The 55,943-nt window shown below is 62.1% G+C and carries 55 protein-coding genes, 2 tRNA genes and 1 pseudogene (1 of these 58 running past the window's edge); 30 read left to right on the plus strand and 28 right to left on the minus strand.

Features of this window, described 5'->3' with window-relative positions:
- The 3 genes from M3484_RS18625 to M3484_RS18635 all read left to right on the plus strand — a co-directional run.
- A partial coding sequence (locus M3484_RS18625) for a hypothetical protein (RefSeq protein ID WP_249498708.1) occupies positions 1-175 on the plus strand: 175 nt, incomplete at its 5' end.
- On the plus strand, positions 172-843 hold the full coding sequence (locus tag M3484_RS18630; RefSeq protein ID WP_249498710.1) for an adenylate kinase: 672 nt from the start codon (positions 172-174) through the stop codon (positions 841-843). The genes M3484_RS18625 and M3484_RS18630, both read left to right, overlap by 4 nt.
- A 281-nt stretch (positions 844-1,124) precedes the next feature.
- Positions 1,125-2,909: an MFS transporter gene (locus tag M3484_RS18635; RefSeq protein WP_249498711.1), complete on the plus strand. Its 1,785-nt coding sequence runs from the start codon at positions 1,125-1,127 to the stop codon at positions 2,907-2,909.
- Positions 2,910-2,979: 70 nt separating this feature from the next.
- Here M3484_RS18635 and M3484_RS18640 read toward each other — a convergent pair whose 3' ends face one another.
- Together M3484_RS18640 and pth are read right to left on the minus strand one after the other, a co-directional pair.
- Positions 2,980-3,264, minus strand: a complete 285-nt coding sequence (locus M3484_RS18640) for a hypothetical protein (protein WP_092898711.1) — start codon at positions 3,262-3,264, stop codon at positions 2,980-2,982.
- Positions 3,265-3,333: 69 nt separating this feature from the next.
- Positions 3,334-4,050, minus strand: a complete 717-nt coding sequence (gene pth, locus M3484_RS18645; protein ID WP_249498712.1) for an aminoacyl-tRNA hydrolase — start codon at positions 4,048-4,050, stop codon at positions 3,334-3,336.
- A 113-nt stretch (positions 4,051-4,163) separates the two neighbouring features.
- On the opposite strand from pth, the gene M3484_RS18650 reads away from it, so the two are divergent.
- Together M3484_RS18650 and hmuQ are read left to right on the plus strand one after the other, a co-directional pair.
- The gene (locus M3484_RS18650; protein ID WP_249498713.1) at positions 4,164-4,874 is read left to right on the plus strand and encodes an FkbM family methyltransferase; all 711 of its coding nucleotides are present in this window, start codon (positions 4,164-4,166) and stop codon (positions 4,872-4,874) included.
- 36 nt (positions 4,875-4,910) lie between these two features.
- Positions 4,911-5,225: a heme-degrading protein HmuQ gene (gene hmuQ / locus M3484_RS18655; RefSeq protein ID WP_249498714.1), complete on the plus strand. Its 315-nt coding sequence runs from the start codon at positions 4,911-4,913 to the stop codon at positions 5,223-5,225.
- Between the two features lie 82 nt (positions 5,226-5,307).
- On the opposite strand, the gene M3484_RS18660 is transcribed toward hmuQ, so the two are convergent.
- Positions 5,308-5,907 carry a 50S ribosomal protein L25/general stress protein Ctc gene (locus M3484_RS18660; RefSeq protein WP_092898703.1) on the minus strand — a complete coding sequence of 200 codons (600 nt, stop codon included), beginning with the start codon at positions 5,905-5,907 and terminating at the stop codon, positions 5,308-5,310.
- Positions 5,908-6,145: 238 nt separating this feature from the next.
- On the opposite strand from M3484_RS18660, the gene M3484_RS18665 reads away from it, so the two are divergent.
- Positions 6,146-7,291 (plus strand): MFS transporter, encoded by a 1,146-nt coding sequence (locus M3484_RS18665; RefSeq protein WP_249498715.1) that lies wholly within the window; start codon positions 6,146-6,148, stop codon positions 7,289-7,291.
- 32 nt (positions 7,292-7,323) lie between these two features.
- Here the strand turns inward: M3484_RS18665 and M3484_RS18670 are convergent, their stop codons facing one another.
- The 4 genes from M3484_RS18670 to M3484_RS18685 form a co-directional block, all read right to left on the minus strand.
- Entirely contained in the window at positions 7,324-8,508 is a 1,185-nt protein-coding gene (locus M3484_RS18670) for a pyridoxal phosphate-dependent aminotransferase (RefSeq protein WP_249498716.1), read from the minus strand.
- Positions 8,486-9,226 (minus strand): TetR family transcriptional regulator C-terminal domain-containing protein, encoded by a 741-nt coding sequence (locus M3484_RS18675; RefSeq protein WP_249498717.1) that lies wholly within the window; start codon positions 9,224-9,226, stop codon positions 8,486-8,488. The genes M3484_RS18670 and M3484_RS18675 overlap by 23 nt, the downstream gene beginning before the upstream one ends.
- Before the next feature lie 175 nt (positions 9,227-9,401).
- On the minus strand, positions 9,402-10,304 hold the full coding sequence (locus tag M3484_RS18680; RefSeq protein ID WP_092898697.1) for a cation diffusion facilitator family transporter: 903 nt from the start codon (positions 10,302-10,304) through the stop codon (positions 9,402-9,404).
- 166 nt (positions 10,305-10,470) lie between these two features.
- Positions 10,471-11,160, minus strand: a complete 690-nt coding sequence (locus tag M3484_RS18685; protein ID WP_249498718.1) for an SH3 domain-containing protein — start codon at positions 11,158-11,160, stop codon at positions 10,471-10,473.
- A 130-nt stretch (positions 11,161-11,290) separates the two neighbouring features.
- On the opposite strand from M3484_RS18685, the gene M3484_RS18690 reads away from it, so the two are divergent.
- Together M3484_RS18690 and M3484_RS18695 are read left to right on the plus strand one after the other, a co-directional pair.
- Complete coding sequence (locus M3484_RS18690) at positions 11,291-12,277, plus strand: 2-hydroxyacid dehydrogenase (protein WP_092898695.1); 987 nt, start codon at positions 11,291-11,293, stop codon at positions 12,275-12,277.
- 148 nt (positions 12,278-12,425) lie between these two features.
- Complete coding sequence (locus M3484_RS18695) at positions 12,426-13,148, plus strand: sulfotransferase (protein ID WP_283258508.1); 723 nt, start codon at positions 12,426-12,428, stop codon at positions 13,146-13,148.
- On the opposite strand, the gene M3484_RS18700 is transcribed toward M3484_RS18695, so the two are convergent.
- The 9 genes from M3484_RS18700 to M3484_RS18740 form a co-directional block, all read right to left on the minus strand.
- Entirely contained in the window at positions 13,136-13,876 is a 741-nt protein-coding gene (locus M3484_RS18700) for an endonuclease/exonuclease/phosphatase family protein (RefSeq protein WP_249498719.1), read from the minus strand. The two genes, M3484_RS18695 and M3484_RS18700, sit on opposite strands and share 13 nt — an antisense overlap.
- The gene (locus M3484_RS18705) at positions 13,873-15,228 is read right to left on the minus strand and encodes a phospholipase D-like domain-containing protein (RefSeq protein WP_249498720.1); all 1,356 of its coding nucleotides are present in this window, start codon (positions 15,226-15,228) and stop codon (positions 13,873-13,875) included. The genes M3484_RS18700 and M3484_RS18705 overlap by 4 nt, the downstream gene beginning before the upstream one ends.
- Positions 15,229-15,306: 78 nt before the next feature.
- Positions 15,307-16,557, minus strand: a complete 1,251-nt coding sequence (locus tag M3484_RS18710) for an NAD(P)/FAD-dependent oxidoreductase (protein ID WP_249498721.1) — start codon at positions 16,555-16,557, stop codon at positions 15,307-15,309.
- A 69-nt stretch (positions 16,558-16,626) separates the two neighbouring features.
- Entirely contained in the window at positions 16,627-17,796 is a 1,170-nt protein-coding gene (locus M3484_RS18715; RefSeq protein WP_249498722.1) for an iron-containing alcohol dehydrogenase, read from the minus strand.
- Position 17,797: 1 nt separating this feature from the next.
- Positions 17,798-19,180, minus strand: coding sequence for an aldehyde dehydrogenase family protein (locus tag M3484_RS18720; RefSeq protein WP_249498723.1), 1,383 nt, complete (start codon positions 19,178-19,180; stop codon positions 17,798-17,800).
- Positions 19,181-19,250: 70 nt separating this feature from the next.
- Complete coding sequence (locus M3484_RS18725) at positions 19,251-20,618, minus strand: glutamine synthetase family protein (RefSeq protein WP_092901845.1); 1,368 nt, start codon at positions 20,616-20,618, stop codon at positions 19,251-19,253.
- A 201-nt stretch (positions 20,619-20,819) separates the two neighbouring features.
- Positions 20,820-21,863, minus strand: a complete 1,044-nt coding sequence (locus M3484_RS18730) for a TRAP transporter substrate-binding protein (protein ID WP_092898674.1) — start codon at positions 21,861-21,863, stop codon at positions 20,820-20,822.
- Between the two features lie 46 nt (positions 21,864-21,909).
- Positions 21,910-23,256, minus strand: coding sequence for a TRAP transporter large permease (locus M3484_RS18735; protein ID WP_249498724.1), 1,347 nt, complete (start codon positions 23,254-23,256; stop codon positions 21,910-21,912).
- Positions 23,256-23,762 carry a TRAP transporter small permease subunit gene (locus M3484_RS18740; protein WP_092901842.1) on the minus strand — a complete coding sequence of 169 codons (507 nt, stop codon included), beginning with the start codon at positions 23,760-23,762 and terminating at the stop codon, positions 23,256-23,258. The genes M3484_RS18735 and M3484_RS18740 overlap by 1 nt, the downstream gene beginning before the upstream one ends.
- Before the next feature lie 254 nt (positions 23,763-24,016).
- Between M3484_RS18740 and M3484_RS18745 the strand changes: the two genes are divergently transcribed.
- Together M3484_RS18745 and M3484_RS18750 are read left to right on the plus strand one after the other, a co-directional pair.
- Positions 24,017-24,895, plus strand: coding sequence for a MurR/RpiR family transcriptional regulator (locus tag M3484_RS18745; protein ID WP_092898670.1), 879 nt, complete (start codon positions 24,017-24,019; stop codon positions 24,893-24,895).
- 69 nt (positions 24,896-24,964) lie between these two features.
- Positions 24,965-26,623, plus strand: coding sequence for an alpha/beta hydrolase (locus tag M3484_RS18750; protein WP_249498725.1), 1,659 nt, complete (start codon positions 24,965-24,967; stop codon positions 26,621-26,623).
- 97 nt (positions 26,624-26,720) lie between these two features.
- On the opposite strand, the gene M3484_RS18755 is transcribed toward M3484_RS18750, so the two are convergent.
- Positions 26,721-28,148: a YncE family protein gene (locus tag M3484_RS18755; protein WP_249498726.1), complete on the minus strand. Its 1,428-nt coding sequence runs from the start codon at positions 28,146-28,148 to the stop codon at positions 26,721-26,723.
- Between the two features lie 457 nt (positions 28,149-28,605).
- Between M3484_RS18755 and M3484_RS18760 the strand changes: the two genes are divergently transcribed.
- The 7 genes from M3484_RS18760 to M3484_RS18790 all read left to right on the plus strand — a co-directional run bounded on the left by M3484_RS18760 (position 28,606) and on the right by M3484_RS18790 (position 35,710).
- A complete protein-coding gene (locus M3484_RS18760) occupies positions 28,606-30,609 on the plus strand; it encodes a TonB-dependent receptor plug domain-containing protein (RefSeq protein WP_249498727.1) in 2,004 nt (667 codons plus the stop codon).
- 91 nt (positions 30,610-30,700) lie between these two features.
- Entirely contained in the window at positions 30,701-31,315 is a 615-nt protein-coding gene (locus M3484_RS18765) for an EF-hand domain-containing protein (RefSeq protein ID WP_249498728.1), read from the plus strand.
- Positions 31,316-31,417: 102 nt separating this feature from the next.
- Positions 31,418-31,963, plus strand: a complete 546-nt coding sequence (locus M3484_RS18770; protein ID WP_249498729.1) for a DUF2271 domain-containing protein — start codon at positions 31,418-31,420, stop codon at positions 31,961-31,963.
- Between the two features lie 8 nt (positions 31,964-31,971).
- Positions 31,972-32,613, plus strand: a complete 642-nt coding sequence (locus M3484_RS18775) for a PepSY-associated TM helix domain-containing protein (protein ID WP_249498730.1) — start codon at positions 31,972-31,974, stop codon at positions 32,611-32,613.
- Between the two features lie 12 nt (positions 32,614-32,625).
- Complete coding sequence (locus tag M3484_RS18780; protein ID WP_249498731.1) at positions 32,626-33,663, plus strand: FAD:protein FMN transferase; 1,038 nt, start codon at positions 32,626-32,628, stop codon at positions 33,661-33,663.
- A complete protein-coding gene (locus M3484_RS18785) occupies positions 33,647-34,975 on the plus strand; it encodes a sulfite reductase subunit alpha (RefSeq protein WP_249498732.1) in 1,329 nt (442 codons plus the stop codon). The genes M3484_RS18780 and M3484_RS18785 overlap by 17 nt, the downstream gene beginning before the upstream one ends.
- 659 nt (positions 34,976-35,634) lie before the next feature.
- A tRNA-Lys gene (locus tag M3484_RS18790) sits at positions 35,635-35,710 on the plus strand.
- Positions 35,711-35,900: 190 nt separating this feature from the next.
- Here M3484_RS18790 and M3484_RS18795 read toward each other — a convergent pair.
- A pseudogene (locus M3484_RS18795) lies at positions 35,901-37,001 on the minus strand (DUF3164 family protein); the annotation flags it as partial.
- Between the two features lie 214 nt (positions 37,002-37,215).
- On the opposite strand from M3484_RS18795, the gene M3484_RS18800 reads away from it, so the two are divergent.
- Complete coding sequence (locus M3484_RS18800) at positions 37,216-37,677, plus strand: hypothetical protein (protein WP_249498734.1); 462 nt, start codon at positions 37,216-37,218, stop codon at positions 37,675-37,677.
- Between the two features lie 8 nt (positions 37,678-37,685).
- On the opposite strand, the gene M3484_RS18805 is transcribed toward M3484_RS18800, so the two are convergent.
- Positions 37,686-37,841, minus strand: coding sequence for a hypothetical protein (locus M3484_RS18805; RefSeq protein WP_249498735.1), 156 nt, complete (start codon positions 37,839-37,841; stop codon positions 37,686-37,688).
- A 58-nt stretch (positions 37,842-37,899) separates the two neighbouring features.
- Positions 37,900-38,376 (minus strand): hypothetical protein, encoded by a 477-nt coding sequence (locus M3484_RS18810; protein ID WP_249498736.1) that lies wholly within the window; start codon positions 38,374-38,376, stop codon positions 37,900-37,902.
- Here M3484_RS18810 and M3484_RS18815 point away from each other — a divergent pair.
- Positions 38,370-38,714, plus strand: a complete 345-nt coding sequence (locus tag M3484_RS18815; protein ID WP_249498737.1) for a hypothetical protein — start codon at positions 38,370-38,372, stop codon at positions 38,712-38,714. The genes M3484_RS18810 and M3484_RS18815 overlap by 7 nt on opposite strands.
- A gap of 538 nt (positions 38,715-39,252) precedes the next feature.
- Here M3484_RS18815 and M3484_RS18820 read toward each other — a convergent pair.
- Positions 39,253-39,507, minus strand: coding sequence for a DUF982 domain-containing protein (locus M3484_RS18820; protein WP_092901834.1), 255 nt, complete (start codon positions 39,505-39,507; stop codon positions 39,253-39,255).
- A 220-nt stretch (positions 39,508-39,727) separates the two neighbouring features.
- Between M3484_RS18820 and M3484_RS18825 the strand changes: the two genes are divergently transcribed.
- From M3484_RS18825 to M3484_RS18865, 10 genes are all read left to right on the plus strand, one after another.
- Positions 39,728-39,934, plus strand: coding sequence for a cold-shock protein (locus M3484_RS18825; RefSeq protein ID WP_092898656.1), 207 nt, complete (start codon positions 39,728-39,730; stop codon positions 39,932-39,934).
- 831 nt (positions 39,935-40,765) lie between these two features.
- On the plus strand, positions 40,766-41,458 hold the full coding sequence (locus M3484_RS18830; protein ID WP_249498738.1) for an MgtC/SapB family protein: 693 nt from the start codon (positions 40,766-40,768) through the stop codon (positions 41,456-41,458).
- A gap of 431 nt (positions 41,459-41,889) precedes the next feature.
- Positions 41,890-42,357, plus strand: a complete 468-nt coding sequence (locus tag M3484_RS18835; protein ID WP_249498739.1) for a hypothetical protein — start codon at positions 41,890-41,892, stop codon at positions 42,355-42,357.
- A gap of 523 nt (positions 42,358-42,880) precedes the next feature.
- On the plus strand, positions 42,881-43,822 hold the full coding sequence (locus M3484_RS18840; protein WP_249498793.1) for a bifunctional helix-turn-helix transcriptional regulator/GNAT family N-acetyltransferase: 942 nt from the start codon (positions 42,881-42,883) through the stop codon (positions 43,820-43,822).
- A gap of 1,098 nt (positions 43,823-44,920) precedes the next feature.
- Positions 44,921-45,220 carry a bifunctional DNA primase/polymerase gene (locus M3484_RS24050; protein ID WP_502942484.1) on the plus strand — a complete coding sequence of 100 codons (300 nt, stop codon included), beginning with the start codon at positions 44,921-44,923 and terminating at the stop codon, positions 45,218-45,220.
- 324 nt (positions 45,221-45,544) lie between these two features.
- Positions 45,545-46,618, plus strand: a complete 1,074-nt coding sequence (locus M3484_RS18850) for an AAA family ATPase (RefSeq protein WP_249498741.1) — start codon at positions 45,545-45,547, stop codon at positions 46,616-46,618.
- A gap of 455 nt (positions 46,619-47,073) precedes the next feature.
- Entirely contained in the window at positions 47,074-47,349 is a 276-nt protein-coding gene (locus tag M3484_RS18855; protein WP_249498742.1) for a hypothetical protein, read from the plus strand.
- A gap of 262 nt (positions 47,350-47,611) precedes the next feature.
- Positions 47,612-47,743, plus strand: a complete 132-nt coding sequence (locus M3484_RS23710; protein ID WP_283258505.1) for a hypothetical protein — start codon at positions 47,612-47,614, stop codon at positions 47,741-47,743.
- Between the two features lie 86 nt (positions 47,744-47,829).
- Positions 47,830-48,087, plus strand: coding sequence for a site-specific integrase (locus M3484_RS18860; RefSeq protein ID WP_249498743.1), 258 nt, complete (start codon positions 47,830-47,832; stop codon positions 48,085-48,087).
- Complete coding sequence (locus M3484_RS18865) at positions 48,088-48,474, plus strand: tyrosine-type recombinase/integrase (RefSeq protein WP_249498744.1); 387 nt, start codon at positions 48,088-48,090, stop codon at positions 48,472-48,474.
- An 89-nt stretch (positions 48,475-48,563) separates the two neighbouring features.
- Here M3484_RS18865 and M3484_RS18870 read toward each other — a convergent pair.
- Both M3484_RS18870 and recJ read right to left on the minus strand, forming a co-directional pair.
- Positions 48,564-48,638, minus strand: a tRNA-Glu gene (locus M3484_RS18870).
- Positions 48,639-48,738: 100 nt separating this feature from the next.
- A complete protein-coding gene (gene recJ, locus M3484_RS18875) occupies positions 48,739-50,487 on the minus strand; it encodes a single-stranded-DNA-specific exonuclease RecJ (RefSeq protein WP_249498745.1) in 1,749 nt (582 codons plus the stop codon).
- A gap of 721 nt (positions 50,488-51,208) precedes the next feature.
- On the opposite strand from recJ, the gene M3484_RS18880 reads away from it, so the two are divergent.
- On the plus strand, positions 51,209-51,586 hold the full coding sequence (locus M3484_RS18880) for a hypothetical protein (RefSeq protein ID WP_249498746.1): 378 nt from the start codon (positions 51,209-51,211) through the stop codon (positions 51,584-51,586).
- 222 nt (positions 51,587-51,808) lie between these two features.
- Here M3484_RS18880 and glpX read toward each other — a convergent pair whose 3' ends face one another.
- The 5 genes from glpX to M3484_RS18905 all read right to left on the minus strand — a co-directional run.
- Positions 51,809-52,774 carry a class II fructose-bisphosphatase gene (glpX, locus tag M3484_RS18885; protein WP_092898627.1) on the minus strand — a complete coding sequence of 322 codons (966 nt, stop codon included), beginning with the start codon at positions 52,772-52,774 and terminating at the stop codon, positions 51,809-51,811.
- 101 nt (positions 52,775-52,875) lie between these two features.
- Complete coding sequence (locus M3484_RS18890) at positions 52,876-54,189, minus strand: homoserine dehydrogenase (protein ID WP_249498747.1); 1,314 nt, start codon at positions 54,187-54,189, stop codon at positions 52,876-52,878.
- Positions 54,190-54,263: 74 nt separating this feature from the next.
- Positions 54,264-54,548, minus strand: a complete 285-nt coding sequence (locus tag M3484_RS18895) for a hypothetical protein (RefSeq protein WP_249498748.1) — start codon at positions 54,546-54,548, stop codon at positions 54,264-54,266.
- 216 nt (positions 54,549-54,764) lie between these two features.
- Positions 54,765-55,358: a TadE/TadG family type IV pilus assembly protein gene (locus M3484_RS18900; protein ID WP_249498749.1), complete on the minus strand. Its 594-nt coding sequence runs from the start codon at positions 55,356-55,358 to the stop codon at positions 54,765-54,767.
- A gap of 13 nt (positions 55,359-55,371) precedes the next feature.
- On the minus strand, positions 55,372-55,943 hold the 3' portion of the coding sequence (locus tag M3484_RS18905) for a TadE/TadG family type IV pilus assembly protein (protein ID WP_249498750.1). The gene runs 19 nt beyond the window's last position; 572 of the gene's 591 nt are visible here — the last part of the coding sequence; its start codon lies off the right edge, out of view; it ends in the stop codon at positions 55,372-55,374.

The following is a 55,943-nucleotide window of genomic DNA, read 5'->3' on the forward strand; positions in this document are numbered from 1 at the left end:
GCCCGACCTGATCCAGTTCGCCCCGGGCCTGCCGAAGACCCGTTCCGGCAAGATCATGCGCCGCATCCTGCGCAAAATCGCAGAAAACGACTTTGCCGCCCTCGGGGATACCTCAACCCTCGCAGACCCGACCGTCGTCGAGGACCTCATCGAGAACAGGATGAACAAGGGATGACCCGCGAGATCCCGGTTCTGATCCTTCTCGGCCCCCCCGGTGCAGGCAAAGGCACCCAGGCCAGGATGCTGGAAGAGGAGCATGGCCTCGTCCAGCTCTCGACCGGCGATATGCTGCGCGCCGCGGTGAGCGCCGGCACGCCCGCGGGCCTTGCCGCGAAAGCTGTGATGGAGGCCGGCGCGCTGGTCTCGGATGAGATCGTGCTGGCGATCCTGCAGGATCGTATGGCGCAGCCCGATTGCGGCAAGGGGATCATCCTGGACGGCTTTCCGCGGACCCAGGCCCAGGCGGCGGCGCTGGATCAGCTGCTCGCGGCGCAGGGGCGGCGGATCACGGCGGCGGTGAGCCTTGAGGTCGATGACGAGGCGATGGTGGAGAGGGTCTCGGGCCGCTACACCTGCGGATCCTGCGGCGAGGGATATCATGACAGGTTTCGCAAGCCCGCTCATGCCGGGAGCTGCGACAAATGCGGCGGCACAGAGATGAAACGCCGCACCGATGACAATGACATCACCGTGCGCGAAAGGCTGAAGGCCTATCACGCCCAGACCGCCCCGCTGATCGCCTTTTACGGGGCGAAGGGCGTGCTGGAAAAGATCGACGCGATGCAACCCATCGCCGAGGTGACCGCTTCTCTGGGCCGGATCACCGGCCAGGTTGCGGTCTGAACTACCGGTTTCCGGGCGGAGGAGGGCCCCCGGTGATCGGATAAGGGAGTGGCCGGCAGAGGATCAGGGCACGCAAGCCCGGCTGCCGCTCACCAGCAAAAACCGCCGGACCCGCCAGGGGCCGGCTGGCAGGGGCCCCGGGTAAGGGGGTGATCTGCCGGTGACCGCCCGGGCGCATGACGCTTTCGGGCGCCGGTCTGTCTTTGCGCCTTTTCTGGTGCGGGGGCGGGGGAAACAGGGAGAGGCCGACCCGAACGGGCGGCAGACATGGAGGAAGCCAGATGGCAGCATCAACACCGGACGTGCGCGACCGCTCACGCCCCATGACCCGGGAAGAGAAGAAGGTCATTCTCGCCTCTTCTGCGGGTACGATCTTTGAATGGTATGACTTCTACCTTTACGGCTCGCTGGCCGCGACAATTGGAGCACAGTTCTTCGCCCCATTCCCGGAAGCGACGCGCAACGTATTTGCGCTGCTGGCTTTTGCGGCGGGCTTTATCGTGCGCCCGTTCGGCGCGCTGGTGTTCGGGATGCTGGGCGACCTTGTTGGTCGTAAATACACCTTCCTGATGACCATTCTGATCATGGGCGTCTCGACCTTTATCGTCGGCATCCTGCCCAACTATTATGCCTGGGGTATGGCGGCACCGATTATCCTCGTTCTGTTGCGCATGTTGCAGGGCCTGGCGCTTGGCGGGGAGTATGGCGGTGCTGCAGTCTATGTGGCGGAACATGCTCCACAAAACCAGCGTGGTTATTTCACTGCTTTCATCCAGACCACGGCGACGCTGGGCCTATTGCTTTCGCTGATCGTCATTTTGATGGTGCAGGGCTATGTGAATGGCAACTGGGCTCCGTCGCCGGCCCCGAGCCTTGATGGCGTTCCGCGCCTCCTTGCAGACGGGACACCGGAAATGTGGACAGCCTTCCAGCATTGGGGCTGGCGGATCCCGTTCATCGGCTCGCTCGGCCTTCTGCTCGTGTCGCTCTATATCCGCGTGACGATGAATGAATCGCCTGCCTTCAAGAAGATGAAGGAAGAGGGTTCGGCCTCGAAAGCGCCGCTGCGCGAAGCCTTCGGCAATTGGAAAAACGGCAAGATCGCTCTGATCGCGCTGTTCGGTCTGACCGCTGGCCAGGCTGTGGTCTGGTATTCGGGCCAGTTCTACGCGCTGTTCTATGTGCAGAACGTCATCAAGGTCGACAGCTTCTCGGCCAACGTCTTTGTGGCCTGGTCGCTGATCCTCGGCACCTATGGCTTCATCTTCTTCGGGCGTCTCTCGGACCGTATCGGGCGTAAACCGATCATCCTCGGCGGCTGCCTGATCGCGGCGCTCACCTACTTCCCGGTCTTCGGCTTCCTGACCAAGACCGCCAACCCGATGCTCTACAATGCGCATCTGACCCAGATCACCGTGACCGCAGATCCGGCTGACTGCTCGTTCCAGTTCAACCCGGTCGGTACCGCGAAGTTCACCAACAGCTGTGACATCCTGAAAGCCGGTCTGACCGCGCGTTCGGCGAATTCGGAGACTGTTGATGCCCCCGCTGGCACCATCGCGTCGGTGAAAATCGGCGAGACCGAGATTCAGGGCTATTCCGGTTCTGCGGCTGACGCGGCCGAGCAGAAGGCACGTTTCGACAAAGAGCTGAACGACGCGATGAGCGCCGCCGGCTATCCGGTCGCGGGCCAGGTCAATGAGAGCGTCGCTGTGGCGAAGAACTTCTTCGACATCTTCTCGGCCCAGAAGCTGACCATCGTTCTGACCCTGACCTATCTGATCATTCTTGTGACGATGGTTTACGGCCCGATTGCTGCGATGCTGGTCGAGCTTTACCCGACGCGGATCCGCTATTCCGGTCTGTCGCTGCCCTATCATATCGGCAATGGCTGGTTCGGGGGCCTGCTGCCGGCGACCGCTTTCGCGATCTCGGCGCAGTCCGGCAACATCTATGCGGGTCTGTGGTATGCAATCGTCGTCGCACTGATGACGGTGGTGATCGGGGCGCTGTTTGTCCCGGGCGGCACGCATAAGAAAGACATCTTCGCGGATCAGAACCAGTAATCTGACGCAGGCGACAAAAGAAACGGGCCGGGGATTTCCCCGGCCCGTTTTCGTTTATCCGCCGTTTCGTTCAGCCTTTTCGCGCCCGGTTCACCGCTTCCCAGATCCCGAGGACGATGCCGGTGATCACCGTATTCGTCACAAGGCCCGCAAGGATCTGGTCTTTCACCGGGATCTCGCTGGCAGCGGTCAGGGTCATCGGGATCAGCACCGCGACAAAGACGATCCCGGCGGCAAGCGGGATCAGCGTGCCACTGGCCGCGCGGGTGCGCATCATGGTCCAGACGAGGCCGATCAGCAGAATGATGCGGAACGGATCCGCGAATTGCGAGACGATGATCTGGCTGAATGTCATGATATCTTTCCCTTTTCCCTTGTTCCGGGATAAGGCAAAGCAGGCCGTTGGTCTATGATTTCATAGGGTTCAGCGAAAGCGATCCATCAGCTTTTGCATGGCGCTGCGCGTATCTGGTTCCACTTCGGGATTTGGCGCAGGTTTTGGCTCGGGCGGCAGCTTGCGGCCCGGGGGGCCTGCCACCGGGCCGCCGAAAGACGCCCCGCCAGATGAGCGCGGCGGCGCGGTACGCAGGCTGACCGCATTCATGAACCGGGTGCTGTCGCCCTCGGCCAGGGCGGACGCACCGTCCGAGATCCCGCGCAGAAGATCATCAAGCCAGGCCTGGTCGGCCTTGCTGAAATCACTCAGCACATAATGCGCGACCGCATCCTTATGGCCGGGATGCCCGATCCCGAGCCGGACCCGGCCATAGGCCTCGCCCAGATGCGCATGGATCGACCTGAGCCCGTTATGCCCCGCATGGCCGCCGCCCTGTTTCACTCTCAGCTTGCCCGGCGCCAGATCCAGCTCGTCATGGAAAACCGTGATATCGGCGAGGTCGATCCTGTAGAAATCCACCGCCGCCCGCACCGACTGACCCGAGAGGTTCATAAAGGTCGCGGGTTTCAGCAAGATGACCTTCTCGCGCCCCAGCCGGCCCTCTGACACCTCGCCCTGAAACGCCTTGCGCCAGGGGGTAAAGCCGTGATCCGCAGCGATCCGTTCCAGCGCCATGAAGCCGATATTATGGCGGTTTCCCGAGTATTTCGCGCCCGGATTGCCAAGGCCTGCAAAGAGTTTCATAGTGTTTCCGATCATTCCGGGTGCGACCGCGCTGCTGGGCATGTCGGGCAGGGCCACGCCACTGGTCGACCTATAGCCGAACGGCCCTTTCCCCTCAACCAAGGGCTGGAGTCATGGACCAGATGCGGACCTTCACCCTGCGGGGCATGGAATTTTCGCTGCCCGAGACGGCGGTCAGAGGCGGGCTGGGCAAGGCGCTTGAAAGCGGGCGTTATGAACATACCGAAGCGGATGCGGTAGAGCGCCACCTTGTCGAAGGTGATCGTTTCGCCGATTTCGGGGCAGGGATGGGGTATCTCTGCGCATTGGCGGCACGTCGGATCGGCGCGGTTGCGGTAACAGGGGTCGAGGCCGGGCCGAAGACGATCCGGCTTGCCCGCAAAAACCTGCAGGAGAATGGCTTTGGCAAGGTGCGGCTTATCCATGGTGCGGTGACCGGCGAGGGGGAAACTGCGGCAGAGGTCGAATTCTGCCAGCGACAGGCGTTCTGGGCCTCGTCTCTCAGAAATCTGGCGCAGAGGGCAGGGCGTGACCTGCCGCAATTGGTGCCGGTCACGCAGGTTCCCGCGCTGCCTGCGGCACGCCTGCTTGATGAATTGCAGCCCACTGTCCTCAGCTGCGATATTGAAGGGGCAGAGCTTGAGGTCCTGCGCGCTGACATGCCTGCCGCGCTGCGGCTTATCATCTGCGAGATCCATCCGGCGCTTTACGGGCCAGAGGGCACAAGGCAGATCTTCGATGCGCTGGCGCGTCAGGGTTTCGCTTATGAGCCGGAAGGCTCGCGGGGCGCGACGGTGGTGTTTCGCCGAATTGGCAGCCCCTGAACCGGGCGCAAAAACAGAGCACAGAGGGAGCACTGAATGTATCTCACCATGAACCGTTTCAAAGTGAAGGCCGGCGAGGAGGCCACATTCGAGGCGATCTGGAAAAATCGCGAAAGCCAACTGCCACAGGTGCCGGGCTTTGTCAGTTTTCACCTGATGAAAGGGTCCGAGGCCGACGGTGTCCGCCTCTATGCCTCGCATACGATGTGGGAGAGCGAGGCGGCGTTTCGCGACTGGACGAAATCAGAGGCGTTTCGGGCCGCCCATGGCGGGGCCGGCGGGCATAAGGGGGTGATCCTGGAGCACCCGAAACTGGAAGTGTTCGAATCCGTTCAATTCATCGGCGCGTGAGCCGCTTAGCCGCGCCGCCGATGGCGTGAAATGAAAACGGGGGGCAAAAGCCCCCCGTTTCACATTCTGCGATCCGAAAGGATCACTCTTCTTCGTCAGCGGAAGCTGCGAGGCCGGACGGGGCCGCGATATTCGCGATCACGAAGTTGCGGCCGATGGTCGGCTTTACGCCTTTGGGCAGCGCGACATCTTCGATATGGATCACATCGCCGATTTGCTTGCCTTCCAGATCCACGGTGATCTGGGCGGGGATGTCGGATGCAACAACTTCCAGCTCAACCTCGGCGCGCACGACGGTCAGGGTGCCGCCACGCTTGATGCCAGGTGCTTTATCCGCATTGATGAAATCAACATGGATGAAGAGGTTGATGCGCGAATTGTCGTGGATGCGCATGAAGTCGACATGGGTCGGCAGGTCTTTGACCACATCACGCTGCACGCCGCGGCAGATCACGTGCTGATCAGCCTGGCCTTCAACTTTGAGGTTGAACAGCGTCTGCAGGAAGCGACCTTTTTTCAGGTTCTTCAGCAGGTAGTTGTACTTGACCGAAATCGGCGTCGGCTCTTTGCTGTCGCCGTAGATGATGCCGGGTACGTTGCCCTCACGACGGGCTTGACGGGCGGCCCCCTTGCCTGTCCCCGTCCGCACCACGGCCAGAAGATCAGGGATCTCGCGTGCCATTGGTATTCTCCATTTGATAAAACCGCCACCCTCCAAGGGTGCGTGGCGGATGGGGGCCTATAGCGGGGAATCGCAGGGAAGAAAAGGGAAAACCGGCGCGGGGACGGGGGCTGATTGCCTCCGGCGGGAGTATTTCAGTCAAGGGGAAAGGATGGGGAAATCCTGCGGCGGTCGTGTCGCTTACAGGATGGACGGGGGCGACAGCACCTGGCAGAAGGGCTGGGATCGGAGGCCCCCTATGTCTTTTCTGAAAACCGTAATCACCGCGCGGGCAGTGGTTTTTGCTTTTGCGGCGATGGGGATCCTTTGGGGGTCGTTTGCGGCGGTGATGCCGGATCTCAAGGCGCAGCTTGGCGTCGATGAGGCACGGCTGGGCGGGCTTTTGCTGTTCACGCCGCTGGCGGCGGTGACGGCGATGCTGCTCGCGCCGCTGATCGGCCACCGTCTTGGCAAAGTGGCGCTGCCGCTGTCAGCGGGGGCGATGGCACTGGCTTTCACATTGCCGGGGACGGTGGTTGTGCCCTGGATGTTCCCGCTTGCGATGATGGTTTGTGGCTTTGGCACCGGGCTGACCGATGTTCTGATGAATGCCCGCACGGCGGAGCTTGAGACCACGCGCAAGGTTCACCTGATGAACCTTGCCCATGCCGCCTATTCCTTTGGCTATGGCGGCGGGGCGATCTGCACCGGGCAATTGCGCGGGCTTGGGTGGACGCCGGATCTGGTTCTGGGGACCATGGCCTTGCTGGCGCTGGTCTTTGCGGTTCTGACCTTTGAGCGCGATGGCGCCATTCACGGGCTGAAGCGGCCCGAGGCCGGCGGGCCGGGTCTGGGCCTTGTGCCGCTGATTGGCGGCGGCATGGTGCTGATCGCGTTTCTCACCGAGAACGCCGCCGAAGGCTGGTCGGCTTTGTATATCGAAAAGACGCTCGGCGGCAGCCCGGAGGAGGGCGCGCTTGGCCCGGCGGTGCTGGCGCTGACTATGGGGGTCGCGCGGCTGATGGGGCAGGGGCTCGTCGCGCGGCTGGACCCGTTCCGCCTGTTGATGGGCGGCGCGCTGATTGCCGCCTGCGGCGCATTGATCGCGTCGCAGGCAGGGACGCCCAATGCAGCCTATGCCGGGTTTATCATCATGGGGGTAGGGTCTTCGGTGATCGCGCCGACCGCCTTTTCGCTGGTCGGGCGGCATTCGGCGGAAGGCACCCGGGCGCGGGCCGTGGCGCGGGCCACGCTTTACGGCTATTTCGGCTATTTCGTCGGGCCGCCGACGCTTGGCATCATCGCGGGCACGTTCAGCCTGCGCGCGGCCTTTATCTTTGCCGCCGTGATGCTGATGTTCATCCTGGTGCTGGCGCCGCTGATGCGAAGGGCGGCGCGCAGCTGAGGATCTTCAGATGGCTGCTTCGGGCAGCTGCTTCAGGCTGCGGCCATCTGCGCCTGAGCATGGGCGAGGATCTGCGTGCAGGCCTCGGCGATGGCCTCATCGGGCTGGGTGAGCGAAAGTCGCAGCCAGCCCGCCAGCCCTTCGCCAAAGCTCTCGCCGGGCATGACCGCGACATGGCGCTCGCGCAGGAGCCCGAGCGCGAATTCCTGGCCCGAAAGGCGCGTGGCGCGAATATCCACAAGGGCGAACATGCCGGCTTCGGGGCGGTGAACCTTCAGCCCGGCCTTGCCATCCAGTGCCGTCGCCACCAGATCCGCCCGGCGCGAGAAGCGTTCGACCATACCGGCCGCAATCGGCGACGGATGCGAAACCGCAAGTTCGGTCATGTCAGCCAGGAAGGGCTGGTTGCCGAAAAGCATGATTTCGGAAAGCGGCAGCAGTTTGGCGGCGAATTCCTGCGGCCCGATCACCCAGCCCGACCGGAAGCCGGGGGCAGCATGCGATTTCGAGATCGATGCGGCACAGATGGTACGCTCTGCCAGTTCGGGCAGGTCAAGCGGCGAGGTGAAGGTGACGCCCGGGAAAATCAGATCCTCATAGACCTCATCCGAGACGATCCAGAGATCATGTTTCACCGCAAGCGCACCGATTTCCGCGATATCCTCGCGGGTCAGCACGGCACCGGTCGGATTATGGGGCGTGTTGAGGAAGATCACCCGTGTCGCAGGCGTGATCTTTGCCGCCAGATCCGCCGCCCGCATCCGGAAGCCATGTTCGGGGCGCAGCGCCACCGGCACCGGGCTGGCGCCGGTCTGGCGGATCAGCCCCTCATAGGTCGCATACATCGGATCGCCGATCAGCACCTCATCGCCGCTTTCGACAAGGGTACGAAGGATGCCATAGAGACAGGTCTGAGTTCCTGGCAGGCAGATCACCTGATCGGGATCGATCGCGCGGCCGCGCCGTTCCGAGTAACGTTTCGCCAGTGCCGCGCGCAGGCCGGGCTCGCCCCTGCCATCGGAATAGCCCAGGCGCCCGGGGCGCATCGCGGATTTCGCGGCCTCGATCAGTTCGGGGGGCGTGGGGGAATCCGGCTCGCCAATGGTAAGCTCGATGACCGGGATCCCTTCCTCCGCCATCTCGCGCGCGAGGCGATGCACCGCCCATTTCGCCGAACCCAGGCCGGACAGCCGTTCATACACCGCGGAATAACGCATCATTTCTCTCCTGGTCTGAGCTGCCTGCCGGCGGGGGGGTAAAGTCTGTGAGCGTGACGCCCAGAATTGCGCCGACCGAGCGCAAACCGATCCGGATCACCTCGTTTTCAGCGAAGTGACCAGGCAAAACCGAACCTTCGAGCCAGAGCCCGTCAAGCACCGCATTGCAGGCGATGGCCTCCTGGCGGAGCTGGCCATCCGCGACCGGGCGGCCAAGATCGGCAATCAGCTGTTGGAGGCGGTTCCGGAATTGCAGATATGAACTTTCGTGCTGCGCCAGAAGCCCCGGATCGGACTGAACCTGATGCAGATAGCCCGCCCAGAGCCCGACCGCCTTCGGATCGAGCACCGGCGGGCGTAAGGTGGCAGCAATAAAGGCTGCCAGCCGTTCGGCCGGCACTGCACCCGCGGCGGCAAGTGCCTCTTCGCCTTTGTTGGTCATGCCATCCATCAGCGCGACATAGGCTGCGCGCAGCAGATCTTCTTTCGATCCGAAGTAATGACGGATCAACCCCGGAGTGACCCCCGCCCGCGCCGCAATCGCCCTGACCGTTGCCGCCGGGCGCCCGCCCTCGGCCACCAGTGACTGCGTCGCTGCCACAAGCGCTTCGCGGCGGTTCTCTTCAGTGTCACGAATATAGGGGCGGCGTTCGGAGCCGGACTGGCGCATGTCACCAGGCGGGGCAGCTCTTTTTTCCGAACTGTCGGAACTGGTCATCGGCGCCTTTCTGTGACGGCAGCGGGGAACGGGATTCGTCGGGAATTGTACGAACGAATAATTGCCTATTCTACACAGCCAGCGGGGCGCGGCAAGATCGTTGCTTGCCCGGCTTCGGGATTGCCGTGATCGCAACCCGGCCCTCCGCTGGCCGAGAAGGTACAGCGCGAAGGGCTCAGGTGCCGGGCTGCCCATCCGTCGCTGCAACATCCTTGTGGATGATCACATCTGAACCGGGCCAGCGCCGCAGGATCTCGCGGCGCAGTGCGGCGCCGATGTCATGGGCCTCGCGCAGGCTCTGATCGCCGTCGAGCTCGATATGAAGGTTGACGAAGACCCGGCTGCCGCTGGTGCGGGTCTTGAGGTCGTGAAAGCCGCGTATGCCGGGCCAGCTCCCGGCAAGTTCGGCGATGCCCCGGATGATCTCGGGATCGGCCCGGCGGTCCATCAGCGCATCCCAGGCCGATTTGCCGATGCGCACCCCGCCGATCAGCATAACCCCGGCGGCCAGCAGTGCGACCCAGGAATCCAGCCCGGTGATGCCCAGATGCTGCGAGGCCTGCAAGGCGATCACCGCACCGACCGCGGGCATCAGATCGCCAAGGTAATGCAGCCGGTCAGCAGCCACCACGCGGTTGCCGGTCAGCCGCGCCACGCGCCCCTGCCACCAGACCAGCGCCAGTGTCAGCAGGATCGAGATGACCATCACCAGGGTGCCGGTTCCCTCGGCACCAAGACTCGCCACGCCGCCATTGATCAGCCGGTCCAGCGCAGACCAGGCGATGTAACCGGCCGATCCGGTGACCAGAAGCGCCTGGGCCAGCGCGGTCAGATCTTCGGCTGAACTGTGCCCGAAAGCGTGATCCTCATCCGCCGGACGCGCCGCGTAAAGGATCGCGCTGGCGGCCGCGAGCGACATCACCAGATCCACTGCGCTGTCGGCCAGCGAGGCGGCAACCGACAGCGCGCCAGTCGCCACCACCGCCCAGAGCTTCAGCCCGACCAGCACCGACGCGACCATCACCGAGGCGATGCCGGCGGAAAGGCTCAGCCTTGTGCGGGGATCTTTCTCAGGCATGACAGGCTCCTGTAGCGGGCATCGAAAGGGGGGCGCTGCCCCGCCATCCTGGCGAATGCCTCGCCCGGAATATGTTATCGGGTGGACTGCAATTTCCCCGTGACGAAAATACGCACGCCCGAGGCGCAGGCCGGCCAGAGGGGGCTGAGGCAGTTTGGTGGCGATACTATTCGACGGTCTCGTCCGGGTCGACGCCCCAGATCGCGGTTTTCGGCACCCAGCCGCGCTCGCCGCCAGATGAGATCCGGCACCAGTCGGTATTGCATTGCAGGATACGCGCGACCACACCCATTTCGGCCTGGGCGCTGACCCGCGCATCCGCGCGCGGCGCGTCGCGGAATTCGGCCATATCGGTGGTGATCAGCACCGAGCGCACCCCCGAAAGCAGCGCATAATGCACCCAGCCGCCGGCGCCGTCCTGGTCCTCAACGCGGCGCCAGTTTTCATATTCAGCGGTGACCCGCAGCGGCATTCCGGGCCGGGTGAACACCCAGTCGATGCGATGCGTGAGCCCGGGGCCGCGCCGCGCATTGCCCTGATCGCCCTTGAGCGAGACATAGCGCGGCAAAGGCAGGTTGGTGACACAGCCGATACCGGGCTTACATTCCTTGACCGTGCGCGTGGTCGGGGCAGTGCCGGAGGTGCCCGAGGTCGCGCCGGACGAGGTGGCGGCCACCGCGGTTTCGATCGCGGTTTCGGTGGCTTCATCGGCCTTCGCGGTTTTCGGCGCGCCGGTCAGGACGAGGGTCGCAGAGAAGAGGGTCGCACAGAACAGGGCCGCCGCCAGCGTCGGGCGTCTGGTCTGGCGGGTCATCTGCTCCGGCTTCTGGCCGTTCCTGAAAGATGCGATGCTCATATCCGTTGCCTGCTCTTGCGGGCTGTGCCCCGCATTTTTTATGACCTCAGAGACGGGGGCTTGTGGTCCGCCCCGCTTGACCCCACTGTGCACCCAAGACGCGCCTGATGGAAGAGTTGAGGGAGACGCCATGCCATCGCCACGCCTGACTGTTGTTGTGACGCGACGCTTGCCCGAGCCGGTCGAGACCCGGATGAAGGAGTTGTTCGACGTCCGGCTGCGTGATCCGGATGTGAAAATGACCCGCGATGAGCTGCTGGCGGCACTGCAAAGCTGCGATGTTCTGGTGCCGACGATCACCGACCAGATAGATGCAGGGCTGATCGGCCAGGCCGGGGACCGGCTGAAACTGATCGCGAATTATGGCGCAGGGGTTGACCATATTGACGTCGCCACAGCGCGCTCGCGCGGGATCCTTGTGTCGAACACGCCCGGTGTGGTGACCGAGGACACTGCCGATATGGTCATGGCGCTGATCATGGCGGTGACGCGGCGCATCCCGGAAGGCATCGCCTCGATGGCCAGTGGCAAATGGGAAGGCTGGACGCCCATGGCCTTTCTCGGCTCGCGGCTCGCGGGCAAACGGCTGGGGATTTTGGGCATGGGGCGGATCGGCCAGGCGGTGGCGCGGCGTGCCCGCGCCTTTGGCTGCCAGGTCCATTACCACAACCGCCGCCGCGTGCGCCCTGAGGTCGAGGCCGAGCTGGAGGCGACCTGGTGGGAAAGCCTCGACCAGATGCTCGCCCGGATGGACATTGTCTCGATCAACTGCCCGCATACGCCCTCGACCTTTCACCTTCTGAATGCGCGGCGGCTCAAGCTGATGAAGCCCACAGCGGTGGTGGTGAATGCCTCGCGTGGCGAGGTGATCGACGAGAATGCGCTGACACGCGCGCTGCGCGCGGGCGAGATCGCGGGCGCGGGCCTTGACGTCTATGAGCGCGGGAATGAGATCAACCCGCGCCTGCGCGAAGAGCCGAATGTGGTTCTGTTGCCGCATATGGGATCGGCGACCATCGAGGGGCGGATCGAGATGGGCGAGAAGGTTCTGATCAATATCAAGACCTTCGCTGATGGCCACCGCCCGCCGGATCAGGTTGTCCCGGGGATGATGTAAGGCAGAGGCTTTCAGGGCTGATCTCGGGCTTGGCCATATCGTTGATACAGCCGGGCGAAAGAGGGGCGCAAGGTTACCGATGGCAGAGACCGGATTTCTGAGCGGTGAAGATCCTCCGCTTTTCAGCGCAAGGCTCTATATCGCTGCGATGGGGCGCTCGGGGAGCACAGCGCTGTCCAATATGCTGACAACCCCACCGAAGCGCTGGCTGCTGAGTGAGCCCTGGTTCATTCATGGGATAATGTCGAAGACCATCCGGGCGAGATGGAAAGAATTCGCGTGGGAAGACCGGGACACCGACTGGTTTTTACCGCCCGCACAGCGGAACCATGAAGGGTTTGTGAGACGCTATACCGATTTTCTGGCGCCGCATCTGGCAGGTCTCGACGCCTGGGGCGTGAAAGAGGTGCGCGGCGATTTTCATGAGCCAACCATCGTAACCATCCGGCCCGAGAAGATCATCGTCCTCGTACGCGATATACGAGATGTCATCCGCAGCCTGCTTGAAAAACAGAGCCGGCAGAATACCGAAGCCACCCATGGACGCGCCTGGATCGAAGCCTATTTGCAGACGGCAACGCGCGCGCTGGTATCGCTTGCCGGAACGCATGGTGACCGGCTCAGAGTGTGTCGGTTCGAAGAGCTGATGCTGGATCCGGCCGCGCAACGCAGTCTTGGTGACTGGCTGGACTGGCCGCTTGACGGTGACCCTTTCGCGGGCTTCGAGAGCTTTGGTCGCGGCTATGAAGTCAAGCGCAGACTTGAGGGCGAGGCCCGCGTCCTGCCGCCCGATGCTGCCGACATCATCAATGATATCGCTGCGGGAGAGGCGAGTGTCGCCTATCAGAAGTGCTTCGGTTACAGCAGCTGAGAGGTATCTGCGCCATCATTGGCCATATGCGACAGGCGCAAATCTGCGACCAGGGGCAAGTGATCTGACGCGCGGCTGGCCTCGGGGCTTCGATGGACAGAGGCCTCGGCCATGGTGAACCCCTCCGAGATCGCGATACGGTCCAGCGCAAAGACCGGGTGGCGGGAATGATAGGTCGGGCCACCGGAGAGGATCCGGAACCGTTTCGACAGCCGCCCGAGACCCACTTCCAGCGAGCGTTCGTTGAAATCGCCGGCGATCAGCATGGCGGTGTCTTCTTCTTCGGGCAGCATATCCAGCAGCGCCGAGAGTTGCCGGCGCCGCGAATGGCGCAAGAGGCCCAGATGCACACCGGTGACCCGCAGGCGCCGGCCGTCGCGTTCGAGCAAAGCCGAGACGAGGCCGCGTGGCTCCAGCCCTGGCAGGTCGTGATGGCTTTGCGAGATCACCCTGAACCCGGGAGAGACCAGCAGCGCATTGCCATGCCAGCCGAGGCTGTCGCGGCCATGGTCAAAACGGACCGGAAGCAGGCCGGTGCGGCGAAACACTTCGGCCTCGTCAAAGATCGGGCGGCGCTGGCCGAGGCGCAGATCGGCCTCCTGCAGCGCGACGACATCAGCCCCGAGCGCGGCAATCACCCGCAGGACCCGGGCCGGATCGCGCCGCCGGTCGGTGCCAAGCGCCTTGCGGATATTGTAGCTGGCAATACGCAGGGAGGTGTCGGTCACAATATAGGCGCTCCGAGACGGAAGACGCCTTCGGTCAGGCGCCGGAGGAAACCGGGGGCAGGCAGGCTGTCATCGCAATCGGGCAGCAGGCGGTCGAACCAGCGGCTGATGGCCGCGACGGTGGCCGGATCCCAGGCCATCACCGCCAGCTCGAAATTCAGCAGCATCGAGCGGACGTCGAAATTCGCCGATCCTATCCAGCAGCCATCGTCGATCAGACCGGCTTTCGCATGCATCATGCCGGGGCGGAAAAAGTGAAAGCCGACGCCGGTCGGTTGCAAGGCGCGGATATAGGGGCCGCGCGCCAGATCGGTGGTCCATTGGTTTGATTTCCGCGGCAGAAAGACCCGGACATCGACCCCGCTGCGCGCCGCTGTCGCAAGCGCCTGGGCCAGCGCATCGGTCGGCACGAAATAGGGCGTCGCGATCCAGACCCGGCGGCGCGCCCGGTAGATCGCGGCGACCAGCCCGTCATGCAGCACATCCTGCGGCTCGTCCGGCCCGGCGGGAACCAGTTGCAACAGCGCCTCGCCGCGAGGTGCGACGGCGGGCGGCACCGGATCAGACAGGGGATCGCCCGCCACTTCCCAATCCGAGGCGAAGACCGCGTTGAAACTGTCGACCACCGGGCCTTCGGCGGTAAAACTCAGATCCACCCATTTGCCTGGCGGCGAGGCGAGGTATTCGTCGCCGACATTGCGCCCACCCGACCAGACAAGGGCACAATCGGCGATCACCATCTTGCGGTGATTGCGCAGGTTCAGATGGGCGGTGTCGGTCAGATGGTCGAGCGGCGAGAAATAGCGCAGTTCGCCCCCGGCGGCGACGAATTCGCGCAGCGCGCGGCGCGGGCGGGAATGGCTGCCAAGCCAGTCGACCGAGAGCCGCACCCTGACCCCTTCATGCAGCTTGCGCCTGAGAAGATCGAGAAAGCGGTAGCCGCTTTCATCGCGGGCCAGAACATAGATCAGGATATCCAGCCGCGTCTTTGCACCAAGGATCACCTCATCCAGCGCGGCGCTCGCGGCCTCTGGTGTCTCGTGCAGGCGGATCAGATTGCCGCCCACCGCCGGCGGCGCGCCAAGACTGGTGAAGACATGCGCAAGCGGTGGCGGCTCGGTCTCGGGCAGGGCGGGATGTGGCGAAAAGCGGATCGCCGGAAAGCTGCGGCCCGATTTGCGAAAGCCCAGCACCAGGAAGACCGGCACCGCGACATAGGGCACCATGATGATGAACAGGATCCAGGCGGCCGAACTTTGCGGCGTGCGGCGCGGCTGCAACGCCAGCACCATGGCGCTCGCAACCGCGAGGACGCCAGACACGATCAGGAAATGTTCGAACAGGTAATACATGGCCGCTTTGTCTGATCCGGGGCCATGCTAGCCGCTGGCTGCGGCAAGGGAAAGCCGCTGGCTGCGGCAGGGCCGCTTCTAGAAACGCGACGGCAGCGCGGGGGTGAGTTCCGCGCCCGGGCTGCGGCCCTGGATCAGATCGGTGATCAGATCGGCGGTCTTTGGTGCCAGCGTCAGGCCGATATGGCCATGCCCGAAGGCCAGGAGCACATCGGCGCCGCCTTTCGACGGGCCGATCACCGGGACTGAATCGGGGATCGAAGGGCGAAACCCCATCCAGCTGCGCGAGGGGGCGGGCAGGTCGGGGAACAGCTTCCGCGCACCCTCGACCAGTTTCGCGATACGATGCGGCGAGGGCGGCAACCTGAGGCCGCCAAGCTCGACCGTGCCCGCCACCCGCAGCCGCCCCTGCATCGGGCAGAGGTAAAAGCCGCGTTCGGTCACGCAGGCGGGGCGGGTGAGTGGCAACTCGGCCATATCCCATTCGACATGGTAGCCCCGTTCGGTTTCCAGCGGGATCCGGTCGCCGGCCTGGGCTGCGAGGGCGCGTGAATGCGCGCCGGCGGCGATGACGACCCGGCGCGAGAGGATCTGCAAAGGGCTGCCATCATCGGAGCGGCCACTCAGCACAACACCGGTGATGTCGCGGCGGAGCTGGTCGATGCGGCCCCGGATCAGCTGTGCGCGCGGCATCACGAGTGCAGCCAGGCGCTGCATCATCCGCCCGGGATCCGAAAGGAAAATCGCCTGCGGGAAATAGGCGGCACCGGCATGGAAGGGCAGGCCCGGTTCCAGCCCGGCGAGCTGCCCGCCGGTCAGCATCTCGACCTGAACGCCCAGCCTGCGCCGCGCCTCCATCTCGATCCTGGCGGGCCCGAGCTGGCTTTCCTCGCGGAAGATGTAAAGGCAGCCGCGCGGCCGGATCAGATCAGTGGCGCCCGCCTCGGCAGCCAGCGCTTTCCACAGCGGATTGGCGCCGGCAAGCAGCCCCGCAATCGCCTCCGTATTGCGCCGGGCCGGGCCGGGCAGGCTCTGACGTGCGAATTTCACCAGCCAGGGCGTCAGCGAAAGCAGCGCCGAGTGGCGGATCGCCAGCGGCGAATTGCGGTTGAAAAGCAAGGAGGGCAGGGATTTCAGCACATCGGGCGTACCAACCGGCGCCACCGCATAATCGGCCACTGTCCCGGCATTGCCATAAGAGGCGCCCATGCCCGGCTCACCCGGCTCGATCAGGGTAACCTCGCGCCCCTCGGCGATCAGCCGCGCGGCGATGGTAAGGCCGATCACCCCGGCGCCGATAATGGTGATGTCGGAGGAATGACGACCCATGCTGCTTGCACTTTTCGAACAAATGCCGGCCCCACAATGGCGGGACCGGCGGATTCAGTTCACATTATCTTACATGCAGGCCTGATAGAGCGCGCGGGTATTCTCGCGCGACATGGCAATCGGATTGCCGCCGCAGGACGGATCTTCCAGAGCCATTTCGGTCAGCTCGTCAAGACGTGCAGCCTCGACCCCCATTGCGGTCAGATTGGCCGGGATCGCCAGCTGCTCACGCAGTTCCATGATCCAGGCGCGGAACCCGTCAAAGCCTTTCAGCCCCAGATAGGCGCTTGCGGCATTGATCCGGTCCTCGATCACCGGGCGGTTGAAATCCAGCACCATCGGCATCACGACGGCATTGGTGGTGCCGTGATGGGTGCCGTAGACCGCGCCAACCGGGTGCGACAGCGAATGGATCGCGCCAAGGCCTTTCTGGAAGGCAACCGCCCCCATCGCCGCCGCCGACATCATATGACCGCGCGCCAGCAGATTGCCCGGATCGTTGTAAACGGTGACCAGGTTCTCTTTCACCAGCCGCAGACCTTCCAGCGCAATGCCCTGGCTCATCGGGTGGTAGAAGGGCGAGGAATAGGCCTCGAGGCAATGCGCCAGCGCATCCATGCCGGTGCCGGCCGTGATGAATTTCGGCATGCCAACGGTCAGGGCCGGGTCGCAGATGGTGACAGCCGGCAAGAGCTTCGGATGGAAGATGATCTTCTTCTTATGGGTCGCGAGATTGGTCAGAACGCCGGCGCGCCCGACCTCAGACCCGGTGCCGGCAGTGGTGGGAACCGCCACCATCGGCGCGATTTTGTCGCTGTCGGCGCGGGTGAACCAGTCGTCGATATCTTCCAGATCCCAGACCGAAAGATCCGCGCGCTGATGCGCCATCAGCGCAATCATCTTGCCCAGATCCAGCGCCGAACCGCCCCCGAACAGGATCACGCCGTCATGGCCACCGGCCTTATAGACGGCGATGCCCTCGGCCATGTTCTTGTCATTCGGGTTCGGGTCGACCTCGGAAAACACCGCGCGACCAAGGCCGGCAGCCTCGAGCACGTCCAGCGCCTGCGCGGTGATCGGCAGGGCGGCGAGCGCTTTGTCGGTCACCAGCAGCGGCTTTTTCATGCCGGTGGATTTGGCATGCTCGGCCAGTTCGGCAATCCGGCCCACGCCGAATTTGATCGCGGTCGGGTAAGACCAGTTGCGGTCGGGAACGCCCTGTTTGTCAACGGTGGACATATTACACCTTCTTGAGATGGTAGGATTTCGGACGGGTCACCGAATGGTAACCCAGATAGGAGAGCGAGCCGCCGCGACCGGTATCCTTGGTGCCGGTCCAGCACAGAGCCGGGTCGAGATAGTCGGCGCGGTTCATGAAAACGGTACCGGTCTCGACCTGTTGACCCAGTTCGGCGGCGGTGTCGTAATCTTCGGTCCAGATCGAGGCGGTGAGACCATAGGGGCTGTCATTCATCAGCCGCAAAGCCTCCTCATCCGAGGAAACCTTCATAATTCCGACAACCGGGCCAAAGCTCTCTTCCGTCATCACCGACATGGAGTGATCGACATTGACGAGGATCTGCGGCGCGAGATATGCGCCGCCATCATCGGCAGGGAATTGCGCCGGATCGACCAGAGGCTTTGCGCCTTTTGCAATGGCGTCTGCGATCTGGTCGCGCACGACTTTCGCAAAGCGGACATTCGCCATCGGGCCAAGCGTCGTGGTCTGATCGTTCGGATTGCCGAGTTTCAGGCCATTTACCCAGGCAACGGCTTTTTCAACGAATGAGTCATAGAGCGACTCATGGACATAGATCCGCTCGATCCCACAGCAGCACTGTCCGGAATTGAACATCGCGCCATCCATCAGCGTATCGACTGCCGCATCGACATTCGCATCGGCGCGGACATAGCCCGGGTCTTTGCCGCCAAGCTCCAGCCCAAGCGGGGTGAAGGTGCCGGCAGCCGCGCGCTCAATCGCCTTGCCACCATTCACCGAACCGGTGAAATTGACAAAATCGAACCTGCGATCCGCGATCAGCTTTTCGGTCACGGCGTGGTCGAGCACCACATTCTGGAACACATCTGCCGGAATCCCGGCGGCGTGGAACGCCTCGGCAAGGCGCTCGCCTGCCACAAGGGTCTGGCTCGCATGTTTCAGAACAATGGTATTGCCAGCGATCAGACCGGGGATGATCGTATTGATTGCGGTCAGGAAGGGGTAGTTCCAGGGCGCGATGACGAAGATGACGCCAAGGGCCTCGCGTGCGAGATAGCGGCGGAATTTATCACTGTCTTCAATGACTTTCGGCGCCAGCGTTTCTTCGGCGATAGAGGCCATATAGTCGGCGCGCACCGTGACGCCGCCAAACTCGCCGGCGCCGAATTTGACCGGACGCCCCATCTGGGCGGCGAGTTCCGGCACGATTGCGTCTTTCAGCCCGGTCAGTTTCGCGACGCCGGCTTTCACCAGCGCGATACGTTCAGACAAAGGGAGCGCGGCCCAGGCCGGTTGTGCCGCGCGGGCGCGGGAAACCGCAGCCTCGGCGCTGGCGAGGTCAAGCGGCTGGCGCTCGACATAAGTCGAGCCGTCGACCGGCGAGATCAGTTTGATCGGATTCATGTTTCACCTGTGTGAGAGGACAGGGAGGCGCGCGCCCCCCTGTGTCGGAAATATGCAAGTTTACCGCGGTTCAGGCGCGTTCAAGCAGCCGTTTCAGTTCGAAATCTGTAACCACGCGATCGGTCTCAGAGATCTCCCATTGCGCTGCATGATGGTAGTGATCGACCACGTCATCGCCAAAGGCCTTGCGCAGCATCGCCGAGGATTTCAGCTTTGCCGCCGCATCGCGGAGGCTCTTCGGGATTTCACGTACCCCGGAGGCGGCGTAGAGATCCCCGGTCATTTCGGGCTCAAGCTCGAGCTTGCGCTCGATGCCGTCAAGGCCCGCTGCGAGCAGCGCGGCGCAGGCGACATAGGGGTTCACATCCGAGCCTGGGATACGGCATTCGACGCGGACGGCCTTGGTGCCCTCGCCGCAGACGCGGAAACCCGCCGTGCGATTGTCGCCGGACCATACGATTTTGGTCGGGGCAAAGAGACCGGCGCAGAAACGCTTATAGCTGTTCACATAGGGGGCGAAAAACACGGTCATTTCTTCGGCCGCTTCCAACTGGCCGGCAATGAAATGGCGCATCACCTGTGACATGCTGTGATCGGCGTCTTTGTCGAAAAAGGCCGGTTTGCCATCGAGGGTCCAGAGCGACTGGTGGACATGGGCCGCGGAGCCGGCCTTATCCGTTTGATATTTCGCCATGAAGGTCACGGATTTACCCATGGTCCAGGCAATTTCTTTTACGGCCTGTTTGATGATGGTGTGATTATCCGCAGTATCCATTGCATCGGAATAGCGGTAATTCACTTCACCCTGACCGCTGTCGGCCTCGCCCTTGGTATTTTCAACCGGGATACCGGCCGCATAAAGATCATTGCGCAACTTGCGCATGACCGGCTCTTCTTTCGAGGTCTGGAAGATATGGTAATCTTCATTATAGGCCGAAATCGGGCGCAGATTGCCGAAGCCATCGTCGCGCAGATTTTCGTAGCTGTTCTCGAAAAGATAGAATTCCAGCTCGGTCGCCATCATGGGTTCAAACCCCATGGCACGTGCGCGTTTCACCTGTTTCTTCAGGATCGCACGCGGAGAGATGGTGATCTCTTCATGGGTGTGGTGATCCAGCAGATCACACATCACCATCGCCGTGCCGGGAAGCCAGGGCAGGCGACGCAATGTCTCCAGATCGGGCTTCATGACGTAATCGCCATAGCCTTGTGACCAGCCGGCGGATTTATAACCCGGCACGGTGTTCATTTCCATGTCGAGCGCCAGCAGGTAATTGCAGCAATGCGTCTCATTATAGCCGCTATCGAGGAAGAAACCGGCATGGAAGCGTTTTCCCATCAGCCGGCCCTGCATATCCGGAGCAACGACCAGAACAGTGTCGATCTCACCGGCTTCGAAGGCGACTTTCAGGGTTTCGAGTGTAAGATTTGCGGGCATAGTTGGTCTCGATTTTTTTCAGAAGGATCAGGAATTGGATGCAGGAGCAGATAAAGATCCACCACCACCGAATTCCGGCTTTCTGGGCCAGCAATCCTCAGCAATCCGCATCACACTCACGTCCTTTTCTCTCCCCGCAGGTAATTCACCTGCCCGAATGTAATGGGGCAGGGTGGAATGGCCACCACTGCCCCGACTGGATCAGCCGTAACGGTAAGGACGACCGGCTTTGGCCATCACATCGTTGTATTTTTTGAAGATTTCGACGACCTTGGCTTTGGTCTCGGATTCTGTCGCGATCTCATCCCAGAAGTCGCGGGCTTTCGCCTCGACCGTATTCCATTCCTCATCCGGGATCGAGGTGAGTTGCAGTTTCGGGCCATTGACGCGCAGATCGGCCTCGCCACCCCAATACCACCACTGACGGTAGTAATGCGATTGCTCGAAGCAGACTTCCATCAGTGCTTTCAGATGGTCAGGCACTTCGTTCCAGCGGTCGGCATTGGCGAAAAAATGGCCAATCCAGGCGCCGGAGATGTTGTTGGTGAGGAAGTATTTGGTCACATCGGCCCAGCCGACGGTGTAATCCTCGGTGATCCCCGACCAGGCAATGCCGTCCAGTTCGCCGGTTTGCAGCGCGACCTGGATATCTTCCCAGGGCAGCTGCATCGGCACCACGCCGAATTGCGCAAGGAACCGCCCGGCGGTCGGGAAGGTGAAGACGCGCTTGCCCTCAAGATCCTTCAGCGAATTGATCGGATCCTTCGTCGCGAAATGGCAGGGATCCCAGGATCCGGCCGAAATGTGTTTCACGCCGACCTTGGCATATTCCTCTTCCCAGATCTGCTTCAGCCCATATTGGTTGAACAGAACCGGCACATCGAGCGAATAGCGCGAGGCAAAGGGGAAATAGCCGCCGAACACGGTCACTTCGGTCGGCGATTGCATGGAATCGTCATCAGACTGCACAGCGTCGATGGTGCCCGATTGCATGGCGCGGAACAGCTCCGAGGTCGGAACCAGCTGATCGGCGTAATAGAGCTCGATCTCCATCTGGCCGGCAGCAATCTGGTTGAACTTGTCAATTGCTGGCTTGCAGACATGCTCGCCAAGCGCCGCACCGGCATAGGTCTGCATACGCCATTTGATCGGCGCGGCCTGCGCGCGAACGGCGGGGGCGGCGAGGGCGGCTGCACCGGCGGCAAGCGCCCCGCTGGTCAGGAATTTCCGTCTGTTCGTCGTCATCTTTACCTCCGTTGGTGGGTTCTTAATTGAATTCCGGTTTGCCCGGTTATGATCCGTAAACCTGATGTGGCAGCCAAAGTGCGATCTCGGGGAAGGTCATGATCACCGCCAGAGTCAGGATCATAATCGCGACAATCGGCACGATGGAGCGGTAAATATCGGAGAGTGAAACATGGTCCGGCGCCATGGCGCGCATCAGGAACAGGTTATAGCCGAAGGGCGGCGTGATATAGGCCACCTGACAGGTGATGGTGTAAAGCACCCCGTACCAGATCAGCACATCCTGTGGCGGCATGCCAAGATCAAGCTTGGCCACCAGCGGAATATAAAGCGGCGCCACGATCACCAGCATGGCGGTGTCATCAAGGAACATGCCCATGATCAGGAACGAGACCTGCATCAGGATCACGATCCCCCAGGGGCCAAGCCCGAGATCTTCGAGGAAGAAGGCCTCAATCGCCTTCACCGCGCCCAGACCGTCAAACACCGCACCGAAGGCCATCGCCGCCAGCAGGATCCACATGAACATACAGGTGACGCCCAGCGTGTTGACGAGGCAGTTCTCCCAGACCTTTTTCGTGATGCGGCCTTTCACCAGCGCCACCAGCGTCGCGATCATCGCGCCGACCACCGAGGCTTCGACAAGGCTGACATAGCCCAGCACGAAGGGGCCCATCATCGAGGCAAAGATCACCACCGGCAGGATACCGGCGCGCAGCAGGCGGATCTTCTCACCCCAGGTGATGGAATCGCGCTCCTCCTGGCTCAGCGGCGGGCCGAGCTTCGGGTTGATGCCGCAGCGGATCACCACATAAAGGAGGAAGAACCCGGCCATCAGCAGGCCCGGAAAGACGCCGGCAAGCCAGATCTGCCCGACCGGCTGGCGCGCGATCATCGAGTAAAGCACCAGCACGATTGAGGGCGGCACCAGGATCCCCAGCGACGAGCCGCCCTGGATAATGCCGGTTACCATCCGTTTGTCATAGCCGCGCTTCAGAAGCTCGGGCAGGGCGATGGTCGCGCCAATCGCAAGACCCGCGACCGACAGCCCGTTCATGGCAGAGATCAGCACCATCAGAAGGATCGTGCCAATCGCCAGACCGCCGGGGATCGGCCCGAACCAGACATGGAACATCTTGTAGAGGTCATCGGCCAGCCGCGCCTCGGACATCACATAGCCCATCCAGACGAACATCGGCAGGGTGAGCATCGGATACCAGTTCATCAGCTTGATGGTGGTGGTGAAGGCGATGTCATAGCCCCCCCGATCCCCCCAAAGCGCGATGGTGGCGACCACGGCGACAAAACCGATGCCGGCAAAGACCCGCTGGCCGGTCATGAGCATGGCCATCATGCCCATGAACATGACGATGGCGATATATTCGTAGGGCATCAGATTTTCACTCCGCGCAAAGTCGCAATGTCGCGGATGAGAAAGGCGATGGATTGCAGGATCATCAGGAAGACGCCGAAGCAGATCACGATCTTGATCGGGGCCATATAGGGCCGCCAGACGGTGCGGGACCGCTCACCGAATTCGAACGAGTAGATCGTGCTTTCAATCCCGCCCCAAAGGACGATGACGAGGAAGAAGATCATGCAGAATACGGTAAAACAATCGACCAGCGCCTGGGTTTTCACGCTCCAGCGACCGTAAAGCAGATCCATCCGCACATTGGCGCCAAGGATCAGCGAATAGGCACCGCCAAGGACGAAATAGCCGACCATGGTGAACTGGGCCATTTCCTGGGTCCAGAGCGCGGGGCGGAAAAACGCCTTTGCGATCACCGAGTAAAGCAGAACGCCGGCCAGCGCGAAGATCAGATACATCGCGAGGCGGCCGATGATGGTGTTGATCTTTTCGATGATCAGCACCAGCCGGATAAGGAATATCGGCATCGTGTCAGCCTCCGCAGCCGGCAGGGAACAAAGGTCGACAGACATAGCCCGCCCGGCAAAGCCGGCAGGAGGATGATCCCGGAAAGGACATGGACGAGTCGGCTCCCTGTTTTTTCCTAAGGGTCACCCTCTGGCGGGGGCGCTGTCAAGATTATTTCAGAATGCTGTTTCCTGTTACAATCTTTTCTGCAACCCTGCCCGTGACATTTCCGGGGTGACAAAGCCCCGGAGGACACTGCCGCAAAGGGGGGCGCATGGACCAGGGCCTGAGCATCGAAAACAGAATGCGGGCCTCGCTCAACGATCTGACCCGGGCCGAGCGCCAGGTCGCGACCCATATCCTGTCGCATTTTCCGATGTCAGCGCTTGGCTCGATCACCACGCTGGCGCGGGCGGCGGATGTGTCCTCGCCCACCATCGTGCGGCTGGTGCAAAAGCTGGGCTTCAGGGGCTGGTCGGATTACCAGGCGGCGCTGCGGGTGGAAGTCGAAGACCTTCTCGTGACCCCGCTTGGCGCCCCGGCCGTACCGGGGGAAGGGCGGAGCCACCCGCTTCAGGGCTTTGCCGCACAGGTCGTGGCCAATATCGGCGCAACGCTTAACCTGATTCCGGCGGCGGATTTCAACGGCTCTGCCGCGCTGATGGCGGATATGTCGCGCCGGGTGGTGGTGATGGGCGGGCGGCTGACCCATGCGCTGGCCGATTACATGGCGACATTGCTCAGGGTCATTCGCCCCGATGTCACCTGGATCGCCGATCACCTCACCGACTGGCAGCAGGCGCTGCTTGATCTCGCGCCCGGTGATGTGGTGGTGATCTTCGACATCCGCCGCTATGAATCGAATGCGGTTCAATTTGCAGAATTCGCGGCGGTCCAGGGGGCCGAGGTGGTGCTGATCACCGATCGCTGGCTTTCGCCTGCGGCCTCGCATTCGCGCCATGTGCTGCCCTGCCATATCGAAATGCCCGCAGCCTGGGATTCGACCGCGGTGCTTTTGATGGTGGTCGAGGCGCTGCTGGCGCAGGTTCAGTCGCATATGCCGGATCAGGTCCGGGACCGGCTGAACCGGCTTGAGGATTGTTTTGCCAGCACCCGTGTCTTTCGCGCGCCGAAAATGGCCCAGGGGCGGTAAGGAAACGCCGGGCCTTGACCCCGCCGTGCGGGCGGCGAAACTGCCCATCACTTCAGGACGGAGCCCGGAATGTTGCGTTGGCGCAGAGTTAAAGATGCCTCACTTTTTGGTCGGCCCTCGGCGGCGGGTCTGGCGCTTGGGGCACTTTTCTTCGCGGTCTCTTTATCGCCCTCGCTGATTCCGCGCGCCGCTCTGGTGCAGGGGGCGCTTGGCGGCATCTGTTTCGCGATTGGCTATCTGGTGGGATATACGCTGATGGTGCTGCGCCAGTGGGTGGTCGAATCCGGACCCGCCGCGCCCAGGGTGCTGCGGATCAAGATGACGCTCGGGCTGCTGATTGCGGGGGCGGCGATCCTCTGGGCGCTGTGGAATGTCACCGGCTGGCAAAACGACATCCATGCCGCAATGGGGATCCCGCCGGTCGAGACCGCGCGCCCTTTCACGATTCTCGCGGTCGCGGCTTTTGTCGCGCTGGTGCTGGTGTTTCTGGGTCGGTTGTTCCGGCGGCTCTGGCGCGTGATTGCGACGCAGCTTGAAGCCTTCATCCCGCGCCGGCTGGCGAAACTGACCGGGATCACCCTGGCGCTGCTGCTCTTCTGGGCGGTCGGCAATGATGTGATGCTGGGCCGCGTGTTGCAGGCACTGGACGAGACCTATGCAGCCCTTGACCGGCTGATCCCGCCGGAAAAGGCGGCACCCGACGATGCGTTGAAATCGGGCTCTGCCGCCTCGCTTGTCGGATGGGAAGGGCTGGGCGCTGCCGGACGTGACTGGGTCCTTGCAGAGCCCGATGCGGCGGCGATCACTGCAATCACCGGGGCGCCGGCGCTGGAGCCGCTGCGCATCTATGTCGGGCTGAATTCGGCCCCTGACGCCGATCAGCGGGGGCTGCTGGCGCTGGAAGAGGCGCTGCGCGTCGGCGCCTTTGACCGCCGCGTGCTGGTGATCGCAACCCCCACCGGCACCGGCTGGATGGACCCGGCAGGGATGCAGCCGCTGGATTACCTCACCGGCGGCGATGTGGCGGTCGTGGCGGTGCAGTATTCCTATCTGCCGAGCTGGATGTCTTTGATTTTGCAACCGGAATATGGCGCTGAAAGCGCAGTGGCGGTGTTTCGCGAAATCTATGGCCACTGGCGCAACCTGCCGGAGGCAAGCCGGCCCGAGCTTTATCTGTTCGGCCTGTCGCTGGGGGCCCGCAATGGTGAATTGCCGATCTCCTGGCAGGATCTTTTGTCAGACCCGCCGCAGGGCGCGCTCTGGGCGGGACCGCCCTTTGCCATGCGCGGCTGGCAGCAGCTTCTGGCCAGCCGTGTGCCGGACAGCCCGGCCTGGGCACCGCGCTACCGCGACGGTTCGGCCATCAGGGTGATGACGCAGCAGCCTCAGTCCCACACATACGCCCCCTGGGGGGTGATGCGGATGATTTACCTTGAATATCCCTCTGACCCGATTGTGTTTTTCTCGACCGGGACGTTGTGGCGCGCGCCGGCCTGGCTCAGGGGATCACGCGGCCCCGATGTCAGCCCGAGCCTCAGATGGTGGCCGGTGGTGACCTTTCTTCAGCTTGGGTTTGACATGATGACCGCAACCACGACGCCGCCCGGGCACGGTCATGTCTATGCCGCGAAACACTATCTCAGGGCCTGGGCCGAGGTGCTGGGCGGCGACTACAAACCCGAGATGATGGCGCGGATCGAGACGATTTTCGCCGGGCAAGGCATCTGACAGGACAACTGACACCGCATCCGGTGGCCCTCAAAAAACCCGCAGCCGGGTCGCCGGCTGCGGGTTTCAGATGGTCTGTGGTACAGATCTGCGGCGATCAGTTCGCCTTATGGATCAGCGCGATATGGTCGGCGGTCGCATCCTCGGCGCCGAGCGACTTATTGGCGGCAAAGACATTGCCTTTGCCATCGGTTGCGACATGGTTCGGATAGCTGCCGCCGTCGAGATTGGCGACGATCTCACCCTCGGGCGACACCACCGTCACCGTGCCTGCACCGCGGTTCGACACGAAAGCGAGCTTCTGCACCGGGTCAAACACCACATTCAGCGCGCCGGCGCCGGTGGTGACATCATGCCTGACCTCACCCGAGGCCAGATCGACGATCAGCAGGTTGTCGCTGTCTTGCGAGGCGACATAGATCGTGCCAGTCGCCGCGTCGAAATCGACGCCGGAGGCGTTTTTCGCGCCCGGAAGCGGCAGGACCTGGGTCACGGTATTGCTGGTCAGGTCGATCACCGCGAGCTCGTTCGATTTGCGGCTGACCGCGAAAAGGCGGTTGCCATCCGGATCGACCGCTATGCTCATCAGCGAGAATTCTCCGCCGCGAATGCCCGAGGTGATCTCGATGACCGCAACCTTTTCAAGGGTTTCGGTGTCGAACACATGCACGCCATTGGTGGCCGAGGCCGAGACATAGGCGCGCCCGCGCTTTGCATCCACCTTGACGTCGCGGGCGTGATAGACCTCGCCGGGCGGGAATTGTCTGATCAGCGACAGATCGTCCTGAGCATAGACCGCCACCGAATTGTCAAAGGTGTTGGTGCCCCAGATCGTGCCCTTTTCATCATCGACCGCCAGGCCGAACAGCGCCACCGGCTGCGGGCCGTTATCGGGCTGACCTTCCGCCGGTGCGCGGCGCTGGTCTTCGGGCAGCGGCGGTGGCGTGACTTCGGCGACCACGTCCAGCGTTTCGGGGTTCAGCTTCAGCAGTGCAGCGGCCGGGGGGCGGAAACTCGCAGCCGCCACAAAGAGCGCATTCGATTTCGCGCTATAGACCGACTGATAAAGGCCGGGCGCCGATTTCACGCGGGTCACGCTGAACCCGTCCGCGCCGGAAAGCGGCACATCCTTTGATACTTTCACATCGAAAAGCGAGGTCGAAGAGGGCTGGTCCATGATGGCAATCACCGGATGCAGGCCGGTAGCGGCATCTTCGGGCAGGGTGAAGGTAAAGCTGACGGCGCCCTTGTCATCGGCGGTCAGGGCATCGCTGCTCAGAACCGCAGTGCCGCGTTGCAGCACGAGGGTCTGACCCGGTTTCAGGCCCGAGCCTTCGATGGTGACGCTGCTGCCGGGCAGCACGGGCTTGCCGGGTTCAGCGGGGATCACCCGGAATCGACCTTCGAATTCAACCGGGGCGGGGAAGCTGCTTTCGGCGAGAACCGCGCCCGGAAGTACGAGGGCTGCAAGCGTAAGACCGAAAACGGATTTACGATAACCGTTTGTCAGGAAGGGGAAACCCATCACATGACTCCTGTTCAGATTGACCGAGGGGGACCGGCGGGAACCTGGCAGGTGCGGCGCGTGGCGCGGCGGCGGGGGACCGTAGGACTAAGCGCGACAGACCGCGAGTGGAGGGGGGATGTCAAGCTGCAATGACAATGCGGCCTGTCAGCGCGGCGCAGCGCGGGCGTTACTGCGGTCCGGTCCTGTCACCGTCCGGCCCCCGCCGGGGGCCGCCTGTGGCCTCTTGCGGCGCCGGCCCGGATGCTCCGTTACCCGGATGTCACACCGGTGCAATGCGGCTTTCCGGCAGCATCATTGCAAATCTTGACAGTAACACCAGGATTAAGCAGTTATGCGCTGTGCCCATGATCAGCCGGCAGACTCAGTTTGCAAGGCATCAGGACAGAAACAGGCACAACCGCCAGCATATCACCGCCAGCGCTCTCCCAAAATTCTGACCCGAAGCGAGGCGGTAATGACTGGACGCAATTCATTGCGCGCGGCTCTGTTGAGCAGTTGCGCGCTTCTGTTCCCTGTGGCGGCTCTCGCCCAGACGACCGGAGAGGCTGAGGCCCTCGGCACCATCATCCTGGACACCAAACGCGACGTGGCGACCGATACCGGCGTTGCGGTCACCACCATCGATCAGGCAGAGATGGATGACCGTCAGGCCTCGACCATCGCCGAGCTGATCTCCTCGGTGCCGGGTGTCACGCTGATCAATGGCGCGACGCCACTTGGCGGCGGCATCAATATTCGCGGCTTTGGTGCCGGCAACACCTATGGCACCAATCAGAAGGTGTTGATCACGATTGACGGGGCGACCCAGGGTTCGGAAGAGCTGTACCGGATCGGCACGCAGCTGTTCACCGATCCGGAGCTGTTCAAAAGCGTCTCGGTGATGCGCGGCACCATCGGCAGTTTTGAATATGGCTCTGGCGTGGTCGGCGGCATCGTGCAGCTGGAAACCAAGGATGCCTCGGATTTCACCGGCGGCGAGATCGGCTACAAGCTCCGCCAGGGGCTGAGTTTCAACTCGAATGGCGACGGCATCACCTCGTCGACGATCCTGGCCTGGCAGCCTTCGGAAAACGCTGAATTCGTGGCCAATTACATCTGGCGCCGCCTGGGCGAACAGGTCGATGGTAACGGCGTCGACCTCGGGGCCGAAGGTTTCAAAACGCCGTCCTGGGGGCTCAAGGGCAAATTCACCTTCGGCCAGGAACGCGACCAGTTTGTCAGCCTCTCGCTGGCCAATAGCACCATGGCCGAACGCGACGTGCCCTATGACGCGATCGGGGGCAATGCCTTCGGCAATGTCGACCGCGATGTTGAAAGCCGCAACGCGGTGCTGACCTATGGCTGGAACCCGCTCGACAATGACCTGGTCGACCTGCGGGTGATCCTGTCCTATGCCGATCAGCAGATCGACAGCACCTCGGTGCCCTATGTCCCCACCGATGGGCTCAGGAATGCCGATCACCGCTATGAGACGACCAAGCTCACGGTGAAGAACACCGCGCGCTTTACCTTTGGCAGCATCGAAAACGAACTGCGCGCCGGTGTCGAATTCATCCGGAAAGACCGCAAGACCGCAAGTTCGGCGCCGGGTGGCACGGATGACCGCACCGCCTTCTTCCTGATCAACAAATTCGATTTTGGCAATGGCCTGACCATCACGCCCGCGATGCGGTATGAGACCCAGGATATCACCTATAAAGGCCTTCCGCAGGCCCGGATCCCGGTCACAAACTTCGACAATGACGCACTGATGGGCGGCGTCGATGTGCGCTATGAATTCGCCAATGGTGCGGCGGTGTTCGGCAGCGTGGCCTATACTGAGGGCCTGCCGATCCTCGATGACTTCGAGAATCAGAACCAGGCCTGGGTGGGCGGTTCGCGCGCAAATTACATGACCATCAACGAACAGTCGCGCACCGTTGAAATCGGGGCGTCCTGGCGTACCGCTGACCTTTTCTCGGCGGGGGATGCCTTCAGCATCAAAGGCAATATCTACGACACCAATGTCTGGAACGCGACGTCAGAGCCCAGCACGGCCTGGATCGCAGGCACCGGGTTCGAGCTTGAGGCCGCCTATAGCATGGAAAGTGGCTATTACGGCGAACTCAGCACCAGCATCGTGAATTTCGAATCGAAAACGATCCAGTTGGTTGATCGCCCGAATTATGCGCAGACACCGCCGAATTCCGTGCGTGTCGTCGCCGGGAAACGCTGGGACCGTGAACTCGATCTGAGCTGGGAAATGGTTGCCTATGACCGCTACGACGAATCGGTGATCCGTCCGGGCTTTGCAGTTCACAACCTGCGCGCAACCTACCGTCCGCAGGAGGGTGTGCTTGAAGGCACCGAAATCCGCTTCGGTGTCGAGAACCTGTTTGACCGCGATTACATGCAGGCGCTGGCCACCCGCAACGGCCCGGGCCGCAACTTCAAGGTTGGTATTATCAAGACCTTCTGATCCATCCGGACCGGCCGTCTTGTGATGGCCGGTTCGTTCTTTCCCGGCCGGATCCCCGGCCAGACCACAGCCAGAGGAACGGAGTCCCCCCATGGCCGACCGCAGCAAAACCACCCTGAGCCTCAGCCTCGCGCTGATCGCGGCCCTGTCCGGCGCCGCTTTCGCGCAAAGCGAAGAGACCACAACCGCCGGATCCGGCACCACGACCGAAACGGCAACGGACAATCCGGCCGATGCCTCGCCGAAGCCGGGCATTGCCGGCGGCCACAGCCAGGCGGCCTTTATCGCCTCTTATGACAAGAATGGCGACGGCAAGGTCTCGCTTGAGGAGCTGATCGAGGTGCGGACCGAGCGTTTCCGGGGCGCCGATAAGGATGGCGATGGCAGGCTCAATGAGGCGGAATATGTTGCTGAATTCGAGGGCCGCCTGCGCCAGCAATATGCCGATCAGGGCCGCGATCCGAGCGGTGAGCGTTTTGAGGCCAGCCTGAAACAGGCCGGCGTGCGGTTCGCATTGCTTGATCGTGACCGGGATGGGTTCCTGTCGCTGGAAGAGGATCTCGAATCCGCCCGCAAGACATTTGCCCGCAATGACACCGATGGCGATGGCTTCGTCTCGGCCGCTGATCCGGCGCCTGTCCGCGAGGATGACGGCAATGATCAGGCCGATAAGAAAGACGAGAAAAAGGACGGGGCTGCGAACTGATCGCAGCCCCGTCCCTGGCCTTGCGGCGGGTGACGGCTTCCCGCCCGCCGTGAGGCATCTATACCGCTTTTGCCCCCCGGGTGCTGACGATGACTGGTGCTGATGATGACAGATGACAATACCCGCCCGATGCCCGCCGCGCGCCTGGCCGTTGCGGCGACGCTGGCGCTGGTGAGCGGCCCGGCTCTGGCTGCCGGGCTGGAATTCGAGGTGACGCTGCCACAGCCCGAGGCCAGCCCCGCTTACCGCCCCTATCTCGCGGCCTGGATCGAAGAGCCGGGCTCGAAAGAGATCCGCGGTACCGTTGCGGTCTGGTATGACACGAGGCTGCGCGACAATCTCGGCCGCGGCTTCCTGCGCGATCTGCGCAGCTGGTGGCGGGCCGAAGGCGAAAAGCTTGATCTCCCGGCCGATGGGCTGAGCGGGCCGACCCGTGGCCCCGGCACCCATAAAGTTGCGGTTGCCCCTGAAAATGCCGCGCTCACCGGGCTGAGCGCCGGCGATTATGTGCTGGCCGTCGAGGTCTCGCGCGAGGATGGCGGGCGGGAAACCCTGCGCGCGCCCTTCCGCTGGGGCGACGCGGAGAACAGCGCCGAGGTGACCGGCGAACGTGAGATCACCCGGTTGAAAGTGACCGCGAACCCCTGAGGAAAGGGATGCTCATGCAAGCAGGCAATCTGCTGGCGACAACTTTGGGGCGCAGCTTCTGGCTGCGCCAGTTCCGTTTATGGCACTGGGTTTCCGCAGCGTTCAGTCTTGCGGGGATGTTCCTCTTCGCGGTCACCGGTTTCACGCTTAACAATGCCAGCCTCTTCGCCACGCGTCCCGAGACGGTCGAGCTGAGCGCGAGCCTGCCGCCTGACCTTCTGGCCGCGATCAGTGCTATGCCGGAAGCGGGCGAGACCCCGGTGCCCGCGGCTGTCGCCGCCTGGGCGGCCGGTGAGTTCCGCGTGACGCTTGACCGTCGCCCGACCGAGACCAATGCCGATGAGGTCTATATCGCCCTGCCGCGTCCCGGAGGCGATGCCTGGATGGCCATTGACCGTGCCAGTGGTGATGTCACCTACCGGCTGACCGATGGTGGCTGGCTGGCCTGGCTCAATGATCTGCACAAGGGCCGCAATGCCGGGCCGGTCTGGTCCTGGTTCATTGACCTGCTGGCGCTGGCCTGTGTCATCTTCACCCTTACCGGCTTCGGGCTGCTCTGGATGCATGCGAAATTACGCCCGGCCACCTGGCCGCTCGGCTGGGCAAGTTTTGCTTTGCCGCTGATCATCGCGCTTTTGTTCATCCATTAGGGCCGGTCCGCGATGCAAACCCTGTCGCGCAACCGCGTTGTCCTGCCGCCTCTGGTGGCCCGGGGGCCGGTTCTGCCGCCGCCGCCCGGCTGGGTCGAGACCCGTCTTGCGGGCGAGACCATGGGCACGGGCTGGTCGCTGATCGCCTGGGCGCCGCCCGGCGCAGGCCCCGGGCTGCAGCGCCTGGTCGAGACGGAATGCGCGCGGGTGATTGCGCTCTTCAGCCCCTGGACCCCGGAAAGCGAGGTCGCGCGCCTCCATCGCAACGGGGCAGGGGAAGCGGAACTGTCTGAAGGCTTTCAGGCGCTGCTTGCGCCGCTTCTGCAGCTTGCGGATCAGACCGGAGGCGCTTCGGACCCGACGCTGGGCGCGCTGGTCGATCTCTGGGGCTTTGGCCCGCCGGGGCCGCGTCCCGCCCTGGCCCCGCTGCCGCAGCCGAAAGAGATCGCAGTGGCGCGCCAACTCAGCGGTCATGCGCGATTGCGGCTGGAGGGCAACCGGCTGCATTTCCCACCCGGTCTGCGCTTTGATTTCAGCGGCAGTGCCAAGGGCCATGCCGTCGATCTGATCAGTGCGCGGCTGGCCGGGGCCGGCATCGGATCGCATCTGATTGAAATCGGTGGGGAATTCTACGGACGCGGCCTCAGGCCCGATATGCGGCCCTGGTGGGTCGGGATCGAATCGCCGCCGGGGGGGCTGCATAACGGGCAGCGCCCGCTGGTGATCGCGCTGAACGGCTGGGGGCTGGCAAGCTCGGGCGATTACCGGCGCGGCTTTCAGCATGGCGGGCGCCGCTATGCCCATACGATCGACCCGGCGACCGGCTGGCCGGTGGAAAATGACCTCGCTTCGGTCTCGGTGCTGGCGCCAACGGTGATGCAGGCCGATGCCCTGGCGACGGCGCTTCTGGTGCTGGGGGCTGCGCGGGGCATGGCATTTGCGCGCATCGCCGGGATTGCGGCCCTGATGATCCGGCGCGGGCCGGAAGGTGCAGTGACCGAGATTTCCCCCGCCTTGCAGGAGATGCTTGACGATGATTCTCAGCGCTGACCCGCTGCACTGGACGATGGCAGCGCTGACCGGTGCCGTCTGGTCCGGGTTCACAGTCCGGACCCTGATCCGCGCGCGGCGGGCGGGGCAGGTGGCTGCAACCGGTCCAGGCGGTCTTCTGATCGGCTATGCGAGCCAGAGCGGCAGCTCCGAGGCGCTGGCACGGGCCGCAGCAGTGGCATCCCCGGGCGCGCGTCTTTTGTCGCTGGACCAGATCGGGGTGGCGGATCTCGCCGGCACGGCGCAGGCGCAGTTCTACATCAGCACGACCGGCGATGGTGACGCGCCCGACAATGCCACGGTGTTCCTCGCGCGTGTGATGGCGGGGTGCCCGGAGCTGGGCGGGCTCAGCTATGCGATACTCGCGCTGGGCGACCGCCACTATCCGCGCTTTTGCGGTTTTGCGCATCGGCTGGACCATTGGCTGCGGGCCTGCGGCGCCACGCCCCGTTTCCCGCTGACCGAGGTCGACCGTGACCAGCCGACTGCGCTTGCCACCTGGCGCGCCCGGATGGGGGAGACCACGAACACCGGAGCGCCGGCATCTGCCGCCGCACCCGGACGCTGGCGTCTGGCGGCGCGGCACCATCTGAACCCCGGCAGTCCGGGCGGCCCGCTCTGGCATCTGGTGCTGGAACCCGAAGGCCCCCTGCCGGCCTGGAGGGCCGGAGATATCGCCGAGATTACCATCCCCAGTCCCGAAGGCCCGGTCAGACGCGACTATTCGCTGGCCTCGCTGCCGGCCTCCGGGCGCGCGGAACTAATTCTGCGCGAGGTGATTTCGGAGGACGGTCGCCCCGGCACCGGTTCGCACTGGCTCTGCCGGCAACTGGGCGAGGGCGGTGCCATTGACCTGTCGATTCGTGCCAATCCCGGCTTTCATGCCGGGGATGACGCGATGCCGATGCTGCTGATCGGCAATGGATCGGGTCTGGCCGGCCTGCTGGCGCATCTGCGCCACCGCGCGGCCCTGAAGGCAAGCGGCCCTGTCTGGCTGATCTACGGCGAGCGCAGCCCGGACCATGACGCTGTTTTCGCAGAGGAACTGTCCGGCTACCTGGCCAGTGGCGGGCTTGCGCGTCTTGACCGCAGCTTTTCGCGCGGAGGGGGAGGGCCGCGCTATGTGCAGCATATCCTGCGCGATTCGGCGGTGGCGGTAAGGGCGCATGTCGCGGCGGGTGGCGGTATCTGGATCTGCGGCCGGCGTGAGGGGATGGCGACAGATGTGCAGCAGGCGCTGGAAGAGGTGCTGGGCAAGGACGAGACCGCGCGCCTGATGACAGAGCGCCGCCTGCGCCGAGATATCTATTGACGCCCCGACCTGCCGCCACATCGCGGTGACAGGCAGGCGGCCGCCACCCTCGCCGACGGAGTGCCCATCTGGTGGCCGTCTGGCGCAGCAGCCTTATCGGACCCGCTCTCCTGCTGCCTGCCCCTTTACGGGCCTCCCCTGCGCCTCTCAGGCACAGGGCAGAGGTTCCGGCTCCTCCGAGTGCGTGCACGGTTCCTTCACGGCCCTTGCTTTGGCACTGTGCCGGCTCTGTCAGGGATAGCCTGCTTCCTCAGGATCCGCTGGCAGAGATATGTCGTCATAGCCCCGGACAGCCTGGTGCGACCCGATCAATCGGGTCAGAGATCTTTGTTCGGAAACGAGACTGGCAGAGCCCCTTACCTTGCGTCGCGCCAGGGGCCGGCGCAGTCAGACTGTTCCCGCTTCGGCGATTATGCGCGGAACTGGCTGCTGCCATGTCACATGCGGCAGAGCCGGCGCTCGTGAATCATTGATCCTGACCCGATAGACGGGTTCCCGACCGAGATGCCAGATCGAGACGCCCTGCCGCGTGCAGGGCATCTCGGGCTGAGATGACGGCAGTTTCCAGGAAAATCGCCTCCCGGAGAAATTTGTTTAAGAAATTTCAGCCATGGGTATTGACCCTCCCGGCGACCTTCCTTAAACGCCACATCCACAGTGGGCCCGTAGCTCAGTTGGTAGAGCAACTGACTTTTAATCAGTGGGTCACAGGTTCGAATCCTGTCGGGCTCACCACTGAAATCAAGGGCTTAGGCAGAAATGCCTGAGCCCTTTTCAGTTGGTTGGGATTGCCGGGTAATATCCGGGGTTACAATCTTTCAACGGCACTTCGATGGAGATTGACAGTGTTGCGCGCCGCCAGCTCTGGCAGAAACTCCGGTTAGCTTTGGCAGGAAAATTTTACGGTCAGGATCTTAACTCTGCGTCAGCTCCCGCATGGATCCCGACAGCTATCTTCCACGGGCTGGGCGGGGAGGCTGCGGAGGTATTCAATCGTATCCGCAACGTTGTCGGCCCGCGGTTCGGATAGATCCGTGCCCTCCGCGATGAGGGAGGCGTGAAGATCCTCCAGTCTGCCCTCATGGCCTTCGAAACGAGCCATGTAAACCGCCAGGCCATCAGCGACATGGCGCGCGATAGTCGCATGCCCCTCCGCGTTCGGATGGAGCGCATCTCCCGGTCGAACCTCGGGCGTGGTGGGATATGTCAGCCCGGTAGCATTGCCCGAGGCAATGAGCATTCCGTCAACTCTTTCTACCGACCAAAGACCGTCGCTGCTGTCGGTCAGCGTGGGGTGCCCAAAGCCTCTGCAGGTCAATTGCCCCCATAAAACCATCTTTGGCGCTTCCCTCACTGTGACGCCGGAGCACGATGGCCGCAACGAAACGAACCGATACGAGCTGACGATGACCGCCCGTCGAAACCGGGCTCGGGCGGGCACCTTCCTGCCAGGGCACGACCACTTCAGTCCTTGGACGCCAGATGCGCCACGCTCATCGGCCTCTTTGAGCAGGAGATAGGTCGAGGTCGCATGCATCTGGACGGCGTCGGTGATGGCCTGCATGGCCGCTTCCCATTTTGGATGCGGGCCACCATCTGGGCCTTTCACCTGAAGCTTGCGCAGCCCGAGGACACGCTGCGTGTCGATGCGCCCGGATTTGTTCATCTGAAACGCGTGCTCCAGGAGCATCCGCGCATTGTCGTTGATCCCTTCGGCATTCTCTTCGATAAATTCGGCGATCTGTGCCTTCGCCGCCTGAAGTTCGGGGCCGAATGCGATCCTGTCGGCGACCTTGATCTCGACCGCGAGCGAACCATCGAAGCTGGTAAAGGTCAGGTCACCCTTTTTGCCGCCGATGCGCGCCTGATACTTCTCGAAAAGCAGATCACGCGGCGCATAGACCTCTTTGAACGCCTGCTCTTTGAAGGCGATGGTATCGGCACGATGCTGATCGGCGTGCTGATGCTGGCTGCGCACCAGATCATCCTTCATCTTATCGGCATCGCTAATCATCGAGACGGGGACATGGTGTCCCTGTCATGCTTGCGGGCGTCAGCTGATAGCAGCCGATTGCCATTCTCTCGAGATAGTCACGGCGGATCAGGCACGATGCCGCATCCGAAACCTGTCGTTTGGTCAGGTCCAGGTATTCGGCAAGCTGGTCGATTGTCAGGCACAGCGCTCCTGAAAGCTTTTCAGGAGCGCTGTCGATGCGAGGCCGGGGTGATGGAGATCAACAATGTCAGGCCACCGGCACAATGATCGGCTTGGAAGTGGCCCGGTCGTTCATCAGGACATGCCCGGCCATATCTTCCATCGTCACGCCTTCAGGGCCGGGCTCAGCGCGCAGACCGAAGCGCTCGATATGTGCGATGGCTTCGAGGATCTCGCGATTGAACCCCTTGGAAAAGGTCGGTTTCAGTTTGTGCTCTCTTCATTCCTGACGTTTTCTGGTTTAGGCAGCGGCACGGAGGAGGGTTCAAAGCGTCTCCGTGTCGATGCCAGCCATCTGAAGGACCGCTTTCTCGGTCTGGTCGTTGACGCAGTCCCGCAAGACGCGGATCTGGTTCGGGGTGAGTTTGGAAGGGTTTTGCAGTGCCCAGGCCGCCAACTCTTCATCCGACCGGAAGCCACGGCGGCGCGGCTGGTCAGCCGCTGCCACCGAATTAGTCATAGCAATCGCCACGGGAACCGGCTCTGATGCAGGCTTCAAATCGATAAAACCTGCGACCTGAACGGGGGCTGGTGATCGATCATCAACATGGCATCGCGTTCGGCCTCGATGCTGTCGCGTTTGGCATCGACGCGGCGAAGACGGCCCTTCGCCCGATTCTCGACCGCCTTTTGCTCGTAGGTCAGCGGCACTTATCCGCCAGCTCGGCTGCGCTGTAATATTCCTGAGTGCCCATAAAGGTCATATCGTTCATCGACGCGACCTCCCCTTGGACATCAGCTCGCGTTCAAGCGCCTGCTCCTGGGCTTCCAGCTGCTGTTTCTTCTCGCGGATCAGATGAAGTTTGATCATTACGGCATATTCCGACTCGATCACCGTCATCCCGAACTCGCCGGGCACAAAGCAGAGGAGCTCGCGGGCGTCGGTGGCATGAACAAGAGCGATGAAGGCGTCCAGTGGGATGCGATGATCCTCAGAACCCTCCGAGGACCACTTGTTGAGCATCGCCTCCGAGATCGTGCGGCGCAGATAGAGCGTCATCTGGCGTGCGACCTCGGCTCGGTTGAGACCGTCATCACGGGCATCCCGCAGCGCCTGGCCAATGATCCGGGCGATGCGATTATCGAGGGGGCCGCGACCTGTGACCTCAGTGAAATATCCGACGGAAACCTTGGGCGGGTCCCATTCGAACAGATCCTTGGTCAAAGGGTCGCGGTGCTTTGCCATCAGATGCGACCAAGGCGCGTCAGGGAGGCAATCGTGCGGTCGGCATTCTCGGAGATCAGCCGGTCAAGCACCTGATCGGGCAGCGCGGCCACGCTCTTGCGCAAGCCTTCCAGGCGCACCTCGTCACCAGTTGGCTGTACACCGCCCGCAAGGAATGCGAGCGCCCCGGCGACGTTGCTGATATAGCGGTCAAAGCAGCGGCCGAGTATTTGCAGGAGAAGAGCGCTGAAAACTCCGTCGCAACGGACAAGGCCCTCAATAAATGCATCGCCAGGTTGCCGGTTACCTTCACCGGCAAGGATCTGATTTCTTGCATGGCTGAGGATATCGGCTGGTAAGGGTCACTCCCACGGCGCATCGAAGCGCGCGGCGGTAGGCTATGGGCGCTTGATCACCGGGTGCAAGATTCCGGCCTGATGCCTCGCCCTGGCGGAGTATGACCGGTAACACCAGCGCTGTTCGGCCCGGTGAGGTCTGAACAGGTCCGGGAGACAATAGCGAGGGGCTTTCAGGTTGCCGGTCAGCCCCGCAATCGAACCACCGCCACCTCCCGGAAAATGCGTTTCGACATGATCTGCGAGGTCAAGCCGTTGTGACGCCTTCGGTTCGGGAAACCGTGGCGAGGCGGTATCGAACACCGGCTGACCCGGCCAAACCATCCCTGGAACCGCGAGGATCAGAAAACAGTCCGGGGACCGTTTTCCCGAGGGCGGCCAGGTCGAACTGATCAACCAGATGTCGGGTCTGAACACCTGGGCCCCCCCTTTGATCCGGAATTAAACGCAATATTTCCGGAGATCTCGTGCCCCGAAGATTGCCCAGACGAAAAAGCCGCCCTCTGCATTCAGGGGCGGCTCTGACCTCTCGTTTCAAACCTCAGGCGACGCGGGTTTCTGTTCTGAACCCGGCAGAACTGGCTGCCGCAAGGAAGGCCCGCCTGGCGGAGCCAACGCTTCCGATACATGCCATGGCGGCCTCGATCCGGGTGAGCGCTGTGGTCCGCGCCTCGTCTTCGACCGGCCAGCGCTTACGAAGCCAGTACCGCGCCTGTTCGATTGTGGTGAATTTCTGGATATCACCCTGGGGGGTGACGGCGATGTGCAGGGGTTTACCCCAGTCTGTTTCTATCATTCCGCCCATATGGGTACTGCAAGGGCAGTCTGCAACCGGCCGGTTTCTTCCGACGGGATGCGGGCAGGAGGATCCGGGATTTGCCACAGGCAAGCTTTCGTGGTAAGAATCGCCTGCATCTACGTTTTTGAACCCTGATCCATTCGGCGCAGTTTTCGATAATCGCTTGTGCCGGGCTGTCACTTCCTGTGGGCGGCATGTATCAGAAAAGGATATCACGATGGCCAACGGCACCGTGAAATGGTTTAATGCAACCAAAGGTTTCGGCTTCATCGCTCCAGAGGGTGGCCGTAAGGACGTGTTCGTTCACGTCACCGCGCTGGAACGCGCTGGCATCCGTGGCCTCGACGATGGTCAGGCAGTGACCTTCGACATCGAAGCAGGCCGCGATGGCCGCGAATCGGCGATCAACATCAAGCTCGCCTGATATTTTGATCCGTTCTGTCGGGACGGATCTCCGAGACGAACCACGGCCCATCCTGAAACGGCAATCTGCTCAGCCGAAATCGCCGATCCTGCGCCGGTCTTGCTGGCGTTTACTGCTCGGGCCGGATCGCAAACGCGGTTAAAATGGTGGAAGGTCGGAAGACAGAAAAGACGCCCGGAGCACAAGGCTCCGGGCGTTTTTGTGTATCGGGCCGGCGTTTTCGCCCCGATCTGTCAGCCAGCGTGCTGGCGGCTGGCTGTATTGCAGACGCCATTGACCAATTTTTCTCAGAAAACGCCATGCAACCTCGCCGAACATCTGGCCCGTCCGGCGACTCCCGCGGAAATCCAGCGGGTAATGGCGGCCCGCAAGAAACAAAGCGGCGCTTCGGCACAAGGCCTGACCTCAGAATCCCTTAAAGCGGCCGGTCCCGGTTTCGGCGTGTCTAGGTTCCAGGTGGTCCGCCTTTTCGTCCGGGACGCGCCCTGCGGTCGCTGCCGCGCGGCGCCGTTTGCCAGGAGGGCGCGTCTCCTGGCGGGGCGCTTTGTCGCCGGTCCAGCCTACGGTTCCGTGTTGCCGGAGGATTTCGCGACGCACCTCACGGCGAGGCTCCTGTCATGGGCAAACGGGGCTGCCTGACACCTCAGGACAGACCGGAAATTCTGAAAGCTCGCTTCGTCGGCGAAGGGCTTACATGCCGCCCGGGCCCGCGACACGAACCTTATCACTTCCCTCGCATGACCTGCCTCCCGGAGGAGGGGGGATCGTCACAAACAGGTGACAAGGTGGCGCGTGATGGCGTAACGTTGCCCTCCCCAGAGGGAGCACCCGATGCCTGCCGATCTGCTTGCCGCTGCTGCCAATATGTCTGTCGCCGTGGCCTGCGGCGCGCTGATCGGAATGGAAAGACAGATCCGGCAGCGCAAAGCCGGGCTTCGGACCAATGCGCTGGTGGCCCTTGGTGCTGCGGCCTATATGGTGTTTTCCACCCTGATCGACGGCGATATGAGCCCCAGCCGCGTGGCAGCGCAGGTGGTCAGTGGGATCGGCTTTCTGGGCGCCGGGATCATCTTTCGTGACGGGGCCAATGTCCATGGCCTGACCACCGCCGCGACGCTCTGGTGCGCCGCCGCAGTGGGATTGCTCGCGGGCGGAGGCCACTGGGATTACGCCCTGGTCGCCACGGGGCTGGTGGTATTCGTGAATTTCGCGCTGCGGCCATTTGTTCAGTGGATGAAGCGTCGGATGGGGGCTGCAGGCGCCGGACATCGGCCATTCACTGTGCGGATTCTGGTGCCGGCGGCGCAGGAGGCGCAGGCCCGCAGCCTGCTTTTGGGCACGCTCGCGCTGAGCGGGCTGCATCTGACGGGGATCGAGCTGCGTGAGGCGGGCGACGCGGTGGAACTGATTGCCACCGTCAGCGGTGACGCAACTGTCGAAACCCGGCTGGAACAGGCGGTGCAACGCATTGCAGCCGAGCCGGGGCTGTTGCGGTTGCGCTGGTCGGCCTCGGAAGAGGGCTAGGGCGCACAGGACGGGGACGCCAGGCCCCCCGTCTGCGCCGACGCACCAATCCGTGCCCGCTTTCGCCCTTCCTCTCGGTGTCTCCCCGCGCCATCCTCGCGAACTGGCGCTTCCAGGCACAGAGCAAGTGCTTGCTCACCCCAGGCCGTTCCGAAACTTCGCTGAGCGCAGCTGATGGCAAGTCTGTCCCCGGCGGCGCTCCGACCTTCGCAATCATGGATGAGCGGGCGGCATAGGGCCGCGAAAAGGGCGATGCCAGGGAGAAACGCTCTCCTCTCCGGACTCGGCAAGTGTGACGGACGGGTTTCGACCGAAGATCGCTCTGTGCTGGTCACTGTCGACGAATGGTTGAGTGCCAAAGTCTCCCCGGATCAGCTGCCCGCCCGTGAAGGCCCTGCGTCCGCGGCATCTACCCGGGCGGATCCCGGTCCTTGTCGGCAGCGACATTCCACTGGCCCGAAACCGGGCGACTGGAAGCCCTCGGCACTTTCGCAAACAATCCGTCTCCGACTGATCGCGGCGCGGTGGCCGGCGTTGGCGACCGCTACCGTCGCGGGGAGCTTGTCGGGGCGATGCGCCATGTCATTCTTGAGCGGGATGGCAGGAAATGCCGGTGCTGCGGCACCCGCAATGCCCTGCTGCAATCGGGCGAGGCGCTGAAAGCTGCAAGCCGCCGTAATAGGAGAGGCACCATGACGGCAGAGCTGGACAAGGCCATTTTTCCCGGCGCCAGCGGGCAACCCCTGGGCGTCATTCCCTGCGCGACAATCTATGGCATCGCCACGGGTGCAATTGATGGCCCGGCGGATTGGGCTGCGTTCCGTGCCGCCATTATGCGCTTCATGACGGCCAACACCACGACCGGGCCAAGCGGCACCCCGGTGGCAAAGCCCTGCTGACCACCGCTGATGTGACCTTGGCGCGTGGTTCGCAGCTGCAGCTGGCGGCGGAACAATGCTCTGGAGAAGTCGTAGCGGAAATCCGGAACTTCGCCGGCAAAGCAATAGGGAAATCAGGCTGGCCAACAAAACAGCCAGGATCATCTGGGCCATCCTCAGTCATAACGAGCCTTACAAGATCAGAGCCGCCTGACAGCGACAGGCAGACAGCGAGAAAGCAAGAGCCATGAAGTGATGGCAATCAGTCAGCCGTAACATCATGATCCCCCGGGCTTTGTCCAGGACACATATTGTCCGATTGCGAGAACGGTGAACTGGTACGCAGAAACCATCGGGGCCAGCGGTCGGTTGAGCTGCGCAAACAGGCCGGACACAAGACCGTTTCTGACAGAACGCCATGCAGTCATAAAAGTCATGCTTTGCAGGGGGCATCCACTCAGGACATTGTGGTCATTCGACCCACCTGTTGACATTGCGCAGTGCGTCAAATTAGTTGCATCATGCATCTAATTTGAGAGCCATGATGACTCCTCCTGAAGATCTCGTGCAGAATCTGCGGCTCGCTTCCCGCCAGCTGGTCCGGGAACTCGGCTTCATGGGGGGAAGTTTCGCAGGCACGGATCTTCCTCCCTCCGCTGTCCATGCGCTGATCGAGATAGATGCCGGCCGGTTAACGGCACGCGAGCTTGCGCCCCTGCTGAAACTTGAAAAATCAAGCGTCAGCAGGATGCTCCGGAAGCTCGTTGCTTCGGGCGATGTTGCGCAGGAAAGCGGCCACACGGATGCGCGCATGAAGCTCCTGACGCTGACGGAGGCTGGCCGGAGGCGTGTGAGTGATATCCATGCCTTTGCGCGCGATCAGATTCTTGCTGCGCTGGAACAGCTTGAACCCGGGCAGGATCGCCTCGTTCTCGACGGGCTGTCCATCTATTCTGCGGCTCTCTCCGGTCGTCGGAAAGGGCAGCACGGGCCCGCGGTTGAGGTAATGCTCGGATATTGCACGGGCCTCATCGCCCGGATCACCCAGATGCACGCCCATTACTATGCGCAGGCCTCCGGATTTGGACGCCGTTTCGAGGCTGTCGTCGCGGGCGGGCTGGCGGAGTTCTGCAACCGGATCGACAATCCGAGAAACGCAATCTGGTCAGCACGGCAGGGCGAACAGATACTCGGGTCTATCGCGATCGACGGGGAGGATATGGGCGAGGACATCGCGCATCTGCGCTGGTTTATCGTAGATGATGCGCTCAGGGGCACGGGCACGGGGAGAAAGCTCCTGTCTGCCGCCCTGGCCTTTGCGGATGCGCAGGGGTTCCGGCAGACGCAGCTCTGGACATTCAGCAGCCTGACCTCCGCGCGCCATCTTTACGAAGCGAGCGGTTTTGTCCTCGCTGAGGAACGACGGGGTAGCCAGTGGGGGCGCGAAGTCATGGAGCAGCGGTTTGTCAGGCCGAGACAGGCATAACGCGACCGTCTGGAATGGGCTCTTTCGACATTTGCCCCGGCAAGTGGACATCACACAGCTTGCGCCCGCGGCCATTTAATGAAGCGCCTGGCAGGGTGCGGTAGTGGAGGTCCGCGTAGTGGGGCAGGGGTGGAGCCATCTATGGGGCTTCTAAGGGGATAAGGAGGCTTGAAGTGCGGGGCAGGTAGGCGCTGCGCTGAACCAGCTAGTTAAACCGGTGTTACCAATTCGCAGGGGAGTCGCCAGACGCGAAATCGGGATCGCGCCCCCGATTCAGCCTCAGAAATTGTTTCATATTTTTGCCGGACTGTTAACGACGCCACGCAAGAGGCGCAGTACATCCACCATGCCGCGAAATGGTACATTGGGGGATAGCTTGGGAGCTAGTCTTTGCTGATCTTATAAGTGCTTGATCTGTGGGGGCAATATATTAAGAAGTGGCAGCCCGTAGGGGGGTGAGAAAAGTATGAAAAATCAATTAGTTATGAGGAGGTGGGCGCCGATTATTTTCATACTTTTCAAGATTTTTCAGGATTTTTGTCCCACTGGATCAGCGGCTTGGCTCCCTAATTTGGAGCAAATTCTAAGGCCATGGTTGGTATATTCTACCCGCAATACATTACCCGACACGATCCCTGTAACAAGGGAGGCCCTGTCATGTCTAGAGTCCTGATCTGAAATTAACCTGAGATCGAAGCGCCAGCATAATATCAAAAGGAACAGAGATGTTGGAAGCATATCAAAAAGATTATGAACTCTTCAGATCTAATCCCGGTCGCAATTGCAGGGTTAGAAGAGCAACAAGATTGGACGATTCCGATGCAACCCCAAGCTATCGGGCTTTCATGGTTCTTGTTAAACGAAATAACGGGGTCATTGAAAAGGTATATTTCAATAGGGGATTGCGCCGGATCGGGGATGACTCCGAGTCCGAGGCTATTGAAACTTTCAGGAAGATCCTGGCGGAATGCAACTGTATCGAGAAGCTGGGGCCTTCCGCTTATAGGTGTTATTGAATATGAAAAAGGGGATGCGTCAGCATCCCCTTTTAAGTCAGACCTAAGAATAAGCCTAAAGATTCCGTAGCCTTTAAGGTAAGTGAATGTCCCATGTCCCATTTCCCATGTAAAACGTCAATACGAATCGCCCGCCCGCGCCAATGATTCACGCCTCAGTGTCGCGCTTGAATTGGCCGATGCTGGAATCAGGATCTTCCCCTGTGGCCCTGAGGATAAAAGCCCGCTGGTTCGCGGTGGCTTCAAGGCCGCAAGCTGTGATCCAGATCAGATCCGGGAGTGGTGGTCTGATTTCCCTGGCGCAATTCCAGGTATCGCCACGGGTAAAATAAACGGAATTGCGGTTCTCGATATAGACGTGAAGAAGGGAAAGAACGGGTGAAATTCCTTGAAACGGATAGAATTCGAATTCCGGCCATGGGAAGTATTCACGCAATAAACTATTAGTGGTGGAGATCAAGTCTATTTCAACCACTCTCCCGGTATTAGATCCAATGCTGGAAAAATCGGGTCAGGCTTAGACACCAATGCAGATGGTGGATATGTTTGTTTCTATGGTTCACGCCGGGATGCCGCCACGCTTTCAATGCACCTATGTTGTGGTTCGCTTCCGGAATTCCCAGAAGAGTTGATCCCTGAAACTGCCGATCGGTTGAGTCCTGAACCTTCCGAGGTCGAATATACAGAGGATGAAATCGCGGGAGTCATGAACCGTATCCCGAACGAATATGAGTCAAGAGACGACTGGTTACGGGTAGGCATGGCGGTTCATTCCGCCCTGGGTTCAGATGGATTTAGCCTCTGGGGTCGTTGGGCGCGTGAACATGAGTCCTATAACTCAGATGATACAAAAGCGGCATGGCGCAGCTTCGGCAATTACTCAGGCCGCGAGATCAGCGCGGAAACCCAGTTCGCAGAGGCCCGCAAACTGGGGCCGGTGGATTGCAGCGCTGCCGACTTCATGGATGATCCCGAGGAAGCCGAAGCCGAGTTGCTGGAACACCGCAGGGAGAGGCAGGCCAAGGGCCAGGATCGCGCTTTCCAGTTCATCACCCCCGGAGAGTGTCGGGAGCGCCGGGGATCGCGCCCCTATATCGTAAAGGGGCTTCTGGGGCGGGGTGACGTTGCCGCTATCGTCGGGCAACCAGGGGCCGGGAAATCGCTTCTGGGGCCGCGTCTCGCTTACGCGGTGGCACAAGGCAGGCCGGTGTTCGACATGAAGGTGAGGCAAGCGCCTGTCTTCTATGTCGCCGCCGAGGATAGCCACGGGATGCAGAACCGGGTTGCCGCGCTCTGTGAGGAACACGGCGAAGCCGAGGATTTCAAGCTGGTCCTGAATTGCGGCAATCTTCTAGATCCCCAGGAGGTGAAGAGGCTGTGTCGTGCAGTCCAGGAGCAGAAACCCGGCCTGATCATCATCGACACGTTAGCCATGGCCTTCGCCGGTTTGGAACAGAATGGCGCCGCATCTATGGGCCGCGTGGTTTCCGCCGCACGATCCCTTACCGCATGGGGCGCGGCGGTGATCCTGATCCATCACGATACCAAATCCAAGGATGGATTGCCACGGGGCCACTCGATCCTGAACGGTGCCCTGGACATGAGCCTGCACCTTACCAAGGACGGGGAAACCGTGTTCGGCAGACCCTCGAAAAACAGGAACGGCTCAACCGATTGTGAAATCCGGTTCAGCATAGCCACGAAAGTTCTGGGGCATGATGAAGACGGTGACGAGATCCGCGCCGCTTATGCTGGCGACGATAATTCAGCACCACGGTAACGGGCGCTTTCCAAGCCCGCCGCCGCTGCATTGGAAGAACTCAAACGCCTGGCCCGAGATGCTGATACCGGAACCGTGGCTGAAGCAGACTGGCGCGACTCCTGTGTCAATAATCGGGAAGTGTCTGCTTCCGATAATATCAAAAGCAGACAGATCGCCTTCCGCCGCGCTGTCGAAGCCCTCATAGAGCGCGGGATAATCGGTTTCCGGGACGGTCAATATTCACCACGCATATTTTCCCGGACTACAGCGGCGGATTTCCAGGAGGATGAATATGAATATTGAAGGCAACAAAAGGCAACATGTCCCTTAGGGATGTTGCCATGTTGCCACCCTGCCATGTCCAGTTAATCAGTTAAATTGAGTAGAGCCATGGAAAATAAGCGGCTGAACAATCGAGTACCCGCATTATCCCGGAAAATGGGTCCCTCTGGAACAATTACGCCGGGAGGGCCATGGACCCCGAGGCTTTTAGCTTTACAGAATTTTTTGAATTTGGGGTGCAGAAAATGAATGGTCCCGACTACAGCGAGATCTTCGCCGCGTGGATGACTTTTGCCGAATTTTCTGATTTTCTCGGAATATCACAAAGCGCGTGTCGCGCCAAGCTGGCAGATCAAACTTTTATCCGCGAAGATCGCCTGATCGACACGCGCCAGAGCCTGGCGAATTATATTGGCAGGCTTCGCACCAAGGAGTCAAAAATCGGCACCGCAAAAGGTATAACTTAAATCGATGCTGAGAAATTACCGGTGCAGTGCGAGACCGCCGAGAAATTGGCAATAGCGAATGCCAAGGGCAGGGGTGATCTTCTGGACGCCGCAGCCGTGTCCCGTGAGTGGTCCAGAATTTTGCGCGACTGCCGCGCTGCGATTTTGGCAACCCCGGCGCGGATCGGGTCACGCCTGCCGCACCTCACTGCGCATGACATTCAGGAAATCAACCGGGAACTGGCCGCTGCCCTTTCCGATCTGGCCGAGGGGAACAGTTCCGATGAATTCGATTATTAAGGTTCGCCACCAGGCCATGCAGGCGCTGAAACCGCTGCCCGTCCAGCCATTGGCCGAGTGGATTGAAGCGAACATCTATTTCCCCGCCACGGTCTCGCCCTGCCTGGCAAGGTAAGAATCTGGGAATATCAGCGCGGGATCTGCGATGCCATTGACGACTCCGAGATTGAACGGGTGGCAACGCCAGAGGCCGCAAACACCATGCTGAAAGCTATCAAGCAGGTGTTCAAGTTCGCGGTGCAGTATGAGCATCTGTCGCAGAATCCTGCCGCAGATGTGGAGCAGTTGAAATCCAAGGGTGACGGCTACCACTCCTGGACTTTGGATGAGATCGAGAAGTTCGAGTCAGTTCATCCGGTTGGCACCACGGCGCGACTGGCCTTGGCTCTGGCGCTTTACACCGGCCAGCGGCGTTCTGATCTGGTGCAGTTCGGGAAGCAGCATGTTCGGGACGGGTAGTTGACTTTTACCCAGTTCAAGGGGCGCGAAAATTCTCCGGTGCGACTTGAAATTCCGATCATCCCGGAACTGCAACGGATTATCGACGCCTCGAAGACAGGGGATCTGGCTTATCTGGCTACGGCATATGGGAAGCCATTTACCGCCGCAGGATTCGGCAATCGGATGCGGGAATGGTGCGATAAGGCAGGACTGTCAGATTGTTCAACGCATGGCCTTCGGAAGGCTGCTGCCGCACGTCTCGCGGAACTGGGCTGCACCGAATTCGAGATCATGGCTATCACCGGCCACCAGACCAGTAAGGAGGTTACGCGCTATGCAAAGGCCGCATCGCAAAGGCTCCGCGCGGAGTCCGCGCTGGCAAAGTTGACCGGGACCAGAAGCTGAACAGAAGTGTCCCACTTTCGACCGCCGTGTGACACAGTGGGACAAATTCGAATGCTAGGTTGCTGATTTTGTTGGTATAAAAGCAGAAGTGGCAGCCCGTAGGGGAGTCGAACCCCTCTTTTCAGGTTGAAAACCTGACGTCCTAACCGATAGACGAACGGGCCACTTTCTTCTTCGTCGCTGTTCTTTTTCGTCCCAGCGTCTCTGTGAGGCGGTGTTTAGTCGGCGCTCACAGGATGCACAAGAGGAAAAATAACAAAATTCTCAATCAGCTGCTGCGGCATCCTCCAGACGCAGCTGAACTCTGGATTTTCCGCCCCAGGTGTTGATCTCCAGGCGTCCCGCAAGGTGGAAAAGCCGGTGACCGCTGTTCTCCAGCTGTGGCCCCAACGGGCCGTCAAAAGCGCCAAAAGCCATGATTTCGGGGCCCTGGGCCTGACCCCGGATGGTGAGTTTCAGATGCGAGCTGCCGATTCTGCGGCCCTGCAAGGCGACGGAGGGAATCACAAATCGCGGCGACGGTGCCGAGGCGCCAAACGGACCGGCCTGCGCAATCTGTTCGACGAATTCGACATTTGCTGCCACGGGCAGCAGGATCGAGTCGATTCGCAGCATCTCGGGGCCGGTCCCGCCAGCGCCCTGCCGCAACAGCAATTCGGCGAGTCGCGTCATGGCGGGTTCCAGCATGGCGCGGGTCAGGCTGAGCCCTGCCGCCATTTTGTGGCCGCCGCCTTTCTCCAGCAACCCCTCGGCGGCGATCCGGTGAATCGAGGCACCGAGATCGACCCCGGGCACGGAGCGGGCGGAACCCTTGCCGTGATCTCCGTCGAAGCCGATCACCACGGCCGGTCGGCCGGTCGCCTCTTTCAGCCGTGCGGCGACGATGCCGACGACGCCGGGATGCCAGCCATCACCTGCCGCCCAGACCAGCGGCCCCTCTGTGCCGCGCGCCTCGGCCTGCGCGAGGGCCTCCTCACGCACGCGGTCGGTGATCTCGCGACGTTCCGTGTTCAGATCATCCAGCCGCTTCGCCAGAGTAAGGGCCTCGGTCTCGCTGGCGGTGGCAAGCAGTCTGGCGCCAAGATCCGCCTCGCCGATCCGGCCACCAGCATTGATGCGCGGGCCCAGCAGAAAGCCGAGCGCATAGGCCGTCGGCGCCTGATCCATGCGGGAAACATCGGCAAGCGCGCGCAGGCCCACCCTGTCGCGTCGCGCCATCACCCTGAGACCCTGGCGGACAAAGGCACGGTTTACGCCTGTCAATGGGGCAACATCCGCCACGGTTGCGAGGGCTACGAGATCGAGAAACCCGATAAGATCCGGGCCTTTATGGCCCGTTTCTCGCAGCTGGCGCCCGGCTTCGACCAGCATGAGGAAGACGACCGCTGCGGCGCAGAGATGGGCAAGGCTGCCATCCTCATCCTGGCGGTTCGGGTTCACCACCGCGAGCGCCTCCGGCAGGGTCTCGGCCCCAAGGTGGTGATCGAGGATCACCACATCGGCGGGCCGGGCAGCGGCCACAGGATCATGGCTGAGCGTGCCGCAATCAACGCAGATGATCAGAGAATGGTCGCGCGCAAGCGCCTGCATCGCGGGTATATTAGGGCCATAGCCCTCATCGATGCGGTCGGGAATGTAGAGGGTTGCCTGATGCCCCATTTCGCGCAGCCAGATCAGGAGCAGCGCAGCCGAAGACCCGCCATCGACATCATAATCGGCGAAAACCGCGATTTTCTCGCGCCGTTGAAGTGCGGCCAGAAATCTCGCCGCCGCTTTCTCCATATCCTTCAGCCGGCGCGGATCGGGCAGCAGATCGCGCAGTTGCGGATTGAGAAAGGCCTCTGCGTTTTCGGCGGCAATGCCCCGGGCGGTCAGAATGCGACAAAGCGGCAATGGCAGGCGGGTCTGTTGCCCCATCGCTTCGGCAAGCCGTTCTGCGGCTGCGTCAGGTCCAACCCAGCGACGCCCGTTCAGAGAGGCCGCGACACCCAGAAATGCATGATCTTGTGACATGCTTCATGGCTGGCGGAAAACGGGGCCGGGTTCAAGGGTGTTCGGGGAGATCCGGCAATCTCGGTCATTTCAGATGCGGCGGCGGAGGCCTGCGGCGGGAACGTGTTCTGCTGACGCAGGCGGGTGACCGGGCAATCTGCGCCTGTCGACGTGCTGCAGCTGATTCTGCACACCGAGGCCCGGTCGGAAACTTATACTATCTCTCATAAATTTACCGTTGAGCGTGCCCGCGTGTGCGATGATCTGACGCGCAACGTGATTTCCGTGGAGGATGCCGGGAAATCGCTGCCCCATGTTATCACCGAAGAACTTGCCCGGACCCGGCGGGGCGGTCTGAGGCGCGGATGCACGGGATGGTATCCGACAACAGGGCGCCGACCGGAGATCAGCGCCCGTTGGAAAGCGTCGAATTTCCGCAACTGCGCTGCCTGCAGATCGCGGGGCGGGCGGCGGCCGATACGCAGCAAGATGCGGTTCTGAACGTGGAAGCCGGCATTGCGAGAGACCTGGTACAACAGATCGCAGCCGGGACCTCAGCCGGGTGCGCATATCCTGGCCGGAACATCGGCCCCCCCATCATGGGCCAGGATTGGGGTGAGCATACGCGTTGTGCCTGTGGTTGCGCCACCATCTCTCCCGACTGTGCCGCCCTGGCTGGTCGAGGTAAGCGATCCATTATTCCTTGTGATCAGTGGGCTGGCTCAGGCCCGAGCGATTGAAAATGCGCAAGCAGGAACGCAAACATCTGGCCAAAGAGGATGGCGGGCCTGAACTGATGCCGGAGGCGAGGGAGGAGCTGCGCTTCACGGAGGAAGGATACCGGGTTTGCCTGGAACATGTTCAGGCCTTCGCCGATGATTGTAAGATCGACTGCTGCAATATGGCGCCCGGAAAGCCGAACCAGGACATGCCTTCTTCGAGAGCCTCAGTGACTATCTGCGTGTTGAGTTATTTGAACGAGACCCCGTTCCCGTTCCTTGACCCCGGGCCACGCGCAAAGCTCTGCAAAAGCCCCCGTTGCCCGACCCGTACAGAGACAGGCAGGTTCAAGCCCGGTGTCTTGCTCGCGCCGGATAAAAGCAGGGGCAAGGTCAGCTGAGATCGCCGGAATGCCACGCCGCCACGGGCCTGTTCACAGGGGCGCAAGCGGCGTCACTGTGAGTGCCGATCAGGGCCTGATCCGGCCGCGCCGACACCATATCTCTTGTCGGAAAGCCATCGGAAAGGTCCGGAGACAGATGAAAATGGCATTCATCTGTCTCTAAATATCCCGGGGGGATTCTCCCGCAGGGAGAAGGGGGGCTGGCCCCCCTGGCCCGGTTTACCGCAGCGGGCTGCGATAGGACATGCGCCGCACCGATCCGGTTTTCGACCGCATCAGGATCGTCTCGGTCGTCACCCAGCCCGGTTCGCGCTTGATGCCGGAAAGGAGCGAGCCCGAGGTCACGCCGGTCGCCGCAAAAATCACATCGGCGCGCACGAGGTCGTCGCGGGTATAGACGCGGTCGAAATTGGTGATACCGGCCTTGCGGGCGCGGGATTTTTCATCCTCGTTGCGGAAGAGGAGCTTGCCGAAGAACTGCCCGCCCATGCATTTCAGCGCGGCGGCCGCCAGCACACCTTCGGGTGCGCCACCCGACCCCATATAGATGTCGATGCCCGTGACTTCCGGTTCGGCGCAATGCATGACGCCGGCCACATCACCATCGGTGATCAGCCGGATCGAGGCGCCGGTCGACCGGATTTCCTCGATCAGGGCCTCATGGCGCGGGCGCTCCAGCACGCAGGCGGTGATGTCTTCGGTCGACACGCCTTTCGAGGCCGCGAGCGCCGAGATCCGCTCGGAGGGTGTCATGTCCATCGTCACCACGCCGGGGCGGTAGCCGGGGCCGACCGCCAGTTTTTCCATATAGACGTCGGGCGCATGCAGCAGGGTGCCGCGCGGTGCCATCGCGATCACGGTCAGCGCGTTCGGCATGTCTTTTGCGGTCAGCGTGGTGCCTTCCAGCGGGTCGAGCGCGATATCCATTTCCGGCCCGTTCCCGGTGCCGACCTCTTCGCCGATGAACAGCATCGGCGCCTCGTCGCGTTCGCCTTCGCCGATCACCACGACGCCTTTGATATCAAGCGTGTTCAGCTGATCGCGCATCGCATTGACCGCAGCCTGGTCGGCGGCTTTTTCATCGCCACGCCCGATCAGATGGGCGGACGCCAAAGCGGCGGCCTCTGAAACGCGGGCAAGGCCCAGTGAGAGCATACGGTCCTGGAACTGAGCCTGATCGGCCATTTTGCGGATATCCCTGATGGCGTGGAGTTAACCCGAGGCTTAGCCGCCACCGCCGCCTGCCGCAAGCGCGGTAGCGCAAAAGCAGCGGCGGCGATGAATTTTCAGACTTCTTCTATGCGGATCGCGACGGGGTGCTCGACCAGCACGCCGGTCGCATTGAATTGCGACAGGGCATGGCTCACATCGGCGGGGGCCGCCTTATGGGTGACGATCAGCACAATCGCATCGCCGTCATCGGCATCGGGCTGGTTGATCTGGCGCATCTGGTCGATCGAGATCCCGGCCTCGCCGAGACAGGTCGCAACCTTGGCCAGGGCGCCGGGTTTGTCCTGGAGCCGCATCCTGAGATAATAGGGCGCGGGCGTTGCCGAACGTGCCGCCACCGGATCTGCCAGTTGCGTGGCGGGGATGCCGAAGACCGGGCGGCGATAGCCGCGCGCGATATCGATCACATCTCCCAGCACCGCGCTGGCGGTCGGGCCTTCGCCGGCCCCGGCGCCGCGCATCACGATCTGGCCGACTGCATCGCCTTCGAGCACGACCATATTGGTGCCGCCCTGGAGCTGGCCGAGCGGGCTTTCCGCCGGCACGAGGCACGGGGTCATGCGCTGCTCCAGGCCGCGCCCGGTCATCTGCGCCACGCCCAGCAGCTTGATATGGTAGCCCATATCATCGGCAAGGTTGATATCGTCGATCGAGACATTGCCGATCCCCTCCAGCTCGACCTTGTCAAAGCTGACACGGGTGCCGAAGGCGATGGCGGCCAGGAGCGAGAGTTTATGCCCCGCATCGATCCCTCCGACATCAAGGTTCGGATCGGCTTCGAGATAGCCCAGCTGGCGGGCTTCCTCGAACACGGTCTGATAGGGCAGGCCGGCCGATTGCATCCGGGTCAGGATGTAATTGCAGGTGCCGTTCATCACGCCCATGACGCGTTTGATGCGGTTGCCGGCAAGGCCCTCGGTCAGGGCCTTGATCACCGGGATGCCACCGGCGACAGCCGCTTCGAACCGCAGGGCGGCACCGGTTTTTTCGGCCAGTTCCGCCAGCGCCTGGCCATGATGCGCAAGCAGCGCCTTATTCGCGGTCACCACATGTTTGCCAAGCGCCAGCGCGGCTTCCGTCGCGTCTTTCGCCGCGCCTTCATGACCACCCATCACCTCGATGAAAACATCGACATCATCGCGTTTTGCCAGCTGAACGGGGTCGGTTTCCCAGGCATAGCCCGAGAGATCGGCATCGCGGTTCTTCTTGGGGTCCCGGGCTGAAACGGCGGTGACCACCAGCGGGCGCCCGCCGCGTGCGGCGAGGGTTTCGGCCTCGCGCTGGATGATTTTCACCACACCGATGCCGACAGTGCCGAGGCCGGCAATCCCAAGACGGAGGGGTCCGGTTTCAGACGGCGTGCTCGACATGGGAGGCCTCATATTGCTGTTCCGCCCAGGGTGTTAGCCCAAGGCCTTGCCGGGCGCAACGGCGGCGAGAGGGTTCAGGCCCGGCCCGCCGCGATGGCCGCGGCCAGGCGGGCACGGGTGGCCGGGTCAAGCACCGGCCCCTGCATCAGCCTGGCGCGGTTTTGCAGCCGGGCGGCGCGGGCGGCCAGAGCCTCACCGGTTGACGCCGATATACGCCCGGATGGCGCCTGCGCCAGCACTTCGTCCATCGGCAAAAGCGCGGGCGGTGCGCCGGAGGCATCGGGCAGGGGGCCGACCTCTGGAAAGGGCGCGCAGCCCAGAAGCGCGATGAGCGGAAGAAGGATCGGAAGGCGTGTCATCTGCGGGCTTGCCTGGGGGTGAAGAGGAGGGCGGATGTAGGATAAGGCGGGTAAGGGCGGCGCGGGTGCATGCGCAGGATCTGTGGCGGACACTAACCCGACTGCGCGCCCCGCGAAAGCCCGCCCGCCATATTCGCCCGGGAAGCAGGCGAAGATGCGAAAGGCCGCGCGTGGAGGCGCGCGGCCTTTGCAAAGACATAGCGGGCCCGACGTCTTTCAGCTCGCCGCGCTCTCGCAGGGGGTCATGTTCTCGCTCAGGCAGACACTGAGGTAGAAGCGCGGCTTGGTCACAATGAAATTGCGGAAGTCTGACACCGGTATGCCGACATCGAAGGCCGGGTAATATTTGGTCCAGGTCTCAAGGATGACGGTCGACTCGCCGGAATTCATCACCGGAATCAGATGGCGGAGGTCGGTGTTTACGTTGCTCGCCGTCAGCGGGGTCTTCTTTCCAAAGGGCGAGCGCGAGAAGATCAGGGAATATCTGCCGGTTTGTGTGACCTCGTCATAGAGCCATCTGACCGAGGTGATGCGCATCGAGATGACGTTCGGGCGCTCCATCAGCCCCGCCATCACGGTTTCCATACCGTTGATGAAGTTCATGTCCACCTCCTTCTGACGCGAGACTAGATCGGCTACGGCATAGGCGGCCTTCTGGCCCTCGTTGATGGTGCGCCAGGTATCCCACCAGACCACCAGGGCCATAAAGGTCCAGGTCATCAGGGGCAGCACAATGAGGAATTCGGTCATGATGACGCCGGATTCGTCCTTGGCGAACTGCCGCAATTTTTTACGGGACAGGGAAATCATTACGCGCATCTCCTCAGATCGGTTCGGTCACAACGACCGTTGCGCTGGCCAGCTCATATTTTCCGGTGGCCGAGTCCTTGGTCAGACGCATCGAGAAATAGGTCGAAGGGAAAATAGGATCTTCAAGCGCGCAGACGCGGATCAGCATGATCCTGTTCTGGTCATGTGCCTCATCCGGGACCGTACCGGGAATCGGCGAGACCAGGGGGGCATTGCGGTCGCCACAGAACACCCGAAGCTGGCCGGTCCGGGGATCGACGCGCGACGGAAGGGTCCAGGGCGTGGTGCTTGTGTTGACTGGCTCGATCCAGACCTTCAGGTTGTTCTTGCAATCCGCCACGGCAAGCGTGAACCGGCAGACCCGGTCCCGGATCTGTTCAGCATTCATGCTCCGCGTATGGCCGAGCCGGTAATCGCGGATCGCAATATCGAGACCACGATCAAGCATGGCGCTGCGCACCATGAAAAGGCCGGCCTCCATCGAGGCCATGAAAAGCATCAGCAGGACCGGCAGGCAGAAGGCGAGTTCGATCGAGGCCACGCCGTCTTCGCGACGCCAGAGACGACGCAGGCGACGACCGGGAG

This window comes from Pseudomonas sp. GX19020, from assembly GCF_023371075.1.
Classification (GTDB): Bacteria; Pseudomonadota; Alphaproteobacteria; order Rhodobacterales; family Rhodobacteraceae; genus Pseudogemmobacter.

What these genes read in the sequence shown, in the direction of transcription:
- M3484_RS18820 (WP_092901834.1), bottom strand. Translation starts at nt 39,507, where the DNA reads ATGATAGAAACAGACTGGGGTAAACCCCTGCACATCGCCGTCACCCCC.
- M3484_RS18895 (WP_249498748.1), bottom strand. Translation starts at nt 54,548, where the DNA reads ATGACACGCCTTCCGATCCTTCTTCCGCTCATCGCGCTTCTGGGCTGC.
- M3484_RS18810 (WP_249498736.1), bottom strand. Translation starts at nt 38,376, where the DNA reads ATGGCAAAGCACCGCGACCCTTTGACCAAGGATCTGTTCGAATGGGAC.
- M3484_RS18630 (WP_249498710.1), top strand. Translation starts at nt 172, where the DNA reads ATGACCCGCGAGATCCCGGTTCTGATCCTTCTCGGCCCCCCCGGTGCA.
- hmuQ (WP_249498714.1), top strand. Translation starts at nt 4,911, where the DNA reads ATGTATCTCACCATGAACCGTTTCAAAGTGAAGGCCGGCGAGGAGGCC.
- M3484_RS18755 (WP_249498726.1), bottom strand. Translation starts at nt 28,148, where the DNA reads ATGGGTTTCCCCTTCCTGACAAACGGTTATCGTAAATCCGTTTTCGGT.
- M3484_RS18715 (WP_249498722.1), bottom strand. Translation starts at nt 17,796, where the DNA reads ATGTCCACCGTTGACAAACAGGGCGTTCCCGACCGCAACTGGTCTTAC.
- M3484_RS18670 (WP_249498716.1), bottom strand. Translation starts at nt 8,508, where the DNA reads ATGCGTTATTCCGCGGTGTATGAACGGCTGTCCGGCCTGGGTTCGGCG.
- pth (WP_249498712.1), bottom strand. Translation starts at nt 4,050, where the DNA reads ATGAAACTCTTTGCAGGCCTTGGCAATCCGGGCGCGAAATACTCGGGA.
- M3484_RS18740 (WP_092901842.1), bottom strand. Translation starts at nt 23,762, where the DNA reads ATGCCGATATTCCTTATCCGGCTGGTGCTGATCATCGAAAAGATCAAC.
- M3484_RS18710 (WP_249498721.1), bottom strand. Translation starts at nt 16,557, where the DNA reads ATGGGTCGTCATTCCTCCGACATCACCATTATCGGCGCCGGGGTGATC.
- M3484_RS18675 (WP_249498717.1), bottom strand. Translation starts at nt 9,226, where the DNA reads ATGACCAGTTCCGACAGTTCGGAAAAAAGAGCTGCCCCGCCTGGTGAC.
- glpX (WP_092898627.1), bottom strand. Translation starts at nt 52,774, where the DNA reads ATGGCCGATCAGGCTCAGTTCCAGGACCGTATGCTCTCACTGGGCCTT.
- M3484_RS18770 (WP_249498729.1), top strand. Translation starts at nt 31,418, where the DNA reads ATGATGACAGATGACAATACCCGCCCGATGCCCGCCGCGCGCCTGGCC.
- M3484_RS18880 (WP_249498746.1), top strand. Translation starts at nt 51,209, where the DNA reads ATGCGCAAGCAGGAACGCAAACATCTGGCCAAAGAGGATGGCGGGCCT.
- M3484_RS18825 (WP_092898656.1), top strand. Translation starts at nt 39,728, where the DNA reads ATGGCCAACGGCACCGTGAAATGGTTTAATGCAACCAAAGGTTTCGGC.
- M3484_RS18860 (WP_249498743.1), top strand. Translation starts at nt 47,830, where the DNA reads ATGCTGAAAGCTATCAAGCAGGTGTTCAAGTTCGCGGTGCAGTATGAG.
- M3484_RS18705 (WP_249498720.1), bottom strand. Translation starts at nt 15,228, where the DNA reads ATGTATTACCTGTTCGAACATTTCCTGATCGTGTCTGGCGTCCTCGCG.
- M3484_RS18640 (WP_092898711.1), bottom strand. Translation starts at nt 3,264, where the DNA reads ATGACATTCAGCCAGATCATCGTCTCGCAATTCGCGGATCCGTTCCGC.
- M3484_RS18745 (WP_092898670.1), top strand. Translation starts at nt 24,017, where the DNA reads ATGGACCAGGGCCTGAGCATCGAAAACAGAATGCGGGCCTCGCTCAAC.
- M3484_RS18850 (WP_249498741.1), top strand. Translation starts at nt 45,545, where the DNA reads ATGAACCGTATCCCGAACGAATATGAGTCAAGAGACGACTGGTTACGG.
- M3484_RS18775 (WP_249498730.1), top strand. Translation starts at nt 31,972, where the DNA reads ATGCTCATGCAAGCAGGCAATCTGCTGGCGACAACTTTGGGGCGCAGC.
- M3484_RS18660 (WP_092898703.1), bottom strand. Translation starts at nt 5,907, where the DNA reads ATGGCACGCGAGATCCCTGATCTTCTGGCCGTGGTGCGGACGGGGACA.
- M3484_RS18695 (WP_283258508.1), top strand. Translation starts at nt 12,426, where the DNA reads ATGGGGCGCTCGGGGAGCACAGCGCTGTCCAATATGCTGACAACCCCA.
- M3484_RS18735 (WP_249498724.1), bottom strand. Translation starts at nt 23,256, where the DNA reads ATGCCCTACGAATATATCGCCATCGTCATGTTCATGGGCATGATGGCC.
- M3484_RS18650 (WP_249498713.1), top strand. Translation starts at nt 4,164, where the DNA reads ATGGACCAGATGCGGACCTTCACCCTGCGGGGCATGGAATTTTCGCTG.
- M3484_RS18680 (WP_092898697.1), bottom strand. Translation starts at nt 10,304, where the DNA reads ATGCCTGAGAAAGATCCCCGCACAAGGCTGAGCCTTTCCGCCGGCATC.
- M3484_RS18665 (WP_249498715.1), top strand. Translation starts at nt 6,146, where the DNA reads ATGTCTTTTCTGAAAACCGTAATCACCGCGCGGGCAGTGGTTTTTGCT.
- M3484_RS18760 (WP_249498727.1), top strand. Translation starts at nt 28,606, where the DNA reads ATGACTGGACGCAATTCATTGCGCGCGGCTCTGTTGAGCAGTTGCGCG.
- M3484_RS23710 (WP_283258505.1), top strand. Translation starts at nt 47,612, where the DNA reads ATGAATTCGATTATTAAGGTTCGCCACCAGGCCATGCAGGCGCTGAAA.
- M3484_RS18730 (WP_092898674.1), bottom strand. Translation starts at nt 21,863, where the DNA reads ATGACGACGAACAGACGGAAATTCCTGACCAGCGGGGCGCTTGCCGCC.
- M3484_RS18855 (WP_249498742.1), top strand. Translation starts at nt 47,074, where the DNA reads ATGGACCCCGAGGCTTTTAGCTTTACAGAATTTTTTGAATTTGGGGTG.
- M3484_RS18750 (WP_249498725.1), top strand. Translation starts at nt 24,965, where the DNA reads ATGTTGCGTTGGCGCAGAGTTAAAGATGCCTCACTTTTTGGTCGGCCC.
- M3484_RS18725 (WP_092901845.1), bottom strand. Translation starts at nt 20,618, where the DNA reads ATGCCCGCAAATCTTACACTCGAAACCCTGAAAGTCGCCTTCGAAGCC.
- M3484_RS18780 (WP_249498731.1), top strand. Translation starts at nt 32,626, where the DNA reads ATGCAAACCCTGTCGCGCAACCGCGTTGTCCTGCCGCCTCTGGTGGCC.
- M3484_RS18830 (WP_249498738.1), top strand. Translation starts at nt 40,766, where the DNA reads ATGCCTGCCGATCTGCTTGCCGCTGCTGCCAATATGTCTGTCGCCGTG.
- M3484_RS18765 (WP_249498728.1), top strand. Translation starts at nt 30,701, where the DNA reads ATGGCCGACCGCAGCAAAACCACCCTGAGCCTCAGCCTCGCGCTGATC.
- M3484_RS18785 (WP_249498732.1), top strand. Translation starts at nt 33,647, where the DNA reads ATGATTCTCAGCGCTGACCCGCTGCACTGGACGATGGCAGCGCTGACC.
- M3484_RS18800 (WP_249498734.1), top strand. Translation starts at nt 37,216, where the DNA reads ATGTCAGGCCACCGGCACAATGATCGGCTTGGAAGTGGCCCGGTCGTT.
- M3484_RS18635 (WP_249498711.1), top strand. Translation starts at nt 1,125, where the DNA reads ATGGCAGCATCAACACCGGACGTGCGCGACCGCTCACGCCCCATGACC.
- M3484_RS18840 (WP_249498793.1), top strand. Translation starts at nt 42,881, where the DNA reads ATGACTCCTCCTGAAGATCTCGTGCAGAATCTGCGGCTCGCTTCCCGC.
- M3484_RS18900 (WP_249498749.1), bottom strand. Translation starts at nt 55,358, where the DNA reads ATGATTTCCCTGTCCCGTAAAAAATTGCGGCAGTTCGCCAAGGACGAA.
- M3484_RS18720 (WP_249498723.1), bottom strand. Translation starts at nt 19,180, where the DNA reads ATGAATCCGATCAAACTGATCTCGCCGGTCGACGGCTCGACTTATGTC.
- M3484_RS18690 (WP_092898695.1), top strand. Translation starts at nt 11,291, where the DNA reads ATGCCATCGCCACGCCTGACTGTTGTTGTGACGCGACGCTTGCCCGAG.
- M3484_RS18890 (WP_249498747.1), bottom strand. Translation starts at nt 54,189, where the DNA reads ATGTCGAGCACGCCGTCTGAAACCGGACCCCTCCGTCTTGGGATTGCC.
- recJ (WP_249498745.1), bottom strand. Translation starts at nt 50,487, where the DNA reads ATGTCACAAGATCATGCATTTCTGGGTGTCGCGGCCTCTCTGAACGGG.
- M3484_RS18685 (WP_249498718.1), bottom strand. Translation starts at nt 11,160, where the DNA reads ATGAGCATCGCATCTTTCAGGAACGGCCAGAAGCCGGAGCAGATGACC.